Genomic DNA, 52,843 nt, shown 5'->3' on the forward strand with positions numbered 1-52,843 from the left:
ACGTCAGACGCCGAGAATTCAGGGAGAACCGAGGTCGCAGAAATAGCCGGTTTGAGAACCATAAGGGAGTCTTCCAGTACGCTCAAAAATCCTTTATAACACTATGGGCTTAAATTTGGAACTGCTGACGTGCGAAACAGCAATTGACACCAGTTGCCGACTTGCCATACCATGCTGGGCTTTCCGTTATCAGGCAAATAAGGACGGCGTTCTTGATGAAGACTTTCTCTGCCAAACCGCATGAAGTGTCACGCGAATGGCTTCTGGTTGATGCCACCGACAAGGTGCTGGGTCGCCTTGCAACCGAAATTGCTCGCCGCCTGCGCGGTAAGCACAAACCCGAATTCACTCCGCACGTGGATACGGGCGACTACATTGTCGTCACCAATGTCGAGAAGTTGCGCGTCACCGGCAACAAGGCTGAGGACAAGAAATACTATCGCCACTCAGGCTATCCTGGAGGCATCTACGAAACGAATTTCACCAAGATGCAGCAGCGCTTCCCGGGTCGCGTCCTTGAACAGGCGGTGAAGGGCATGCTTCCCAAGGGACCGCTCGGTTACGCAATGCTCAAGAAAATGAAATGCTACGCCGGCGCCACCCATCCGCATGCTGCCCAGCAGCCGAAAGTTCTGGAACTCTAAGGGATCACCATGGCTGAAAATTACTTCTATGGCACGGGACGGCGGAAATGCGCCGTCGCGCGCGTCTTCATGAAGCCCGGCAGCGGCAAGTTTATTGTCAATGGCAAACCGGTCGATGAATTCTTCTCGCGAGTGACGGGGCGAATGATTGTTCGACAGCCGCTGCAACTGGTCGAGCAGACGGCTGGCTTCGACATTCTCGTCAATGTTGCTGGCGGCGGCGAGTCCGGCCAGGCAGGCGCAGTTCGGCATGGCATTACGCGGGCACTGATTGCCTACGACATGTCGCTCAAGCCAGCGCTTTCAAAAGCGGGCTTCGTCACTCGTGACGCTCGTGAAGTTGAACGCAAGAAAGTCGGTTTCCACAAGGCACGTCGGCGCAAGCAGTTCTCCAAGCGCTGACCGTATCCGGTTGCACCGCAAAGCCGCCTGTGGGCGGCTTTTGTATTCTCGTGGACTGGGAGCTTTCATTGCCAGTCATCGCGGAGACTGTTCATGATCAAGGTTGGAATCGTCGGCGGCACCGGCTACACCGGCGTCGAATTGCTGCGACTTCTGGCGCAGCATCCAGCAGTGCAGCTCGTTGCCATCACCTCCCGAGGAGATGCCGGCACTGCGGTTTCAAGCATGTTTCCGAGTTTGCGCCGACGGCTGACTCTGCAGTTCGAAGATCCGGCAAGCGCCAATCTGCAGGCCTGTGATGTGGTTTTCTTTGCCACCCCGAACGGCGTTGCGATGCAACAGGCCCCCACTCTGCTCGATGCCGGCGTGCGCGTGATTGACCTCGCCGCTGATTTTCGCCTCAGCAATGTGGCCGAGTGGAAGCAGTGGTACGGAATGCCGCACGGCAGTCCGGAATGGGTCGCCCAGGCAGTCTATGGTCTGCCGGAATACCATCGAACCGACATCCGCAACGCTCGCCTGGTCGCCAATCCGGGCTGTTACCCGACGGCAGTACAACTGGGCTTCATGCCGCTCCTCGAGGCTGGCGTGGTGGAACTGGATCATCTCGTCGCGGATGCCAAATCGGGCGTCTCCGGGGCTGGGCGCAAGGCCGAGATCCCAGCCCTGTTCTCGGAAGCCGCCGACAATTTCAAGGCCTATGCCGTCCCCGGACACCGCCATCTGCCGGAGATTCAGCAGGGTCTGTCGAGAATGGCTGGCAGCCCGGTCGGACTGACCTTCGTTCCCCACCTGACCCCTTTGATCCGTGGCATTCACGCCACCCTCTACGCGCGCATCAAGCGTGCTGACGACTTTCAGGCGATCTTTGAAAAACGCTACCAGAACGAGCCTTTTGTCGATGTCCTGCCGTCCGGTTCACATCCGGATACGCGCTCGGTACGGGCCGCCAACATCTGCCGTATCGCGGTGCATCGTCCCCAGCAGGGCAACATTCTGGTGGTGCTCTCGGTCATCGACAACCTGGTCAAAGGCGCCGCAGGCCAGGCCGTGCAAAATATGAACATCATGTTCGGCCTGCCTGAAACCGAAGGCCTCCGGCAACTGGCGGTGTTTCCCTGAGAATGTATCGATCCGCAGGGTCCAACGACAAAAATGTTATGATCAGTGGCAGCGGCATGGCTGCGATCAGAGCCTTGGAACCTCTGGAACTCATCGAAAGCAGACATGTCTGATCTGACGTTGCAAAGCGTCACGCTGCTTGACAAGCGCCTGTCCAATCCGGCAGGCATCAGAACCGTAGTACGAAAACTGGCCGCCACTGACCGATCCTGGCTCGAATCGGCGCAGATATCAGATTTTGGAGAATGATGTAATGAATGTAGCGACTGAAATGCCGATGCCCTTCGTGTTTACCGACAGCGCGGCTGGCAAGGTGAAAGAGTTGATCGAAGAAGAAGGTAACCCTGAACTGAAACTGCGGGTATTCGTCACCGGCGGCGGGTGTTCGGGTTTCCAGTATGGGTTCACCTTCGACGAGGTGGCCAACGACGACGATACCGCGCTGCAGAAGAACGGCGTCACCTTGCTGATCGACCCGATGAGCTACCAGTATCTGGTCGGTGCTGAAATCGACTACACCGAAGGGCTGGAAGGTTCGCAGTTCGTGATCAAGAACCCGAATGCCTCTTCGACCTGCGGTTGCGGCTCATCGTTTTCGGTTTAGGCCACTGGCAGGCTGAACCGGCAGCGAGAGGAGACTGCCCGGCGACGGCGCGGTCGTCGCCTTTCCTCAAACGCAGGAAAGGTTCAGCGTCAAATCGAATCACCCGGTACCCGCGCCACCCGAAGTTCGTGATTCAACCATAGCAGCAAGCCCAGGACGACCATCGCCCCGCCTTGATGCGCAGCCCCCAGGCCCACCGGAACGGCCAGCAGCAGGGTGGCAATGCCCAGCGCGATCTGGATGAACACCCCCACCAGCAACAGCGTTGCCGCCAGGCGCGCCGTCGAAGACACGGCTGCGCTCCTTATCTTCCACCAGAACCAAGGCACCAGAAAGACCAGCAGCCAGGCGCCCAGACGATGGTCAAACTGGACCAACGCCATGTTGTTGAAGAAATTCAGGTACCAGGGATCGATGATGAAGCTTTCCGGCGGCAGCACATGCCCGTTCATCAGGGGAAAGCTGTTGTAGGCCTTGCCGGCGCGAATGCCGGCGACAAAGCCGCCGGTGATGACCATGTAGCCGACCAGGATCGTCAGCCAGAAGCCAATCCGCTGCAGTCCCTGTAGCGCAACGTCGTGGCTGCCCCGGCTGCGCTCGCTGAGCAGGCCCATCGCCACCCAGAACATCGACAGGAAAATCAGGAAGGCCAGCGACAGATGCGCGGTCAGCCGATAGTGACTGACGCGCGGGTCGTCGACCAGGCCGCTCTTCACCATGTACCAGCCCATCGCTCCCTGCAACCCCCCGAGCACGAACATCCCCAGCAGCTTCGGAACCAGCGATGGCGCAATCCGGCGCCGCAACAAAAAGTAGATGAATGGCAGCAGGAAGACCAACCCGATCAGACGTCCGAGAACGCGGTGCCAGTATTCCCAATAGAAGATGCTCTTGAACTCTGCGAGCGTCATCTGGTGGTTAACCTGCTGGTATTCGGGGGTTTTCTTGTATTTCTCGAAGGTCTCGTCCCATTCGGCCGGATTGAGCGGCGGAATGACCCCGACAATCGGCTGCCACTCGACGATCGACAGGCCCGAATGGGTCAGACGTGTGACGCCACCGACTACCAGAATGGCGAAGACCATGGCACTGCAAATCAGCAGCCAGAGCGCAACTTGTCGGCGAGCAACCGTATCCATGACAGATCACCGGGGTGAAAAGCGAAGCCACGGATTATAGGCCCTTTGCGACGCTCCCCAAGCCTTGCGAAGACTGCGACCATTGGTCGCAGTCCAAACCATGGAATGCCGATGCCTGCTGGCTTTGCCGACCATCATCGGGTTTCCCCGGTTCTTGACGTGCATCAAATCAATGTCCGCCCGGCTGCAGGTATCCTGCGGTCAATTGTGCCCGGAAGGCCCAAGAAATTCGACCTTATCCGCAACTTACCAGCCGCCACAAGCGCAAATCATTGATGGAGGATACAAATATGGCCGTCAACAACGATGATGACGTTCCGTTCATGCAGAAGCTGCTGGACAACCACTTCCTGCTGCTGTTTCTCGGCGTGGCTTCACCCGGTTTGCTCTACATCCTGTGGGGCATCATCGACATCATGAACACTCCGGTTGCCAGGTAGGTCGGCCATTCACATCAGGGAGAAACAAATATGAGTGCAATTCTGCCGCCGTCGGAACGGCTCTGGTGGAAGCAACCCATCGACAAGGTCGAATGGGCGTGGATCGCGATCGCCTTCATCTGGGGGATGGTCATGTTCGTGATGATGATTTACTGGCACGTCTACGGGAAGCAGAACCTCTCCAACGAGGCCTACAAGACCAGCCCCGAGATGTTCGCTGCCAAGGCCGAAAAGTTCATCGCCGAAAACACCATCCGTACCGAGACCGACCAGAACATCCCGGTGGTCAAGGTGCCCGCGGGCGGTGACGGCTACCTGATCGCCCGGCTGTGGGCATGGTATCCGATCCTCGAACTGGAAAAGGGGCAGACCTACAAGATTCACCTGTCGTCGATGGATTACAACCATGGCTTCTCGCTGCAGCCAGTCAATATCAACATCCAGGTGATCCCAGGCTACGAGCACGTCGTCAAGATGACGCCGACCAAGGAAGGCACTTACGCCATCGTCTGCAACGAATACTGCGGCATCGGTCACCATTCGATGCTCGGCCGTATCTACGTGAAATAAGGGGGGAAAGAATAGATGGCAACGACCTACCGTACCTGTCCCATTTCCGGACTGCAATTCGAGGACCAGGCTGAGAAGCTGATGCGCTGGAACGCCGTCGTCGGCGTCCTCTGGCTGCTCGTCGGCGGCATCACCGCGCTGCTGGTCATCCTCACCCGCTGGCCGGCGATCAAGCTGCTGCCGGCCGACCAGTTCTACCTGATCCTCACCGCCCACGGTATCGACATGCTGATCCTGTGGATTCTGTTCTTCGAAATGGCGGTTTTATACTTTGCCTCATCGACATTGCTCAGGTGTCGGCTGGCGGCACCGAAGATCGCCTGGCTCGGATTCTGGCTGATGGTCGTCGGCGGCATCATGGCCAATATCGCGATCTTCCAGGGCGAGTCGAGCGTGATGTTCACCTCCTATGTGCCGATGCAGGCCGCTCCCCACTTCTACCTCGGGATCATCCTGGTCGCCGTCGGTGCGCTGCTCGGCGTCGCCATCTTCTTCGGTACGCTGGTCGTCGCCAAGCGCGACAAGACCTATCAGGGCTCGCTGCCGCTGGTCACTTTCGGTGCGTTGACCGCAGCGATCATCGCCACCTTCACGATCCTTGCCGGCGCCGGCATCCTGCTGCCGACCTTTTTGTGGTCGGTCGGACTGATCAAGGAAATCGACGCGCAGTTGTATCGCATGGTGTGGTGGGGTCTGGGACACTCGTCGCAACAGATCAACGTGGCCGCGCACGTCGCCGTCTGGTACCTGACCGCCGCCGTGATCTTCGGCGCCAAGCCCTTGTCTGAGAAAGTGTCGCGCTTCGCCTTCCTGCTCTACATCCTTTTCCTGCAACTCGCCAGTGCGCACCACCTGCTCTCCGATCCCGGCATGAGCGCCGAGTGGAAAGTGCTGAACACTTCCTACTTCATGTACTTCGCGGTGATGGCCTCGATGATCCACGGCTTCACGGTTCCCGGTGCGATCGAAGCGGCACAGCGGCGCAAGGGTTACACCAACGGTCTGTTCGAATGGTTGCGCAAGGCGCCCTGGGGTAACCCGGTGTTCTCCGGGATGTTCATCTCGCTGGTCAGCTTCGGCTTTCTCGGCGGCATCTCGGGGGTCGTGCTCGGTACCGAACAGATCAACATGCTGATGCACAATACCTTCTATGTCCCGGGCCACTTCCACACCACGGTCGTCACCGGCACGACGCTGGCTTTCATGGCGATTACCTACCTGCTGGTGCCGGTCCTCTTCCGGCGCGAAATGATCCTGCCCAAGCTGTGCCAGATCCAGCCCTACCTGTTCGGCATCAGCATGTCGGTGCTCGGCTTGGTCATGATGGGTGCCGGCACGCTCGGCGTCTCCCGCCGGCACTGGGACATGGCCTTCTCCGGCGCACCGTTCCAGTATGAATGGCCGGGTGCCGCCTATCTGATGATGGGGCTGACCGGAATCTTCGGAGTCCTCGCCGTGATTGGCGGCGGGCTGTGGATTCTACTCGTCGTCGGTTCGCTGCTGTTCGGCAAGAAACTCGACGGCGGCAAGGTTTCCGACCGGCCGACACCAATCCCGGGCAACACCCAGGCAGCCTCGGCCGTGGCGCATGGCAGCGACCACGTCGGTGTCCCCGGCACCGTCGTCCTGGCCCTGCTGTTGTTCGTCTGTTTTGTCCTTTACTACTTCGTCAACTGGAAGTACCTTTCCGAAGTCTGGCTGCTGAGCTGATCCGGCACCTCCCCACGCCATCGGCGTGGGGGCCTGCCTCAATCGGGTCCTGGCCACGACAGGTCCGATTCAAGCCGGCCCGCACACCTTCCAGGCCACCCGATCATTACCTTGACTGCTGCCGCTATCGACCACCCATGCCATCCGTCCGCGCATCGAAAAGCACCTTTCCCCTCCGTGCCGTTCTCGGCGTGTTCAAGCTGCGCATCGGGGTCGTCATCACCTTTACCGCCCTCGCCGGTCTGGCGGTCAGCCCCGGACCCAGCCTGAGCCTGCCGCAGTTACTCGTGCTGACCTTGTCGGTGCTGATTTCCTCGGCCAGCGCCGGAGCCTTCAACCAGTATTACGAACACGACAGCGACCTGCTGATGTCGCGAACCCGCCAGCGCCCCTTCGTCACTGGCGAACTTCGGCACGGACCGATCTGGCTACTGGTCATCGCCGCCCTGATGACGCTCTCGGTCGGTGCCGCCTGGGTCGCCCTGAATGCCTGGTCGGCGCTGTTTGTCTTCCTCGGCGCTTTCTTCTACGCCATCGTGTACACCGTGTGGCTGAAGCGGCGCACCTGGCTGAACATCGTCTTTGGCGGGCTGGCCGGAAGCTGGGCGGTGCTCGCTGGCGCGACCGCCGCCGACCCACAGCCCGGCGCCATCCCGCTGACCCTGGCACTGGTTCTCTTTCTGTGGACGCCACCGCATTTCTGGAGTCTGGCGATCGCCTTCCGTGACGACTACGCCGCCGTCGGCGTGCCGATGCTGCCGGTCGTCGTCGGCGACCAGCAAGCGGCAAACACGATTTTCTTCAGTACCCTGGCGCTGGTCGCGGCCAGCCTGTTGCCGCTGGCCTTCGGGCTTGGCATGATCTACTTCGCCGGTGCCTTCGCCGGTGGCTTCCTGTTCATTCAGAAAGCCTGGCGCCTGACTCGCGACCCCTGCCGCAAGTCGGCGATGATCTGCTTTCATGCATCACTCATCCAACTGACACTGGTCCTGTTCGGTGCCATCCTTGACACGCAACTCGGTTTCTGATTCTCGACGGCCCACCCCGGTGAATGGCTGGTTTGCCCGCGTGCTGCTCGCGTCCCTGCTACTCACGGCTCTCCTGCTCGCGGCACCCTCGCTGCTCGCCGACGACGCAACAACCGAAAAACCCAAGCTCACCGCTCGCCCGCAAGGGATCAACAGTACCCTGGTGCTCACCGCCCTGGACGAAAAAGCGGCTTTCGAACTCTCGCAAAGTGCGATCGGCAAATCGGTCGGAGACTTTGTACTCCTCGATCGCCAAGGCCGACCGGTCGAACTGTCGCATTATCGGGGCAAGCCGCTGCTGGTCAACTTCATCTACACCGCCTGCTTCCAGGTCTGTCCGACGACCACCCGCAACCTGCAGAAAGCCGTCGAGAATACGGTCAGCGTGATGGGTGCCGACCGCTTCAACATGGTCAGCATCGGTTTCAATCAGCCCTTCGACTCACCGGCTGCCTTGCGGGACTTCGCCAGACAATACGGCATCCGTCTGCCCAACTGGGAATTTCTGAGCCCTTCCCCGGCGATCGTCGGCGAACTGACGCGCAATTTCGGCTTCAGCTTTGTGGCCACCGCGGCTGGCTTCGACCATCTCAACCAAGTGACCTTGGTCGATTCCGACGGCAGGATCGTTCGCCAGGTCTATGGCGAGAAGTTCACCGCCGAGGACATCGCCGAACCGCTCAAGCTTTTGATCGCGCACTCGGCGATCTCGCCCGAGGTCGGCACACTCAATGAAATCATGCAGCGCGTCAGGATTCTCTGCTCGATCTACGACCCCGTGACCGGCAGATACCGGACCAACTACTCGATGTATTTCCAGATTGCCGGTTTCATTACCTTTGTCGGCTTCATGATCCATCTGTCGATCAATTTCTGGAAGAACCGGCGTCGCAATCAGGCGAGAACGCCTTGAACTGCTTAGCCTCGACCGCTGCAGGCGCATCACCGACCGTTCCCCGCTCGCCAATCAAAGAACGTAAAACAAGACCGCAAAGTAATGAGCCGTGCTGCCGGCCATCACGAACAGATGCCAGACACCATGCGCATGCCGAAGGCGGGTGTCGAGTACATAGAAGATGATCCCGCTGGTGTAGAACACGCCACCCGCCGCCACCCAAGCGAAGCCGGCCACCCCCAGCGCCTGCAACAGCGGTACCAGAGCCACCACGACCGCCCAGCCCATCACGATGTAGATCACCATCGACAGGATGCGGGCTTCGCTGCGCATGCGCAGTTCCTGTATGCTACCGAGCAGCGCCAGCCCCCAAACGACAGCCAGCAAAGACCAGCCCCAGGGACCGCGCAAGGTGACCAGGCAGAACGGGCTGTAACTGCCGGCAATCAGCAGATAGATACTCTGGTGGTCCAGCTTGCGCAGGATGTCCTTGGCACGCCCACGAAAGCTGTGGTAGAGCGCCGAAAAGCTGTAGAGCAACACCAGCGTCGCGCCGTAAATCGAGATGCTGACAATCTTCCACGCATCGCCGCTCTGTGCTGCCAGGACCACGAGTACGGCCGTACCAGCGACCGCCAGAATGGCCCCGACCAGATGTGTCCAGGCGTTGAATTTTTCCCCGTAGTACATATATCCTTCGATGACCCCGAGGGTTGACTCCTAGTGCTTTTCAAAATGTCAAAGGAACCGTTTGAAAAACGAACTGGCTTCCGGAACGAGTTCGGAATGACCGTATTTCAATGAGTTAGCGCCAGAACCAATTTGCCGTGTTACGGGGAGGGCACCGACAGGCAAGGGTCGAAACGGCCTCCGTTTCTGAGCAGGGCCTCGAAGCGATCGGCTGGCAGCGGTGGTGAGAACAGGTAGCCCTGCTGGAACAGACAACCGTGGGCGAGCAGGAAGCCGGCCTGTGCGTGTGTCTCGACGCCTTCGGCAACCACACGCATGCTGAACTGGCGTCCGAGTTCGATGATCGACAGGGCGATCGCGGCGTCCTTGCCGCCCTTGGTCATGTCGGCCACGAAAGATCGGTCGATCTTGAGTTCGTCGAGCGGAAAGCGCTTCAGATAGCTCAGCGAGGAAAAGTCGGTGCCGAAGTCGTCGAGCGACAAGGCAAAACCCCTGGCCCGCAATTCGTCCAGACGGGCGATGGTGTTGTCGGCATCGACCACCAGCAGCGATTCGGTCAGTTCGAGAATCAGTTGCTGCGGCGAGACGCCAGCGCGTTGCACGGCGTCGCAGCACTTCTCGGTGATGTTCTCCTGCAGGAAGCTCGGGCTGGCCAGGTTGATCGACAGGCGCAAGGGTTCGAGGCCGGCGTCGGTCCACTCTCGCAGGTGTCTGGCGGCGGTCGCCAGCACCCACTCGCCGAGGGCCACGATCAGCCCCGATTCCTCGGCCAGCGGAATGAACTGGCCCGGCCCGAGCAGTCCGTGCTGCGGATGTTGCCAGCGCACCAGTGCCTCGGCGCCAGCAAGCCGGCCGCTGGCGGCGTCGACCTTGGGCTGGAAATACAGGCACAACGCGTTCTCGGCAATGGCCTGCCGCAATTCATTTTCCAGATGGAGTTTGCGGCTGGCCGCAGCGTTCATTTCCTCGTCGAAGAAGCGGCAGGTCGATGGACCGGCCGCCTTGGCGACGTACAGCGCCTGCTCGGCGTGGCGCGACAAGGCTTCGACCGAATCGGCGTCGCGCGGAAAGACCGCGATGCCGACGCTGGCCGTCAGCACCACTTGGTGGCCCTCGACCGACAGCGGTCGGGCAATGGCCTGCTGCAGGCGCTCCGCGATGATCGCTGCCTGATTGGGGACACGCACTTCGAGGACCAGCACGGTGAAGGCATCGCCATCGATGCGCGAGACCATTTCGGCGGTACGCATCGGCGGATTCAGGGCCAGCAGGTCGGCCCCACGCACCGATACGCTCAGCCTTTTGGCGAGCGCGCACAACAACTGGTCACCGACGGCGTCGCCAAGCGCGTCATTGACGCTCTTGAAGTGGTCGATATCGAGATGGAGAATCGCGCACAGGCTCTTCTCGCGGCGCGCACGCTCGAGTTCGACCTCGGCCAGTTGGGCGAAGAACCGCCGGTTGGCCAGTCCGGTCAGGCCATCGTGCAAGGCCAGATGCTCGATGCGCTGCTGCGCCTCGACGCGTTCGCTGATGTCCTGCGTGAAGCCTTCGATCTTGACGATCCGGCCGCTACCATCACGAATCGCCTCGGCCTGCTCGAGAACCTCGCGCAACACGCCGTCCGGCCGACAAAAACCGTAGGAGATCTGGTACGGCTGGCCGTCGATCATCAGCGCCTGGCGCGCCGCGTGCACGGCTGCGCGATCGCTCTCCCGCACCACGTTGAGAAAAAGCTCGACGGTTGCCGCGCCGGCGAGTTTCCAGTCGCCGCCGAAGATCTGTCGCAGTTCGTCCGAGCACGCGAAGCGCGCATCGCTGAGCGACCATTCCCAACTGCCCATGCGCGCCAGACGCTGTGCGTGCGCCAGACTCTGCTGGCTGCGTGTCACCTCTGCAATGGCACGGCTGGCGCGCAAACCATAACGTACCCGTTGGGTCAGCAACAGCCAGTTGATCGGCTTGGTGATGAAATCGGTGGCGCCGGAAAGGTAAGCCTGCTCGATCGAATCGCTGTCGTTGAGGCCGGTCAGCATCACGATCGGCAACCACTTGCCGCGCGCGTGCTGCCGCAGGCGTTGGCAGACCGTGTAACCGTCGATGCCGGGCATCATCACGTCGAGCAGCAACAGGTCGAAATCCTGTTCCTCGAACATTTCCAGAGCCTGCTCGCCGCAGTCCGCCTCGCTGACCTCGAAGCCTGCGTGGCGCAGCGATTCGGAGGCGAGCATGCGGACCATCAGGTCGTCGTCGACGATCAGCAAGTGTCCGTGTGCAGGAAGGTTTCTCATATTGCCTTGGCCACTTCTGCGGCAGCGCGGTGCCGGGCCAGCGCGCCGACGAAATCATCGTAGGCACTGCGCAGCGTTTGCGGCCAGTCGGCTGCCGGTAGCTCACCGGCGCGCAAGCGCATTTCCAGATCCCTGGCTTTTTCGGAAAGCGCCATCGCACCGACCGTCGCGCTCGATGATTTCAGGGTATGCGCCGATCGCTGCAAGGTTTTGGCATCGCCCTGCTGCATTGCACTGTCGATGGCGGCAAGCAGTGTGGCAGTGTTACGGGTGAACATGTCGAGAACGCGGTCGGCAAACTCGGGGTTCGAACCATCGACGACCATCGGCAGTGATTGCACGATGCTGGGGTCGAAAGTCGGTGCCGCGTCGGTGTCGATGCTGTCCGCGGAGTCTGCCGCGCCGCTTGATCCGGCGGCGTCTGCCGGCGCATGCAGATGACGCGCCAGGATCGTCGTCAGTTGTGCCCGGTTGATCGGCTTGGCCAGGTAGTCGCTCATGCCGGCGGCCAGGCAGGCCTCGCGGTCACCGGCCAGGGCATTGGCCGTCAGGGCAATGATCGGTCGCGCGGTATCGCCTGCCGCCTGCTCCGCAGCGCGAATCCGGCGTGTCGCCTCGAAACCATCCATGACCGGCATCTGGCAATCCATCAGGATCAGGTCGTAGCGCGTGGCCGCGGCGGCGGCGACCGCCTGCGCGCCGTCGTGCGCGAAATCCACCTGACAACCCAGCGTCTGGAGGATCGCGCCGGAGATTTCGCGATTGGTTTCGTTGTCCTCGACGAGCAGCAGGCGTCCGCTGATCCGGGCAATGGCCGAGGGATTCGATTCCCATCTGGCCAGGGGCTGATGGTGCAGCTCGACGCGCTGCCGGAACCAGAAGGTTGACCCGCGACCTTCCTCGCTCTCGAAGCCGACGTCTCCGTCCATGCGCTGCGCAAGTTCGCGAATGATCACCAGACCGAGGCCGGTTCCGCCAAACTTGCGGGTCGTCGAGTTGTCGGCCTGCGTGAAAGGGGCGAACAGCTTTTCGCCGTCGGCGCGCGCAATGCCGATCCCGGTATCGCTGACGGCGTAACAGAGCTGGCAGTGATCCGGGTCGAGGCCGCTCGGGGACCCATGGTCCGCGGGGGGGGGCTCGCGGGTCAGGGAAAGGAAGATGGTGCCGCGTTCGGTAAACTTGACGGCATTGCTCAACAGATTGCTGACGATCTGCCTGACCCGATAGGGGTCGCCGAGCACCGCAGCGGGCAGGTCGGGCGCCAGCACTTCGCTGAGCAGCACGCCTTTGGTCGAAGCCATCTCGACGAAGGGCTGCGCTACCTCTTCGATCAGTTGCCGTGGGTCGAACGGGATCTTCTCGATCTCGAGTCGGCCGGATTCGATCTTCGACAGGTCGAGCACGTTGTTGAGCAGATGCATCAGCGATTCGGCCGACATCCGCAGGCGATCGACCTGGCGTCGCTGCGATTCGGAGAGCGAGGTATCGAGCAGCAGGTCGGCCATGCCGATGACGCCGTTCATCGGGGTGCGGATCTCGTGACTCATATTGGCCAGAAAACGCGACTTGGCGACATTCGCGCTCTCGGCCTGCTCCTTGGCCAGCCGCAGTTGTGCGGTGCGTGCTTCGACCTGCTGTTCAAGCGTGGCGCGGTGCTTGCGGAGCGCCTCGTCGCGCTCCTCGACCTCGCTCAACATGGTGTTGAAGCCCTGGATCAGTTCGCCGATTTCGTCGTGCTGCTGCACCGGTAGCCGGTGCGAATAGTCGCTGTCGTTGGCGACCAGCCGCATCACTTGCGTCAGGTCGAGAATCGGTCCCGACACCGATCGCTGCAGGCGCATCGCGAGCAGCAGGGCGGCAGCGAAAGCGATCAGCGCGCCGGCCAGAACCAGCAACATGCGCTTCGTGGTACTGCGCCACATCGGTCGCAGGTCGGATTCGATACTGAGCGTTCCGATCAGCTCGTCACCCTGGCGAACCGGATACTCGATCTTCATCGCGTCGGCGAAGTAGGAACCGATGACCCGTGGCGTCGCGGCGCCGGTCTGTGCCGCTGCCGCGGCCATGCCTCCGGCCGGATAGTGCGCAAAAACGGTGCCGTCGGGCAGGGTGATCGATCCGGCGAGAATCTCCGGACGCGCGCGCAGGCCGGACAGTGTCTCGCTGGCCGTGCGCGCATCGTCGAAGGCAATCGCCGATGCACTGCTGGCGGCGAGGATTTCGGCCATGCCGGTCAATTTGGCCAGTTCCGATTCGCGGTTGTTGTTGATTTCCGAGGCGGCAAACAGCAGCGTACTGATTGCCAGACCGGCGCCGACCGTCACGCCGATGATCAGCATCAGTTTGGCCTTCAATGGCCGGTCGGCAAAACGCATCTCAGTTCTTTCCCTTCAGGTTGGCCAGATTGCGCGCCAGTTTGAGCAGATTGGAGCTGGCCCTGAGTTGCGCCTGCTCGAGGCTGTCGCGGTTGACTTCGAACTGCAGCCGTCCGTCGCCCTGGACGATGCCGATCGCGCCGCCGACGTCGATGAAGCCATCGGCGTCGCTGACCGTCAGCACCGCCTGTCCGGCGAGTGCGCGCAGCACCAGGGTCAGGCGGCGTGCTTCCGAGGCGCCGATGTACAGCACCTGGCAGGGGCGTGTTTCGTCGACACCATTGAGCAGTCGCACGGCCACCAGGCGTCCCTGCACCTGGCGGTCCTGCAGCGCCGTCAACGCGCCGCCGATCGAGTCGTGACCCAGCAGACAGATCAACAAGGGCGATTCGCGGCTGGCGAAAGCACGCTCGGGCCACTCGATATAACGCGCGAAGTTTAGCACGAAGGCCGCTTTGGCCTGTGGCTCGGCGAGGGTGCCCTGCGCCAGCGCGGGCTCATTCAAACCGATGGCAAGGGCGATGGCCGACAGCAGGGCAGGCCAGCGCCGGGCAGAAAAAATCACCCGAATGGTCTCAGAATTGCCACCTGGCCTTGACGTACATGCCGCGCTGCAATTCGAGTTGTTGCGAGGGCAGCAGGCTGGGGACGAACTCGGGATGGCTGTGATCGAGAAGGTTCTGGCCGACCACCGACACTTCGAGGTCGCGTGTCGGTTTCCAGGCATAGCGCAGATCGAGGGTGGTGTAGGCGGGAACGACAATCCGGGAGTTTTTCGCGCCGAGCGCGCTGACATGGCGCAGCCAGAGGTCGAAGCGATGTTTGTCGGACAGTGACAGCGACGAACGCAGCGACAGTTGATGTTGCGGATCGCTGGCGTTGATGTTGTTCGCATTGTTGACCGAGGCCGGATCGCCGGTTTTTGCAGTGGCATCGAGACGCAGGTAGCTGTAGCTCGGCTGGATTCGCCACCACGACAGCGGGTACCAGTCCACGGCGATTTCCACGCCATGCGCATGCGCCTTGATGCTGTTGTCCGGGATGATGTCCTGGATCAGGTACGGAGCCCGCGCGAAGACAATCTGTTGCGTGCCCAGCATTGCCGACCGCAGGTCGTCGTACTGATTGTAGAAAGCCGCGACATCGGCGGACAGACTGGTGGAAAATTGGTGCCGGTAACCGAGCTCATAGGCGAGCACGGTCTCGTTACGCAGCTGGTGATCGTCGGGGATGTTGCGGGTCAACAGCGGCAAGGGCGTTGGATTTCCTGCGGCGCCGGGCGGGGTGACCGAAAAAAGGATTTCTCCATCGAGTTCGGCACGCGAAGGAGTGCGCACCGCACGCGCGACCGAAGCCCACAGCGACTGGCTGTCGGAGGGCGTCCACATCAGACGCGCGTTGGGCAGCGGTTCGACGCCGGTGAAGCTGTTGTCTTCGACGCGCAGGCCGAGCATCAGCCGCAGCGCATTTGGCAAGAGGGTGATGTCGTCATAGACGAAGGCGCTCGCGAGGGTGAAGGCGCGACTCGATGGCTGCGCGACGATGATTCCCGTAGAGTTCATCCGGTCGCGCGAGTAACGGTAGCCCAGCCCCCAGATGAGATCGTGGTTCTGCCCGAGGAGGGTGCGATGCTGGAAATCCAGATCGACGGTGGTCCGATCCTCCTTGAAAGCGTCCTGCAGTTCGAGCTGGCTAAAGTCGATGTAGGCCTGCAGGGCGGCCTGCGAACCGTTGGCGAGCGTCCATTCGTTGCGACCGAGCAGGTGTCCACCCTTGCCACTCTGGCGCCGGTCGATCAGGGTGACGCCCTGCGGCGAGCCGAGGTCGGCGAGATTCCAGCGGTCGCCGGTCGGGCTGGAATACATTTGGCCGCTGAGCATCAGCCGATGATCGCTGCTCAGGCTCCAGTCGCCGCGAAAGCCGATGCGCCCGGCCTGCCAGTAGTCGTTGCCGGTGTGGCCTTCGGCGGTGACCGACTGGTCGCGCTTGAAAGCCTTGCCCCAGACGCGGAAATGACCATTTCCCGCTTCGCCGCCGTGGCGGAAAGCCAGCAGAGCGCGTTCTTCGCTGCCGGCCGCGGCAACCAGCAGGTTGCCCTGGGTGTCGCGTGCGCGGCGGGTGATGATGTTGATCACGCCATTGACCGCGTTGGCGCCCCACATCGCGGCACCGGGGCCACGCACCACCTCGATGCGGTCGATGTCTTCGAGCAGCGTATCCTGGTCTTCCCAGACCACGCCGGAAAAGAGCGGCGAGTAGATGCTGCGTCCGTCCATCAGCACCAGCAACTTGTTGCTGAAGCGGTCGTTGAAGCCGCGCACGCTGACCGCCCAGCGGTTGTTGGCGAGGCTGGCGACGTTGACTCCCGGCGCCAGGCGCAGGGCCTCGGGGAGGTTGGTCGCACCCGAACGTTCGATGTCGTCGCGGGTGATGACGAACACAGCCGCGGCGACATCGTGCAGGCGCTCGGCCTTGCGTGAGGCGCTCGTCACCTCGACGCCGAGCAGGTCTTCGAGGCTGATGTCGGGGGGGGCGAGAGCCTCTTCGGCGATGCCTGTGCCGGTCACGCAGGTCAGTGCGATGCCCAGGGCAAGGTGGCGGATCGGTGATCGGGGCATTGGTTTCATTCGTATTTCTCTTGTCGTTTTGCCGAATGCAGCGGCCAGGATTGTATAGGCAATTGGCGATTGCACGCTCATATCCTGCGGCAGCGTCACGGCAACGGATGGGGTGGAAAGTGGGCAGGCTGGTACGGACGAAAGTAATCCAAGTCAAGCAACGGACATTTGCCGGTAAACTTTAATGTGAAAGTCGCGTATGCGACTCACGAATCTCCCCTCCCCACTCGCGGGGGAGGGGCCGGGGGAGAGGGCAACGGTCATGACTTTCACGATCGGGGGTGCCTGGAAAAGTCATGACCGTTAATGTGAAAGTCGCGTATGCGACTCACGAATCTCCCAATCTGCAAAAACGTCCTTTGAATTTCTCGGCAACTACGTCTATAATGGACGGCTAAACTCCATTGTGGTGTTTCTTGAACTTGGGAAGAATCGATGCCTGCTATTCGCGTCAAGGAAAATGAGCCGTTTGAAGTTGCCATCCGCCGTTTCAAAAGAACTGTCGAAAAAACCGGTCTGCTGACCGAGTTGAGGGCTCGCGAGTTCTACGAGAAGCCCACCGCCGAGCGCAAGCGTAAGCTGGCGGCTGCGGTCAAGCGTCATCACAAGCGGATGCGCAGCCAGACCTTGCCGCCCAAGATGTACTGACACCGGATTGGCGTTGCCTGGATAGCCGCCCGTCTTCAGACGGGCGGCTATTGTCGCTTCTGAAACTGCAGTTGTTCAAGGGAGCCAAGTTGATCCCGGACACTTTCATTCAGGAGTTGCTGTATCGCATCGACCTGGTTGAGCTGATCGACGGTTACTTGCCACTGAAGAAAACGGGTGCCAACTTCGCTGCGTGTTGCCCGTTCCACAGTGAGAAGTCGCCTTCTTTTACGGTTAGCCCGAGCAAGCAGTTCTACCACTGCTTTGGTTGCAGCGCACATGGCAACGCGATCAGCTTTCTGATGGAGTATGCTGGCCTGGGCTTCGTTGACGCCGTCAAGGAACTCGCTGTACGAGCCGGCATGTCGTTTCCCGAGGAGCCGGACCACGCTCCGGCAGCGCTCGCTCCGAAATCGCAGGCGCTGGCTGAAAAGATGGCGAGGGCCGCGAAATATTACTGCCAGCAGCTCAAACGATCTGAAAAGGCGATCAATTACCTCAAGCAACGGGGCGTCAGCGGCGAAATCGCCCGCAGGTTTGGTCTGGGTTACGCGCCAGACGGATGGCAGAATCTCGCTGCCGCTTTCGACGATTACAGCAGCCCTGACTTGCAACTGGCTGGTCTGGTGATCAGCAACGAGCGAGGGCGCCTCTACGATCGTTTTCGCGAGCGGGTGATGTTTCCAATAGTCAACCAGAAGGGCGAGGTGATCGCTTTTGGTGGCCGTGTGCTTGGGCAGGGCGAGCCGAAATATCTGAACTCTCCCGAGACGCCTCTGTTCGAGAAAGGTCGCGAGGTATTCGGGCTGCCGCAAGCACGCGCAGCGATTCGCAAGCATGATACGGTAATTGTCGTCGAGGGCTATCTGGATGTCGTGGCACTTGCGCAGCATGGGGCGGGCAATGCGGTGGCCACGCTCGGCACAGCCACCACGGGCGTGCACGTACAGAAGCTGTTGCGCCAGGCTGAGCGCATCGTTTTTTGCTTTGACGGCGATGCCGCCGGACGCAAGGCCGCGTGGCGAGCCCTGGAGAACAGTCTTGAGGCGCTGACTGAACAGAAAAGCATTGCTTTTGTTTTTCTCCCCGACGGCGAGGACCCTGACAGTTTTGTCCGCCAACACGGCGGCGAGGCTTTTCAGCGGATGATCATGCAGGCGACACCGCTCTCCGATTTCCTGCTCGGTGAATTGTCGGCGCACTGCGACCTGAGCACTGCCGAAGGCAGTGCAAGGCTGGTCGCCGAGGCCAAGCCACTGCTTGGCCGTCTGCAGTCCTCGTTGCTGCGGCTGCAACTGGTCAAGCGCCTGGCGCAGGCCAGCGGTTTTTCGCAAGCCGAGGTCGAACGGCTGTGCGAGCTGCGACCGCTGACGCAGCCAGCGCCGGCACGCGCGCCGCGCCAGGCGCCTTCGCTGTTGCGGCCATTGCTGCGGCTGTTGCTCCAGAAACCGCAACTGGCCCCCAGCCTGCCACTCGACCTGCTTCCCGACAACTCGACTGAAGCCATGGCCGTGCGTCTCTTATGTGAAACGATTGCGGCTGCCGGTACCCAGCAACTGGCCTACCCGACCCTGATCGAAAGACTCAGAGGCAGCGAATGCGAGGATATCCTGTGTGCAGCCGCGGCTGAACTAATGCAAGAGTCTTTTGCCGAAGATCAGGTTGACGCTGAATTTACGGGTGCGGTCCAGCAACTGCTTGAACGCGCGCACAAACGAGTCTTCAAGCAATTGCAGGAGAAGGCTCGAAAGCTGGGTGTGAACGGACTGTCGAGCGAAGAAAAGCGTCAATACCTGGCGGCGCTGATGGCAAGCGGGCGACTCGGCGCCGGAGCATGAGGGGTGATATAATCAAAAGTTTTTCCAGTCTAACGCTATTCGGGAAATGGGCATGGTAAGGGAAAAGACAGTGACTACGAAGGCGGCAAAAGCCAAGGCAGCGGCAGACATTTTGGCGCAGGTCGGGAGTCAACCGGTACCGGTTGACGACGAGACGCGCAAGATGCGCCTCAAGACGCTGATCAAGCTCGGCAAGGAGCGAGGTTTTCTGACTTATGCCGAGATCAATGACCATCTGCCTGATGATGTGGTTGATGCCGAGCAGATAGAAAGCATCATCAGCACGTTCAACGACATGGGCATCCAGGTCTACGATGAAGCACCGGATGCCGAAACGCTGCTGATGTCGGATGCCGCCCCGGCAGCCGGCGCAGACGATGCCGATGTCGAAGAGCAGGCGGAACAGGCGTTGTCAACGGTGGACTCCGAGTTTGGCAGGACGACTGACCCGGTGCGCATGTACATGCGCGAAATGGGCTCAGTCGAGTTGCTGACCCGTGAAGGCGAAATCGAGATCGCCAAGCGTATCGAAGATGGCCTCAAGCACATGATCCAGGCGATCTCCGCCTGTCCGACAACGATTGCCGAGATCCTTAGTTGCGCGGACAAGATCGCATGCGATGAAATGCGCATCGATGAATTGATCGATGGGCTGATCGACCCTGAAGTTGATAACTCACTGGCAGAGTTGGTCGAGGAAGTGGCTGAGGACGAGGAGGAAGACGAGGAGGAAGACGGCGAGGCGGTTGAGGGTGCGGCGGCGGCTGCCTCGCTGCTCAAACTCAAGACCGAAGGGCTGGCACGCCTTGAGCTGATCAGATCGCATTACGCACAAGCGCATGGGGTCTTGCCCAGGAAAGGCTCCCAGGATAAAACCTACCTCAAGCTCCAGCAGCAGATCTCGGAAGAGATGATGGGTATTCGCTTCACTTCGAAGACCATTGAGCGCCTGTGCGATTCGGTGCGTGCGATGGTCGATGAGGCGCGAGCCTGCGAGCGTAAGATCCAGCGAATCTGCGTCGACACGGTGCGGATGCCGCGGGCACATTTCATCAAGGTTTTCCCCGGCAACGAACTTAACATTGACTGGGTAGACGCCGAGATCGCTGCGGCCGGCAAGACCTATGGCGCGATTCTCTCGCGCAACGCGCCGAACATCAAGGAAGAGCAGAGGAAATTGCTTGCTCTGCAGGATCGCATTGGCATCCCGTTGCGCGAGTTGAAGGACATCAACAAGCAGATGTCTACCGGTGAGGCCAAGGCGCGCCGCGCCAAGCGGGAAATGACTGAAGCCAACCTGCGACTGGTGATCTCGATTGCCAAGAAGTACACCAATCGCGGCCTGCAATTTCTCGATCTCATCCAGGAAGGCAACATTGGTCTGATGAAGGCCGTCGACAAATTCGAATATCGACGTGGCTACAAGTTCTCGACCTATGCTACCTGGTGGATTCGCCAGGCGATCACTCGCTCGATCGCCGACCAGGCACGGACCATCCGCATCCCGGTGCACATGATCGAGACGATCAACAAGATGAATCGCATTTCCCGGCAGATTCTGCAGGAAACCGGCCTGGAAGCCGATCCGGCAACGCTCGCCAAGAAGATGGAGATGCCGGAAGAGAAGATTCGCAAAATCCTGAAGATCAGCAAGGAGCCGATCTCGATGGAAACGCCGATCGGCGACGACGACGATTCACACCTTGGTGATTTCATCGAAGATCATGCGACGCTCGCACCGACCGAGGCTGCCCTCTACTCGAGCCTGCGCTTCATCACCAAGGATGTGCTGGACACCCTGACTCCACGCGAAGCAAAGGTGTTGCGCATGCGCTTTGGTATCGAAATGAATACCGACCATACCCTCGAGGAAGTCGGTAAACAATTTGACGTGACTCGTGAGCGTATTCGTCAGATCGAGGCCAAGGCACTTCGGAAGCTTCGCCACCCATCACGCTCGGATAAGCTGCGTAGCTTTCTGGATAACGGCAATGGCTAGTGGAAGGTGAGGAAGTCTTGCGTATGCCATTCCACGGTAGATAGACGTCATTCGACGTGTCGATGGCGTCATCGCGCCTTTTCTGCGCGCAGGCAAGCACCATCTCAGTCGCCACGCCGTTTCCAGCAGGGCGAAAATGCCCATGAAACGTTTCCCGATCAAGCGCTTTTTTGACGTGTTACTGGCCTGTCTGGCGGCGGTGTTGCTGTTGCTTCCTGCGAGTATGGTCGCTCTGTTGGTCAAGTTGTCCTCGCCCGGACCCGTGCTTTATTGGTCCGATCGCGTTGGACGGGCCAACCGGATTTTCAGGATGCCGAAGTTCCGCAGCATGCGGGTTGGAACACCGGCTGTGGCGACCCATCTGTTGACCGATCCACAGGCTTGCCTGACACCCGTGGGTTCGTTCCTGCGCAAATCCAGCCTCGACGAACTACCTCAGTTGTGGAGCATTCTGGTGGGCGACATGAGCTTTGTAGGGCCGCGCCCAGCCCTGTATAACCAGTATGATTTGATCGCCCTGCGCAGCGAGTGCGGGGTGCATGAGTTGCTGCCGGGATTGACCGGTTGGGCACAGGTTAATGGTCGCGATGAACTGCCGATTGTCCAGAAGGTCGAGCTCGATAGCGAGTATCTGCAGCGCCAATCGTTGTGGCTAGATATCCGGATACTATGGCTGACTTTCGCCAAGGTTCTGCACGGCGAAGGAGTATCGCATTGACGGCCGGCCGGCCGGGCAAGCAAGACGGACTTGCCAACTGCGGGTTCAGGACTTCCCCTCACGCTTCAAGGACAACCCATGTCGCATGATGGTAGAAAAGACTTCGGGCCGTCGCAGCAAAGAACCGGTTACAGTCACGTTGCTAAGGCAGCGGTTCAGGAAACCACGTGGTGCGTCAAGGAAATGCATGCAGCGATTGCCGGCCAGTCTTTCGACGTCCTGCGGCGAATTCCGCTGCTTTGTTGGCCGGCTCGACTCGTGCAAGCCGCTCATGACGTCATTTCAGCAGGCGTCTACGCGGCCATTTACCACGGCAGCGGTGGTTTGCTCGAAACCGCGGCAATCCTGGAGAGGCGACGCCAATTTCCGGATAAACCGCCAGGGCGCTTGGTGAGTAGCCTGCACAGCGCACTCAACGGGGCATTCGGAGACCATCTTGCAGCCAGCAACAACCGACTGGCGATCAACATGGCCATACGGGTGAACGGCAAGGTCGTGCCGCTACACACCGATGCGCTGCGCAGTGCTTTTCCCGACGCGGGCAGACGCCTTTGCGTTTTCGTCCACGGACTAGGGTGTGACGAACACTGTTGGGAATGTGCTGATCCCGGTGAAGCTGCAGTTGCGTCCACCACTCATTTCGGGCGCCAGGTACAGGCTGAATTCGCCTGCACCCCACTCTACCTGCGCTACAACTCAGGCCTGCCGATTTCCGAAAATTGTGCACAACTGGCGGTTCTGCTCGAGCATTTGCTGGCAGCCTGGCCGCAACCGGCTAGTGAACTGCTGATCATCGGTCACAGCATGGGCGGGCTGGTCGCTCTTGGCGCCTGCGATCAGGCGATGGCGGCGGGGATGCAATGGCCGCAGTCGACACGGATGCTGATTTGCCTCGGATCACCGCACCTCGGCTCACCGCTCGAGCGACTTGGGCAGTTGGCAACCGTGGCGTTGAAATTCACTCAAGTCACCCGCCCGCTCGGGAATATTGCCGCGACACGCAGTCAGGGTATCCAGGATCTGCGCCATGGCCCGGGGGCTTCACGGACACTATCCAAGCCGCATAAGATGGCTTTCCGCTTCCTGGGAGCCAGTCTCACCGAAGACGTCGAGCATCCGATCGGCGAATTCCTGGGCGATGGACTGGTGCCACTGAGTAGTGCGATCACGCATCAAATCACGGGTGACGTCCAGTGCGCCAGGCTGGGTAAACTGGGTCACCTGAGAATGCTGAACGACACGCGCGTTTATCGGCAGATCAGCGAATGGCTCGGTGTGCTCGATACGCCGGCAGAACGTTGAGGTGGCAGGACTCACTCGATGGGGTGCAATTGAAAGTGTTGGTCGAAGCCCCTTGTTCAATGGAGATGGGTTGACATCGGTGGTCGCCCTCGCGAGGAGGGAAGGGAGTCTATCGATTCCTCCCAACACTTTCATTCACACTCCACTCGATAGGGGTTCAGGCAGGAAAGGTGGCCAGACGGATTTCCGGCACTTCCCAGATGCGCACTCCGGGTGGCGGGTCTTCCACCGCCCGGACTAGCGCTGTGGTCATCTGTTCGATGTCGACCAGGCCGAAGCGCCGGATTGCCTGGCGTGTCAACGGCAGGTACTCGAACAGGCGGTAGGCCGGGAGAAGCAGTAACGGCCAGCGGTGGCCGGGTCCGAGCACATACCAGGGGCGCAGAAAGCTGGCTGCGATGCCACTGGCGCGAATCAAGGTTTCGGCCTCGGCACGCGCTTCTACGTAAGCTCGCATCACCGGTGCAGGTTGGGCAACGCTGAGATAGAGCAGATGCTTCACCTTGGCCTCCATCGCCGCGCTCAGCGCCGCGCGAGCCGAGGCGAGATCCACCGTCCGGAATTCCATGGCCTTGGCCGGCCCAGGGTGGGCAACTCCTATCAGATGGACCAAGGTGTCGGCTCCGTCGATCTGTTGCGCGTAGCTCGGGGCATTGAGCGCGTCGCCGATGACGATGCGGCAGCCGGGCGCAAGCCGGTGTGCCGACCTCGGCCGTGTCAGCGCCGCAACCCGATGGCCACGTGCGAGCAATTCCGGAATCAGGCGGCTGCCGATGTAGCCGGTGCCGCCGGTCACGAAGACGTGCATTCTGCCCTCATCTGAAGTTTCGTTGGGTAAATCAATGCCTTTCCATACGCACAGAATCGTCGCATGGATGCGCAATTTCAGATTGGGAGGCAAACCATTGCGCAGCCCTATATCGTCGCCTGGATGACCGAGCAGCTTCGGGCCGATGCCCCGATGTTATAAACGGGTATCGAGACCGTGTTCAGCGAGTTCGGCGGCACGCAGTACGGCGCGGGCCTTGTTCTGCGTTTCTTGCCATTCGGACGCCGGGTCGGAATCAGCGACGATGCCGGCACCCGCCTGCACGTGCAGTTGGCCGTCCTTGATGATGGCGGTGCGGATCGCAATCGCCAGGTCCATGTCGCCGTTGAACCCGAGATAACCGACCGCGCCGGCATAGATGCCGCGTTTGACCGGTTCAAGCTCGTCAATGATCTCCATGGCCCGGACCTTGGCCGCGCCCGAGACGGTTCCCGCCGGGAAGGTGGCCTTGAGCACGTCGAGTGCGTTCAGGCCTGGCCGTAGTTTGGCTTCGACGTTCGAGACGATGTGCATCACGTGCGAATAGCGCTCGACGATCATGTTTTCGGTAAGCTTGATCGTACCGACGCGAGCGACACGGCCGATGTCGTTGCGACCAAGGTCGAGAAGCTGCACATGCTCTGCGCGTTCCTTTTCGTCGGCGAGTAACTCGGCAGCGAGTTCCTGGTCTTCATCGAAGGACACGCCACGTCGGCGTGTGCCCGCGATCGGTCGGACAGTGACCGTGTCGCCTTCGAGACGGACGAGAATTTCGGGTGAAGCGCCGACGACATGGAAATCCTCCAAGTCGAAGTAGAACATGTACGGCGACGGGTTGAGCGAACGCAGCGAACGGTACAGCGCCATCGGGCTGGCAGCCAGGGGTTTGCTCATGCGCTGTGACAGGACCACCTGCATGATGTCGCCCTCGGTGATGTAACGCTTGGCTTTCAGTACCGCTTGCCGGTATTCCGATTCACCAAACATCGAGGTCGCGGGTTGCGAAGACTGCGGCACTTCCGGCGGAATGCGAACCGGTTCGCGCAGGCGGGCGAGCAATTCCCTGAGTCTGGCCTGCGCTTTCGGGTAGGCGCCGGGAACGCCGGGCTCGGCATAGACGACCAGTGTCAGCTTGCCGGACAGGTTGTCGACCACGGCAATTTCTTCCGAAAGCAGCAGCACGATGTCGGGAATTCCGAGGTCGTCCGTTTTCTGGGAGCGTGTCAGCCGGGTCTCGATATAGCGGACGGTGTCATAGCCGAAGCAGCCGACCAGACCACCGCAGAAGCGTGGTAGACCTGTGGTGGGAGCCGCACGAAAGCGCTTCATGTACTTGCCGATGAAGTCGAGCGGGTTGGTGTCGTCTTCGCGTTCGGCGATGCGATTGCCGTTCAGCACCAGCACCTGATGCGCGTTGACCACGATCCGCGTCGGGCTGGCCAGACCGATGATCGAATAACGGCCAAAGCGCTCGCCGCCCTGCACCGATTCGAGCAGGTAACTGTAGGGGCTGTTGGCGAGCTTCAGGTAGATGGACAGCGGCGTATCGAGATCGGCGAAGGTCTCAAGGGTTACCGGGATGCGGTTGTAGCCTTCGCCAGCGAGGCGATTGAAATAAGCTTCGGTCATGCGCGGATCAGGAGTTGGGCAGCTTCTGCAAGGGACGAGACTATAGCATCACATGCCAGATCACGAACATCTCGTCCTTCGTTGTAGCCGTAAGGGACCAGGAAAACGGGGCAGCTGGCCGCCCTCCCGGCATGAAAGTCATGCACCGAATCGCCGATCATGAGCACGTCGACCGGCGAAAAGCCCAGGCGGCCGCAGGCCCAGAGCAGGGGCATCGGGTCGGGCTTCGGACGCGGCAGGACGTCGCCGCTGACAATGACCTCGAAAAAGGGAAGCAGGCCGGTACGCTGCAACAGCGGCAGGGTGAATGCCTCGGCCTTGTTGGTAATGACGCCGAGGGGCAAATCGAGCGCCTTGAATGCCTCCAGGCCTTCGCGAACGCCAGGAAAAAAAGCGGCATTCCGACCGTTCTCGATACTGTAGTGGTGCCTGAAGCTGGCCAGTGCCGCCGCCGGGGGCGGCGTGGCATCGTCAGCGGCGGCCATCGAACCTGCCAGGACGCGCTTGACCAGGTTGGGAATGCCGCGCCCGACATAGCTGCGAATCGACTCGACCGAAATCTCGCTGCGACCCAGGTCGCGCAGCATGGCGTTGGCAGCGGCATGAAGATCGAGAACGGTATCCAGCAAGGTGCCGTCGAGATCGATCAGTACCGCGCGTACGGCAAGCAGTGAAGAGATCATGGCTTTTCCAGTTGTGCGCGCAGCGCGGCGAGGATGCTGTCGTAACGGTGGCGATCGCTGTCGCTGCCGGCGCCGAAAACTGCCGAGCCGGCAACAAAAGCGTCGGCGCCGGCGCGGGCGATGGCGGCGATGTTGTCCACCTTCACCCCGCCGTCGACTTCAAGCCGGATTCGCCGCCCGCTGTCCTGCTCATAAGCGTCGATTCTGGCGCGTGCTGCCGCAAGCTTGGCCAGTGTGGAAGGAATGAACTTCTGCCCACCAAAACCCGGATTGACGCTCATCAGCAGGATGATGTCCAGCTTGTCCATGACGTGCTCCAGGTAGTCGAGTGGCGTTGCCGGATTGAACACCAGCCCCGACTGACAACCGTTTTCCCGGATCAGGGCGAGCGTCCGGTCGACGTGTTCGGACGCCTCCGGATGAAAGGTGATGATGTTGGCTCCCGCCCGGGCGAAGTCGGGAACGATGCGATCAACTGGTTTGACCATCAGGTGTACGTCGATCGGTGCCTGCGTCAGTGGGCGGATGGCCTCGCAGACCAGCGGACCGATGGTCAGGTTGGGGACGTAATGGTTGTCCATCACATCGAAGTGAATCCAGTCGGCACCGGCGGCGATGACATTCACGACCTCTTCGCCAAGCCGGGCAAAATCGGCAGAAAGGATGCTCGGAGCAATCACGTACATGGCAGGGACCTCTGGGAAATTGGACTGGATTCTAGCGCGAAAAGGCTGCTCCGCTGAGAGGAAAGGCCCGCTTTCTCAACAGGCTTGTCATTACCCTCGGTTTGGTGTGCAATGCCGGTTCTGAACGTTCCGACATTGAGCACATATGGCCGCAAGCAAGAAATATGGAGTCGCCGTCAGCGCGATCCCGCAATATATCGCCGAGCAGTCGGACCCGGCGAACGATCACTACGTGTTTGCGTACACGATGACTATCGAGAACGTCGGAACTGTGCCGGCGCAGTTGGTTTCGCGGCATTGGATCATCACCGATGCGAGCGGTGAGGTCCAGGAGGTGCGTGGTCTTGGTGTTGTCGGCCGGCAGCCGCTGCTGCAACCGGGCGAGAAGTTTGCCTACACCAGCGGCTGCCAGCTCGACACGCCGGTTGGCACGATGCGCGGCAGTTACCAGTTGACGGCCATCGACGGCAGGCAGTTCGAGGCGGAAATCCCCGAGTTCACCCTGGCTGTTCCGCACGTTCTGCACTGATTGTCGACGATTGGGTCTCAAGCACGGCTACACGCTGCTTTCCCCGTTCTACGATGCCGTGCTGGCGGCCCATCTGCGCCGCGCGCGTATGCAGCCTCGCCTCCCTTGTCACAACAGGCGGCAGCGCTCGAAAGCGACTAGCCGGCGCTGGCGTCCGGCTGGTTCAGACGGGTTTGCTTGAAACGCGTGTCAGGTGGGGTTGATGTGAAAGTCGCGTATGCGACTCAAGAATCTCTCCTCCCCCTCGCGGGGGGCGAAGGCGGGGTTTCGCGGAGCACTGCTCCGTGCCGCCGTAGCCGGCCCGCGATGCAGCGCGGGCCGTGGGAGGGGTTGGGGGAGAGGGGAAAAGTCATGACCGTTAGCTGCGGTAGTCCGCATTGATCTGCACGTAATCATAAGTGAGATCACAGGTATAGACGGTGGCGCTGGCGGTGCCGCGGCCCAGTGCGACGCGGACGCCAATCTCGGCTTGTTGCATGATGGCGGCGCCGTCCTCTTCGCGATAGGAAGCGGCCCGCCCGCCCCTTTCGGCAACCAGAATCTCCGTTTGGTCGCTGCTCAACCAGACGCGGACCGGCGCTACGTCGAGATCATCAAGCTCCGCGTAGCCGATCGCGGCCAGGATGCGGCCGAGGTTGGGATCGGATGCGAAGAAAGCGGTCTTGACCAGCGGTGAGTGCGCGATCGCATAGCCAACGCGCTTGCATTCTGCGCGGTCGCGGCCTCCTTCGACGGTAATGCTGATGAACTTGCTGGCGCCTTCGCCGTCGCGAATGATTGCCTGCGCCAGTTCGACGGCGACGGCGATCACGGCTTCGCGCAGCGCTGCGTAGTCGGGTGCCGCTGCGTCGGTAAACTCGACGCCGGCCTGGCCCGTCGCGATCAGGAGAAAGGAATCATTGGTCGAGGTGTCTCCGTCGACGGTGATGCAGTTGAATGAGGCGTCGGCGGCTGCATGCAAGAGCTGCTGCAGCAGCGGCGTGGCAATGCCGGCGTCGGTGGCGATGAAACCGAGCATGGTTGCCATGTTTGGCCGGATCATTCCGGCACCCTTGCTGATGCCGGTGATGGTCACGATCCGGCCGGCGACATCGAGGCGTCGCGAAGCGGCTTTGGCGACCGTGTCGGTAGTCATGATGGCGTGTGCTGCGGCGTGCCAGTGGTTCTCCTGGAGATCGGCGACGCAGAGCGGCAGGCCGGCCACCAGACGATCGACCGGCAAGGGTTCGAGGATGACGCCGGTCGAGAAGGGCAGTACCTGCCGGTCGTCGATGCCCAGCAAGTGAGCGGTGGCGGCACAGGTATGCACCGCTGCTTGCCAGCCTTGCTCACCGGTACCGGCATTGGCGACGCCGGTATTGATCACCAGCGCGCGGATGTCGCTGCCAAGTTCGAGATGACGACGGCAGACCTGTACCGGTGCGGCACAAAAGCGGTTGGCGGTAAACACCCCAGCGACTCGAGAACCTTCTGCCAGCGACAGCACGACCAGGTCGCGCCGGTCAGGCTTGCGGATGCCCGCTTCGGAGACGCCGAGGCGAACGCCGGCGACCGGAAACAGTTGGGTGGGGGAGGGGGTGCGGTAATTGACGGGCATTGCAACCTCACGGGCGGAAACGGTCAGCACGGCCAGGGGGGTTTCCAGGGCACCGTCCCCGCACCCTGGTGCCTCGGTTCAGTTTACTCCGGACAACCACGAACTACGACAACTTGCCATGACAGTATTTGTACTTCTTTCCCGAGCCGCAAGGGCACGGTTCATTGCGGCCGACCTTGGCGCCCACGTGCATCGGTTTCTGCGCGCGTGTCGCCGCCGTGTCGTCATCTCCCTGCCCCAAGGCTTCGTCATAGTCTGCATGGTGGTAGCGGACGTTCTGCACCTCGGCATGCGGGAGGGTTTCCTCGACATCCTGAGTGCGCACCTGCACAGTGACCAGTAGACGCGTCACGTCGAGGCGAATGTTGTCGAGCATGCGCTCGAACAGCTCGAAAGCTTCGCGCTTGTACTCCTGCTTCGGGTTCTTCTGCGCGTAGCCACGCAGATGGATGCCCTGGCGCAGGTGGTCCAGCGCCGCCAGATGTTCTCGCCAGTGCGTATCCAGGCTCTGCAGCATGACGTTGCGCTCGAACGGATGAAAGGCCTCGGCGCCCACGAGTTCGATCTTGGCCGCATAGGAAGCGGCCGCCATATCGATCAGCCGCCGCAGCATGTCATCGCTGCGCAGATTCGGCTCGTTCCTTGACCATTCGACCACCGGCACCTGCAACTGAAGTTCGGCGGCCAGTGCTCTTTCGAGCCCGTGCAGATCCCATTGTTCCTCGACACTTTCAGCCGGGACGTAAAGCCGGAAGGTATCATGCAGCACGCCTGCGCGCATCGCCGTTACGGTTTCGGAGATATCGTCAGTCTCCAGTAACTCGTTCCTTTGCGCGTAGATGACTTTGCGCTGATCATTGGCCACGTCGTCGTATTCGAGCAGTTGCTTGCGGATATCGAAGTTGCGTGCCTCGACCTTGCGCTGTGCCGATTCCAGCGAGCGCGAAACAAGCGGATGCTCGATCGCCTCGCCCTCGGGCATCTTCAGTCGCTCCATGATCGCCTTGAGGCGATCGCCGGCAAAAATTCGCAGCAGCGAGTCATCGAGGGCAAGATAGAAGCGTGAAGAACCGGGATCGCCCTGGCGACCCGAACGGCCGCGCAACTGATTGTCGATCCGCCGCGACTCATGACGTTCCGAACCGATGATGTGCAGGCCGCCGGCGGCGACGACCTGATCGTGCAGCTTTTGCCAATCGGATCGGATCATACCGATGCGCGTCTCGCGATCCGCATCGGTCAGCGCCTCATCGTCGCGAAGTTGCGTGATCCGCTTCTCGATACTGCCGCCGAGAACGATGTCGGTTCCGCGACCGGCCATGTTGGTGGCAATGGTAATCATCCCCGGCCGTCCGGCCTCGCGGACGATTTCAGCTTCGCGCGCATGTTGCTTGGCGTTGAGAACCTGATGCGGCAGCTTTTCGTGGTCCAGCAGGGCCGAGAGCAACTCGGAATTCTCGATCGAGGTGGTGCCGACCAGCACCGGCTGGCCGCGTTCGCGGCAGCCGCGAATATCGGCGACGATCGCCGCGTGTTTTTCCTTGGCGGTGCGGAAGACCTGATCGTTGTGGTCGGTTCGGCGCATGGGCTGGTTGGTCGGGATGACCACCGTCTCCAGACCATAGATTTGCTGAAACTCGTAGGCTTCGGTATCCGCAGTGCCGGTCATTCCAGACAGCTTGCTGTACATGCGGAAGTAGTTCTGAAAGGTGATCGATGCCAGGGTCTGATTCTCGTTCTGAATCCGGACACTCTCCTTGGCCTCGACCGCCTGGTGCAGACCATCGGACCAGCGACGACCGGACATCAGGCGACCGGTGAACTCGTCTACGATGATCACTTCACCGTTCTGCACCACGTACTGCTGATCCCGGAGGAACAGGTTGTGGGCGCGCAGGGCAGCGTACAGATGGTGAATCATCAGGATGTTGGAGGCGTCATAGAGACTGCCGCCGTCGGGAAGCAGGCCAGCCTGTGCCAGAATCTCTTCGGCATGCTCGTGACCTTCCTCGGTCATCAGGATCTGATGGCCTTTCTCGTCCACCCAGTAATCTCCCGGGCCATCTTCCAGTTCGCAGCGCTTGAGCAGCGGGGCGACCTTGTTCATGCGCACGTACAGTTCGGTATGGTCTTCGGCCTGGCCCGAAATGATCAGGGGGGTGCGCGCTTCGTCGATGAGGATCGAATCGACCTCGTCGACGATTGCAAAGTTGAGCTTGCGTTGCACTCGCTCGGCGCCGGAATAGACCATGTTGTCGCGCAGGTAATCGAAGCCGAACTCGTTGTTGGTCCCGTAGGTGATGTCGGCAGCGTAGGCCGCCTGCTTGTCCTCGTGGGCCATCTGCGACAGGTTCACGCCGACGCTGAGGCCGAGAAAACGATGCAGGCGCCCCATCCACTCGGCGTCGCGGTTGGCCAGGTAATCGTTGACCGTCACCACATGCACCCCGTTGCCGGAGAGCGCATTGAGGTAGGAAGCCAGCGTCGCCACCAGCGTTTTTCCCTCACCGGTACGCATTTCCGCGATCTTGCCGTCGTGCAGGACCATGCCACCGATCAACTGGACATCGAAATGGCGCATGCCCAGCGTACGCTTGCCGGCCTCGCGAACCACGGCGAAAGCCTCCGGCAGCAAGGCGTCGAGCGTCTCGCCATTGGCGACGCGCGCCTTGAAATCGGCGGTCCTGCCGCGCAGGGCGTCGTCAGAAAGCGTGCTCGTCCCTGCTTCCAGTGCATTGATCTTGCGGACAACCTGCATGTACTGCTTGATCAGCCGATCATTGCGGCTGCCGAAAATCTTCTTGAGTAGGCCGGAAATCATTCTGGAAGCGATAAAGAAATGCGAAGTTGATATGAGGACCTAGGCCAACAAGCGGAGCCGGTTCCACTGCGAACAACTGGATGACGGTTCGGGTTGGGCCGCCGGATCGGTAGGGTGACGGGGGATCTACATCAGCATGCGGTGCGCGGCATGGATACTACCTTCAAGACTCGATTGACGCAATTCTGGCGTTGTCTGCTGGTGAAAATTCGTGATCTGCAACGGATCGGCAGAACCTCCGGAACCTGCAGACGATCTGATGACATGGCTTCGCATGCGTGAAAAAAACTCATGCGTCGAGTGAGATTTTATCGTTTGCCGTGTTGTCCTCGACCGATTATTGTATGCAGGTAGTCCCGGATACCGGGAAGCACACGAGCTACAGTCGGACGTAATCCTGGCTGCAATCATGATGAGTCAATCAAGGAGAAACGAAATGGGCGACAGCATCCCTGTCATGGGCGCAGGTTTCACCATTTTATTCATGGTCTTATGTTTTTCATCGCCAAGTATCGGTTGGCTGGTTGACTGGCTTGCACGCCATCGCCAGCATGGCTCGTCAGTACAATAGGCGATTATAAATACAGGATGATATGATTATCCGATCATGTGGTCTCCGGATAATCGTGCATGACAGCATTGAAAACTTATTTCGGTGAATTTTCAGGTTTTCAGAGATTATTCATCAATAACTGACCAAGCAGTACCATCGTCAGCAACACGGCGATGACCCCCAGCAAGCGCCTCTGCTGGCGTTGTGTACGTGCCAGATCGGCCAGCAAGGGCGCCAGATCCGGCGCTTTCGTCTGTGCCAGCGCTTGGTGTATCAGGCGTGGCAACTGCGGCAGGATGCGTGCCCAGTAGGGGGCTTCCTGCTGGACGCCGCGATGGAATGCACGGCTGCCGAGTTGCTCGCTCATCCAGCGCTCCAGGAATGGTTTGGCGGTCTTCCACAGGTCGAGATTGGGGTCGAGTTGTCGGCCCAGGCCCTCGATGTTGAGCAGGGTCTTCTGCAGCATTACCAGTTGCGGCTGGATTTCGACATTGAAACGGCGCGAGGTCTGAAACAGACGCAGCAGGACACGGCCGAACGAGATTTCGTGTAGTGGCCGGTCGAAAATCGGTTCGCAGACGGCGCGGATGGCGGCTTCGAACTCGTCGGCACGGGTCTCGGGTGGCGCCCAGCCAGCTTCGATATGGGCCATCGCCACGCGTTTGTAGTCGCGCTGGAAAAAGGCGAGGAAGTTTTGCGCCAGGTAATTCTTGTCGTTGTCGGTCAGTGTTCCGACGATGCCGAAATCAAGTGCGATATAGCTGCCGTGATGGTCCGGATCAGTGGCGATGAAGATATTGCCGGGGTGCATGTCGGCATGAAAGAAGCCATCACGAAACACCTGCGTGAAGAAGATTTCGACGCCGGCACGTGACAGTGCCGGCAAGTCGATGCCGGCAGCGACCAGGGCTTCGGTCTGACTGATCGGGATGCCCCGCATGCGCTCCATGACCATCACCGTCGTCGTGCATTGGTCCCAGTACACTTCGGGGACCTGCAGCAGCCGAGAGCCGCTGAAATTGCGCCGCAGTTGCGAGCAGTTGGCGGCTTCGCGCATCAGATCGAGTTCGTCGTAGAGGTATTTGGCGAACTCGCCGACCACTTCGCGCGGCTTCAGCCGCTTGCCGTCCGACCACACTTTTTCGAGCAGGCCAGCCAGGGTTTCGAGCAGCGCCAGATCATTGGCAATCACGCCGTGCATGTCCGGACGCAGGATCTTGACGGCAACTTCCTGGCCGCCGTCTTCCGGCCGCAGACGGGCAAAATGGACCTGCGCGATCGAGGCACTGGCGATTGGCGTCGAATCGAACTCGGCAAACACGGCACTGGCCGGCCGACCATAGGCTTTCTCGATCTGCGTCAGTGCCAGTTCGGGCGAGAACGGTGGCACACGATCCTGCAGCCTGGCCAGTTCATCGGCGATGTCGGTACGCAGCAGGTCGCGACGGGTGGACAGCACCTGTCCAAACTTGACGAAGATCGGCCCCAGCGACTCGAGTGCTTGGCGCAGGCGAACCGCCGGCGGGGTGTCGAAGCGTCGCCAGAAATGCAGGGCGCGCGACAGCGCCGCCAGGCGACCGCTGGGTTCGTGCTCGAGAATCATCTCGTCGAGGCCGTAGCGGCTCGCAATGCTCAGAATTTTGGCGAGGCGGAATAGTCGCACGGCTGACGGGCAGGTCTTGATGTGGGCAAAGGAGCGAGTTTACACAGAAACGGGCGTCATCGCTCCGCCCGGATACGCAGATCAGTCAAGTGCTCTCGACAGACGCGAAATGGTCAATCGATGCTCCTCGATCCAGGCCGGGAAACAGCTGTCGGCAAGCACCGAGAGTTCCCGCATCCTTTGCGGCCCGATCGGGTCTCCAGCCTCGATAGCGCTTGCGGGATGGCACATCAACAAGTCGCCGTCTGCAGCACCGATGAACCAGGATATCAGCAGTTGCCGGTATGCTTCGGGGCCTGCCGAGAAGCCGTAGACCCCCAGCAGATGACGGTTCATCGGCAGACCCTGTGCATCCGCCAACTGGCGCATCGTTTGCGCACCCAGGCAGGCAATGATCCTGGCCTTCAAGCGCTTGCCGCGATCGATTGTCAAGTGGCGCGCCGTTTGCGTCGAGCGCAGCCAGAGAGCGCGTGTCGGATAGCGCTGAGCAATGCACTCCAGCAACTGCTCACGAATCAGCGGCAATTGATGGACATGCTGGTGGCCGTCGATGAAATCCGGAGGACGTCCGAAGCGGGTTTCGAAAGCATCCAGCTGGGAATCAATGGTCGTGGTGACCAAGGATCTCGGCAATTGTCGCAGATAACAGGCGCTGATCAGGCGTGGCAGCGAGCAGCAGAATTGGCTCCTGGCAAAGGCCTCGGTAAAATTGAGGTGCAGCCCGATGTCCACCGGCAGCAGCGCCAGCGAAGAGACCTGTTCACCCAGCGTCGGCCCCTGCACCAGGCAACTCACCGCACTGAGGCGGCCCAGTCGGGCCAGTTCAAGAATGCCTGCGTCGATTCCGGCAGACATCCCGAAGTCGTCGGCGCAAATGGCGATCCGCTTACGGGCCGCATCAAGGGAAGTCTTCACCTGACTAGAGGCACCTGGCATGGTAGTGATGTTCACGCAACTCGCTTGGTTTGTGCTCGTCGGCTGTGCCGCGGCGGCAACGCATTGGCTGATTGCGGTGGGCTGCGTCACCGTTTGGCAACAGCCTCCGCTGCTGGCCAATCTGATCGGATGGCTGGTCGCTTTTCTGGTCTCGTTTGGTGGACATTATCGCCTGACCTTTCGTCATCAGCAGAACTCCCTGGCGGTCGCCTGCGGTCGCTTCTTTCTCGTCTCGGCAAGCGGGTTCGTGATCAACGAACTGAGCTACGCTTGCTTGTTGCACGTCACCAATATCGCCTATGACCTGCTGTTGGCAGTGATTCTGGTGGCGATCGCAGGTCTGACCTTCATCCTCAGTCGTGGCTGGGCTTTTCGCCGCAGAACTTCCTGAGGGTTTCCGGCTGCAGCCGCCACAGCGCGTGCCTCTGGTCGGCGGCAAATACCGGCTGCTGCTGCAGCCACGGCAGCACCTCGGGCGCCGACGGCTTGCCCCAGATCCACCATACACCGGCAGCAGCAGGACTGCAGAGTCTTGCCGCGAACTCTGCGGGCGTGAGCAGGACCGCCTGCCGGCTGGCATGGTCAAACTCTCCGGCATCGGCGAGTTCCTTTCGCCAATTGTCACGCCGGGCGATTTCCGGATCCTGCCAATCGCTGACTACCCAGGCAGGCTTGCGGGCTTGCAGGTAGAACGGCAGGTCGTATGGATACTGATCGATCAACACCACTTGGTCCGGTGGCTGCAGCAGGGGCCTGGCCATGCTCGCCAGAGGTTTGGCGGAGACTTTGTCGGCCAGCGCAACGCCGACCACCAGCGCGACACAGGCGATCGCGGCCAGTCCCAGGCTCCCAACATAGCAGCGCAGGGCACGCGTCCGGTCACGATCCAGCCAGTGCGAAAAGGATTCGGCAATCAGATAGGCCAACGGCGGCATCGCCGGCAGAATGTAACCCAGCAGCTTGGAACTCGGCAGAGAAAAAAAGGCCACGATGAGCAGGAACCAGATCACCATCAGGCTTCGCAAGCCACCCCGTCCGGCATCTCCGTGGTCGACCTGGACGAAGACGCGTGCCAACCATGGCGACCACGGCAAAGTGGCCAGGAAAATGACCGGAATATAAAACCAGAAGGCCATCTGGTTATTGAAGCCAGTTTCCGAGAAGCGCCGGAAGTGATGATAAACCACAAAATAATCGAAAAATCCGGGGTAGGAATGCTGCATCCAGAAAAACCACGGGAGCGCAACCAGCAGTAGGAGCAGGGCTCCCGGCAGCCAGAAGATCGCTGGCAAATGCCGCCACGCTCGACGCCAGAGCAGCCAGAGCAGCAAAACGCCGCCCGGCAAGACGATACCGATCAGCCCCTTGGCAAGAATGCCGAGGGCGGCAAAGGCATAGCTCATGGCCAGGACAGCGCGATAGGGAAGCTTCTCTTCGAGACGAAGGACGGCATCGGCCCCGGCAAGAATCGTCAGGGTAATCAGACCGGCGACCAGCATGTCGAGGTTCGCGAATTGACTCCCCGCGTAAAATATCGGCTGAGTGACCAGGATGACGATCGACAGGGTGGCGACCTGGCTGTCCCGGTAACGACGGACGAACCGGTAGAGGCCAACGGCGGCACAGAGGCCGGCGACGAGCGATGCTGCTCGTACCGGCAACTCGTGCGCTCCGAACAGGCGCAGGCTCAAAGTCGTCAGCCAATAAAACAGCGGCGGCTTGTGAAAGAACGGCATGCCGTCGAGGCGGGGAACCAGCCAGTCACCGGTGGTCAGAATTTCCCAGGCAACGCCGGCATAGCGTCCTTCATCAGGAAGCATCAAGGGCCGGATTCCGGCCGTAGCCGCCAGCCACACGGCCGTGGCTAGCATCACCAGCGACGTTGATCGGGTATCGACAAATGCCGACAGCTGCTTGCTTGTGCTCATCGATGCCTGCTCAGGATTTTTCTTCGGGTAGTTTCTGCCCGATGTTCCGTTTGACCACATAGAGCGGACGCTGCTTGACTTCGTCGAAAATCCGCGCGATATAGGCGCCCATGGTACCGAGTGCCATCAGGTTGATTCCAGAGAAGAAAAACATCCCGGTGACGATGGTTGTCCAACCCGAAACGTCGTGCCCATTGACCAGATAATCGATCACCAGGTAAGCGCCATAGGCAAAAGAAAGCATCGCAATCAGGCTGCCGACCAGGTTGAAAGTGCGCAGAGGCCAGGTCGAGAAAGCGGTGATGCCATCGACCGCGAAGCGAATCAGTTGCAGCAGATTGAAATGGCTATGCCCATGCAGCCGTTCAGCAGGAACATAGAGCATCGGCTCGGCCTTGAAGCCAACCCAGGCATAGAGCCCCTTCATGAAGCGGGTGCGTTCCGGCAGGCGGATCAGCGCGTCTACGACCTGCTTGTCCATCAGCCGGAAATCACCGGCATCGGGGGGAATACGAACCTTCTGCCCCTGCCCCAGGATGCCGTAGAAAATCGAAACGCCGACGCGTTTGAGCCAGGATTCGTCATCGCGATTTCTTTTTACCGCATAGACGGTGTCGACACCGGCCTGCCAGCGTTCGAGCATTTCGGGGATCAGGGTGAGCGGGTGTTGCAGATCGGCATCGATGCAGATCACCACCTCTCCAGCGCTCACTTCAAGCCCGGCGCTGAGCGCGGCTTCCTTGCCGAAGTTACGCGACAATTGCAGGTAGTAGACCCCAGGGTTGCCGGTTACATAGGTTGTCATGAGTTGCGGCGTACCATCGGTGCTGCCATCATCGACGACGATGATTTCCCAGGCTGAACTGATCTGACCCAGCAATTCGGCCATTTCCGGGAGCAGCAGGAGCAGGCTGTCATGCTCGTTCAATGCCGGGACAACACAACTGATGCGAGGCCGTTCGGCTCGGGGAAGAGTGTGCCGAAGCGGAGGGGGCATACTTGAAATCATGATCCCTTTCCAGAGACAAAACGTAAGCGCTGCTGAAAAAGTCTTTCGACAATCCGGCAGGGACAGTGCAAGGAATTTTGCCCTGTTGAATGCCGAAGAACTTATCTCCGGCCGCTTAAAAGCTGCTGAAATACGGTCGATCATGACCGGCTTATGAACTGGCTGGGGCAAACCATCAGCGACCAGCGCCTGCTGGCCTTGATCGGAAGCTACTTGTACGCTGGGATGCTGGTCGGAGAGCACATGGGACGCAGCGAGATCGGCATCTCCCAGGGCGATCCGAGGTCACCACTTTTGGCAAACATTCTGCTGGACCCGTTCGACAAGGAACTGGAAAGGCGGGGTCATCGCTTTGCCCGCTACGCAGATGATAGGATTATTCCGGTCAAAAGCCAGCGGGCCGGGGAACGCGTGATGCCGAATCTGACGCTGAAAGCCCCCGGCCTTGCCGGGGGGATAGTGACTCTCGGGGAGCACTATATCGCCCTGAGCTGCGAGAACCTCTCGGGTAGCAAGCAGGTCTGCAAGGCACGCTGTGTAAACAGGAAGCGGCCGTCGCACACGAAACCCAACTCCGCCCAATCGACCGCCGAATTCAGCAAGCACACTGCCCGTTCAAGATCCATCTCCTGGTTCTTCGGGAACAGCGCCAGGATCGATCCATCGTAGTCCTTGCAGTCGTGCAGAAAGAAGGGGGCCTGGCGGCGTGTCTTGGCATTGACATAGATGCGTGGCGAGTCGCTGATGTAGTGTTGGCGGCCCCAGAGCCACCAGTTGGTTTCGTCGAAGTGGCGGACGCGACGAGCGAGCAGGGAGGCTTTGTGGCGTATCAGATGCGGATGCTGAATGCCGTAGAGCATGCGCCGTGTCTCACCGGTGTCGATGGTGTGCGAGCAGACGAATTGGCGGTTGCCCTTGGGGTGGGTGAAAATGGCGTCGGCCCCGGAGACGGCACCGACTTTGACATCGAAGAGTTGAGCGAGCGGGAGGGGGTAGCTGGACTTCAGGAACATCAGTTGGCCGTCGACCAGAGCGAAGGTCCGACCGTCATGCATGCGTCGCTCGAAGCGGTTCCGCTCGAAGCGGAAGATCGCGCAGTTTGGCACGTAGGCGCCGAAGAGGTTCGAATCGCCGGTTTCGATGAAATCGGTGATCGTACCCTGGTGGAACAGAAACCCGTTCATCTTGCGCGCAGCGGTGAGCTTGATGAACTCGCGCGGGACGATGAAGATCAGCTCGCCGCCTGGGCGCAGATGGCGAACACATTTCTCGATGAAGAACAGGTAAAGATTCGAGCGCCCGTCGAAGTGCGTGCTGTCGAGCAGCTTCCTGGTGCCGGCAGCGATGTCCTGGTAACGGACGTAGGGCGGGTTGCCGATGATGGTGTCGAACTGTTCGTTGGCCGGGTAGCTGAAGAAATCAATGACTCGCGCTCCCTGCGGTGCGACACGAGCGTCGATTTCGATCGCCACGCAGCCGGGAATCTGGCGGCTGAAGGCTCCGTCGCCAGCAGAGGGTTCGAGCGTGCGACCGTGATTGCGGCGCAGGGCGAGCATTCGGGAGACCACCGCCGGGGGCGTGAAAACCTGGCCCAGTCGGGTGACGTCGCGAAGGTTGTTCATGGCACTCCCAGAGGAAAGGTCGTCGGGCAGTTCTTTGCGGAGGGTAGGGGCAGTCATATGGGATTTCCGAGTCCGGGATGCCGCGACTTTATCATTGACAGTTCACGATTGACCACAGGTGATGGGGAACATATACTCACCGGTGGCGTTGAATTTCCTACTCTTTTTTCATCCTTTTTCTCTTCCTGTATCGCGACGTGATCGTCGGCGATGTTTTTTCGCCGTTGAGCGGTTCTATTCCCCATTGACAGGAGATCACCATCAACACTCATGATTTGGCAGTCGTGACGATGAGTCTGGAGAGTCCGACCGTTTTGTTCTCCGACGGCCGACATGTGGTTTATTGGCTGGGCATTACCGATGAGACCGCATTTCGCTGCAATACCTACCTGATTCGGGACGGTGATGAAGTGGTCCTGGTGGACCCGGGCAACCGCGCCTATTTCGAGCAAGTCAAGTTACGGGTAGGTCAGATTGTGGCCCCGGAGAAAGTGACCGGCATCGTCCTTTCCCATCAGGACCCGGACGTTGGGGCTTCGATGGTGGACTGGCTCGAGGTCAATCCGGACTTGAAAATCATCTCGACGCCGCGCACCCATGTCCTGCTGCCGCATTACGGAAAACCAGATTACCCGGTCTTCGAGGTGGAAGAGCACGGCGTTTACCCGCTTCCATCCGGTGGCGCGCTGCGCTTCATCGAGGCGCCCTTCCTGCACTTCCCCGGAGCCTTCGTCACGTATGATACCGCTTCGCGCTACCTGTTTTCAGGTGACATCTGGGCCGCTCTCGACATCAACTGGAGCCTGGTCGTGGAATCCTTTGAGGAGCATGTCGCGGCGATGGATTTGTTCCACCTGGACTACATGGCCTCGAACGTGGCAGCGCGGGGTTTTGCCAACAAGCTGGTCGGAGTGAACATCGAGGCGATCCTGCCACAACATGGTTCCATCATCACCAGGAAAGACGTCCCCGCGGCCATCGATTATCTGCGGAAGCTGCGTTGCGGGCTCGACATCATCTACGCTGGAATCGAGTGAAATGGTCCTTCCGGACGCTGACCCGGATCTGATCAAGCGCCTTGCCACCCTGGAGCGGGAGAATATCCTCCTGAAAATCAGCGTCAAGCAGCTGACGCGGATACGTGAGCAATGGACACGCTCCCTGGACGAGCTGACGGCGACCAAATCGAGCCTGCAGGCCTCCAAGCAGTTTCTCGATCGGCTGCTGAACACGGCCCCGCTACCGATTCTGGTGGTCAGCCGGCCGTGGGGTCGGGTCATGATGGCGAACGCCGCAGCCGAGTCTCTGGTCGGCTGCACTACCGTGAACGAACTCATCGGCACCAGGGCGCTGGCTCAGGTCGAAACTGCTGCGCGCCGTGATGTACTGCGGTCTTTGGCGATGGCGGTTGCCTCGGAGGTCGCGGGTGACCCTGTCTGCGTACGACTGCGCCCGCGCGACGGCGAGGTTCGGCAACTCGAAGTTTACTGTGCCGGGATCGCCGGCGTGCAGCGTCATGAGTGTCGAATGATCCTGATCGCCCAGGACGTGAGCCTGCACCTCGCCCAGCTCCAGGAACTCGAACGGGTCAATGCGGAACTGAACCGCATGGTCGATACCACGCATCGAGCACAGAAGAATGCGGAAGCCGGCAGTCGCGCCAAGAGCCAGTTCCTGGCCACCATGAGCCATGAGATACGCACGCCGATGAATGGCATTCTCGGCATGACCGAATTGCTGCGCGGTACGGAACTCAGCACGCCGCAACGGCGCTTCGCCGATGCCGTTTATCAGTCCGCTGAGCATCTGCTGAGCCTGATCAACGATATCCTTGATTTTTCGAAGATCGAGGCCGGCAAGCTCGAACTTGAGAGCATCCCCTTCGACTTGCGCGCGCTCGTCGAAGGCGTTGGCGAGCTATTCGCCCAGCCGGCTGCAGCCAAAGGGGTCGAGTTGCTTTGTAGCGTTCCGCACGAGCTGCCGGTCGCCGTCAAGGGGGATCCGGTACGACTGCGCCAGATCCTGACCAATCTGGTCAGCAACGCCGTCAAATTTACCGGCCAGGGAGAAATTGTCGTGCGCGTAAAGCTGCTGCATGAAGACCACAAGCAGGCGCACTTCCGCCTTGAAGTTCAGGACAGCGGTGTCGGCATCAGCGAAGACCAGCAAAGTCGCCTGTTCCATGCCTTCGTCCAGGCCGACGGTTCGACTACCCGGCGTTTCGGCGGCACCGGTCTGGGTTTGGCCATCGCCAAAAAACTGGTCGAAATGCTGGGCGGTCAGATTGGTCTGATCAGCGAGCCTGGGCAAGGCAGCGTGTTCTGGTTCGAGTTGCCACTGCTCAAACAGGCGAATGATGCGCGTGCGCTCAACCCGCTCGGGGAGGGGCTGAAGGGGCTTTCGGTGCTCATCGTTGATGACAATCTCACTCACTGCGAAATTCTTGCCCATTGCTTGCGGAGCTGGTCGATGAGCCACACCATCGCCAACAGCGGACAGGATGCCCTGCAAACGCTTGACCGCCTGGAGAGTCATCGCTTTGATCTGGCGATTCTTGATCTGCACATGCCCGGCATCGAGGGTTTCTCTGTCGCGCGTGCGATTCGCGCACACCCGCGCTACGCGGCGCTGCCGCTGATCATGCTCGCATCGGCCGGCGGCGCTGGCGTCACGCACCCCGAGCGTTCGGCGGCCGGGAAAGACTGCTACCTGAGCAAACCAGTACGTCATTCCGATCTCTACGATGCAATGACCACCCTGCTGGCGTTGAAGGCTTTCGAATCGCCGGTCGAGCGCCGGTCATCGCCGCTCCTTGGCCGAACGAATGCACTCGCTGGGCGGGTGCTCATTGCCGAGGATAATTTGGTCAATCAGACGGTCGCCAGTGCCATGCTCGAATCGCTCGGCGTCACCTGCAGCGTGACGGAAAATGGCCGGGCGGCGGTCGAACGTTTGTCCCGTGAGCGCTTCGACCTCGTTCTGATGGATTGCCAGATGCCGGAAATGGACGGTTTTCAGGCCACCCGGGAGATCCGTTTGCGGCAGGAGCAGGGGCTGTTGTACCGCCCATTGCCGGTCGTGGCACTGACCGCCAACGCCGTCGAAGGGGACCGTGAGCGCTGTCTCGCTGCCGGCATGGATGATTACCTGAGCAAACCTTTCACCCGTGACCGCTTATCGTCGATCCTTTGGCGTTGGTTGCCGCGGGCCGGCGCGGGCGTTGCCTCATCCAGGACGCTGGTCGCCTCGTCCAGTGCGGCAGCCGCGCCGCCACCCTCGCCGCACAGCAGGTCAGAGGCTCCCGACACCGGGCAGGCAATCAACCCACGCGCTCTGGAGATCATCCGGCAGATACCTGGAGCCGATGCTGCCCGTCTGCTTGACACGGTCATCAGAGCTTTTCTCGCCGATACGCCGGCGCGCCTGGCGCAATTGCATGCGGCTATCGCGACCGGCGACGCAAACAGCTTGCGTAAGGCAGCGTACGGCCTGATGTCGAGCTGTGCCCATGTCGGCGCCGAACACCTGGCGGTACTGTGCAAGGAACTGGAAAGGATTGGCCGTAGTGGCCGTATCGGCGACGACGCCAGGCCTTTGCTGGCAAACGTCGAAAGGGCGCTACCGGGCGTCCTCGTCGCCTTGCGCGAACTGCACGACCCGAGCAGCCGAGTCACGTTCATGTGAAAGTCGCGTATGCGACTGACGAACCTCCCTCCCCCTCGGGGCCGTGGAAGGGGTCGGGGGTGAGAGGGGGGAATTCGCGGAGCATGCTCCGCGCCCATCGAGCGATTCCGGCGTGCCAGCCGGAATGCGCCCTGCAAGGGAGGGAAACGGTCATGACTTTCATGATCGGGAGGGCTGGAAAAGTCATGACCGTTAGCTTCAGTCGGGGGCGGGAGTCACCAGCCAATGGCGTGACCTCTTGCCGTGGCTGTCGACGCTTTCGAGATGCACCGGGAAGTCCCACAGCCGCGCGACATGCTTGAGCACCTCTTCGGCATGGTCGTCGAGCGGGCGCTCGTTGTGCTGCGTGTGGCGGAGGACCAGCGAACGGTCGCCGCGCAGGTTGACACTCCACACCTGGATGTTGGGTTCGCGCGAACCCAGGTCGTACTGACGCGACATCGCCTCACGCAGAATGCGATAGCCCGCTTCGTCGTGGATCGCGGACACTTCCAGCTTCGGCGCCTTTTCGTCGTCGACGATCGCGAACAGCCGGAAGGCGCGCATCAGCCGCGGTGACAGGTACTGACCGATGAAGCTTTCGTCCTTGAAGTTGCGCATCGCGTGGTCGAGCGTGGCCAGCCAGTCGCTGCCGGCGATGTCCGGGAACCAGTCACGGTCTTCGTCGCTTGGCGCTTCGCAGATGCGCTTGAGGTCGGAGTACATCGCGAAACCCAGCGCATAGGGGTTGATGCCGTGGTAGGCCGGGTGGCCGACCGGTGGCTGGAACACGACGTTGGTATGGGACTTGAGCCACTCGATCATCAGGCCATCGGCGAGGAAGCCATCGTCGTACAGGGTGTTCAGCAGGTGATGGTGCCAGAAGGTTGCCCAGCCTTCGTTCATCACTTGCGTCTGTCGCTGCGGGTAGAAGTACTGCGCCACCTTGCGCACGATGCGAACGATTTCGCGCTGCCAGGGCTCGAGCAGCGGCGCGTTCTTCTCGATGAAGTAGAGCAGGTTTTCCTGTGGCTCGGCGGGGAAGCGGGTCGCTTCCTTCTCGGCGGCTTCCTTTTCCGGTCGCCGCGGCAGCGTGCGCCAGAGCTCATTGACCTGTTGCTGCGCATAGGCTTCGCGATCCGCTGCCCGGCTACGTTCCTCGCCGAGACTCAGCCGGCTCGGCCGGCGATAGCGGTCAACGCCGTAATTCATCAGTGCATGGCAACTGTCCAGCAACAGTTCGACCGCGTCGATGCCGTGACGCTCTTCGCAGCCGGCGACGTAGTCTTTGGCGTAGACGAGGTAGTCGATGATCGACGACGCGTCGGTCCACATCCGGAACAGGTAGTTGCCTTTGAAGAAGCTGTTGTGGCCGTAGGCGGCATGCGCGATCACCAGCGCCTGCATGGCCATCGTATTCTCTTCCATCAGATAGCTGATGCACGGGTTGGCATTGATCACGATTTCGTAGGCCAGACCCATCTGGCCGCGCCGGTAGTTCCGGTCGGTGGCGATGAACTCCTTGCCGTAGCTCCAGTGGCGGTAGTTGACCGGCATGCCGACCGAGGCATAGGCGTCCATCATCTGTTCGGCGGTGATGATCTCGAGCTGGTTGGGGTAAGTGTCGAGTCCGAAGCGCCGGGCGGTGCTGCGGATGGCCTCGTGATACCGATCGAGCAATTCGAAGGTCCAGTCGCTTGGCGCCGGCAGCTTGGCCGCCGACATCTGGGCCGGCGGTGGCCGGTCGCTCAGGGTAGGATTCATTTTGCCCTCACTTCCTTGCTGAACAGCTCGCGAAAGACCGGATAGATCTGGTCGGCCGTACTGGCCTTGCGCATTGCGAAGGCATTGGAGCTTGCCGCCAGCGCCGCGTATTCCTGCCACAGGTTCTGCTCCTGCTCGACTACCTGGAGATAAGCGAAATAGCGGCACAGCGGCAGAATCTCGTTTGCCAGCAGTTCACGGCAGCGCGTGCTGTCGTTGTGCCAGTTGTCGCCATCGCTGGCGTGTGCGCCGTAGAGGTTCCACTCGCCACCCAGGTAGCGGGCACGGATGATCTGCTCCATGAGAACGAGCGCGCTCGAGACGACGGTTCCGCCGGTTTCCGTGGCATGGAAGAAGTCGTGTTCGCTGACTTCCTGCGCCTGCGTGTGATGGCGGATGAAGACCAGGTCGATCCGTTCATAGTGCCGGGTCAGGAAGAGGTAGAGCAGGATGAAGAAGCGCTTCGCCAGGTCCTTGCGCGCTTCGTCCATCGAACCGGAAACATCCATCAGACAGAACATGACTGCCCGGGCGGTCGGTACCGGCGTCCGCACCCGGTTGCGATAGCGCAGATCGATCGGGTCGAGATAGGGGATGCGCTCGATATGCGCGCGCAGCGCTTCGATGTCACGCTCGAGGGCCTGGATTTCCGGCCGGCGCGACGGGCTGACGGGTGGTGCGAGCAGGGCTTCGAGAAGGGTTTCGAGGCGGGCCAGTTCGCGCCGCGCCTGGCTGCCGAGCGCGATGCGCCGGCCGATGGCGCCGCGCATCGAGCGCACGACATGCAGGTTGTTCGGCGTCCCGTCGCTGGAAAAGCCGGCCCGGTGCGTCTTGTAGGCCGGGGTGTCGGCGAGCGTCGTGCGCACCAGGTTGGGCAGCGCCAGGTCATCGAAGAAGACCTGCATGAACTCTTCCTTCGTCAGGTGGAAGACGAAGTCGTCTTCTCCCTCGCCGGAATCGCTCGCTTGCCCGGAACCGCCCCGGCCGCCGCCGCCCTGTGGACGGTCGATGCGGTCGCCGCGAACGAAATCCTGGTTGCCCGGATGCACCATTTCTCGCCGTCCGCCCGGGCCGTGGCCGAATACCGGTTCGCTGATGTCGCGGCGTGGAATCGGGATATCCTCGCCCTGGGCGATGTCGCGGATGCCACGCCCGGCGACGGCGCGCTTCACCGCTTCGCGGATCTGCTCCTGGTGCCGGCGCAGGAAGCGTTCACGGTTGCCGATCGACTTGTTCTTGCCGGCCAGCCTTCGATCGATGATCTGTTGCATGGGATGTCCTCCACGCCATAGGTTGATACCGGGTCACGAAAGTCATGAATTCTTGCGAACCCGCAGATACCACTCGCAGAGCAGTCGTACCTGCTTCGACGTGTAGCCCTTGTTGACCATGCGATTGACGAAGTCTTCGTGCTTCTTGACGTCGTCGGCGCTGGCCTTGGCATTAAAGCTGATGACCGGCAGCAGTTCTTCGGTGTTGGAGAACATCTTCTTCTCGATCACCGTGCGCAGCTTTTCGTAACTGGTCCACAGCGGGTTCTTGCCGTGGTGGTTGGCGCGTGCGCGCAGCACGAAATTGACGATCTCGTTGCGAAAATCCTTCGGGTTGGCGATACCCGCAGGCTTTTCGATCTTCTCGAGTTCGGCATTCAGCGAGGCGCGGTCGAAGACCTCGCCGGTATCGGTGTCGCGATACTCCTGATCCTGGATCCAGTAATCGGCGTAAGTGACGTAGCGGTCGAAAATGTTCTGGCCGTACTCGCTGTAGCTTTCCAGGTATGCGGTCTGGATTTCCTTGCCGATGAATTCGGCGTAGCGCACCGACAGGTGTTCCTTGATGAAGGCGAGGTACTTCGCTTCGGTTTCAGCCGGGAACTGTTCGCGCTCGATCTGCTGCTCGAGCACGTACATCAGATGCACCGGGTTGGCGGCGATCTCGGTCGAGTCGAAGTTGAACACCTTGCTGAGGATCTTGAAGGCGAAGCGGGTCGAAATGCCGCTCATCCCCTCATCGACGCCGGCGTAGTCGCGGTACTCCTGGTAGCTCTTGGCGCGTGGATCGGTGTCCTTGAGGTTTTCGCCATCGTAGACCAGCATCTTCGAATACCGGCTGGAGTTTTCCGGTTCCTTCAGGCGCGTCAGCACGGCGAACTGCGCCATGATCGGCAGGGTTCCCGGCGCGCAGGTGGCTTGCGCCAGCGAGGAACCGCGCAGCAGCTTCTCGTAGATCTTCACTTCTTCGGAGACGCGCAGGCAATAGGGCACCTTGACGATGTAGATGCGGTCCAGGAAGGCCTCGTTGTTCTTGTTGTTGCGGAAGGCTTTCCATTCGCTCTCGTTCGAGTGCGCGAGCACGACGCCGTCGAAGGGGATGGCGCCGAAGCCCTCGGTGCCCTTGAAATTGCCTTCCTGGGTCGCGGTCAGCAGCGGGTGCAGCACCTTGATCGGCGCCTTGAACATTTCGACGAATTCGAGCAGTCCCTGGTTGGCGAGGCACAGACCGCCCGAGAAGCTGTAGGCGTCCGGGTCGTCCTGGGCGTAGGTTTCGAGCTTGCGGATGTCGACCTTGCCAACCAGGCTCGAAATGTCCTGGTTGTTCTCGTCACCGGGTTCGGTCTTGGCGATGCCGACCTGCTTGAGCACGCTCGGGTAGCGCTTGACCACCCGGAAGCGGCGGATGTCGCCGCCGAACTCTTCGAGCCGCTTGACCGCCCACGGCGACAGGATGCGCGTGAGGTAGCGGCGCGGGATGCCGTATTCCTTCTCGAGGATGGCGCCATCTTCCTCCGGATCGAACAGGCCGAGCGGTGACTCGTTCACCGGCGAACCCTTGATCGCGTAGAAAGGCACCTCCTGCATCAGCGATTTCAGGCGTTCGGCGATCGAACTCTTGCCGCCTCCGACCGGGCCGAGCAGGTAGAGGATCTGCTTCTTTTCTTCGAGCCCCTGCGCCGCATGGCGGAAGTAGCTGACCACCTGTTCGATGGCGTCTTCCAGCCCATAGAACTCGGCAAAGGCCGGATAGATCTTGATCACCTTGTTGGCGAAAAGACGCGACAGCCGCGGGTCATTGCGGGTGTCCACCGCCTGCGGCTCGCCGATGGCACGCAGCATGCGCTCGGCGGCGCTGGCATAGCTCAGCGGATCTCGCTTGCACGCCGCAAGATAGTCCTCCAGCGAAAGCTCCTCTTCGCGGGTGCGGTCGAAGCGGGCGGCAAAATGACTGACGATATCCATAGCGCTCTCCAAGAAAGGGTTTTGTCCTCCCCGATGATCGCGCCCGCGCCGGGTCGAATCGGCATTGGCGCATACACTTTAGGTCAAGCAAATAACGCGCCAGTTCCCGTAATGGCTGACCCGATGACTTTCGTATTGCGCTTTGGCGACCCATGTCGGGCGCCGGCGTGATCCTCGTGCTTGGCTGCCTGCTGGAGACGATGCCTGATGGCGCCTCGCCATTGCCGGCACGATCATGATGCTGGCGTAGCGGACAGATGCTTCTGGCGAGCATGCACCAGAGCGGGGCGTAACGACACCGTCGATGCCATGGCAAGGGGAGTGGTACGGCAAGGTGTAAAATTTTCCGATGAGCAATTTTTCACGAATCAACCGGTGTCCAGCCCCTTGACTGGCGCACAGCAACCGCGACTCTTCCGCGTCGCGGCTTCATCCGGACACTGTGCGGGCAGAGGGTGGCGAGCATGCGCCGATCGATCTGCCTGAGCCTCGCGCTCGTCGCGTGCATGCTGGTGCCGGTGGCGATCTCGACCGGATGCACCGTCCTCGAGCGCGCCGGGAACGACTGGCGAACGGCGCGCCGCGACTCCTCCGGTCAGGCGCCCGATCCGGCCAGCACGCCTGAAGCGGTGATTCAGGTCTACGGTGCACGCACGGTTGGCTGGCGTGGCGCCTTTGGCGTGCATACCTGGATCGTCACCAAGCCAAGCGGTGCCGCGCACTACACCCGCTACGAGGTCGTCGGGTGGGGTGTCGACCGGGGAATGAGCACGATCCGGGTCAGTCGCACCGGGCCGGATCACTACTGGTTTGGCGCCTTCCCGGAGAAACTCGCGGATGTGCGTGGGCCACAGGTCGATGCGCTGATCGAACGGGTCAGGCTGGCCGCGCGCCACTATCCCTATCCGAACACCTATCGGACCTGGCCCGGCCCCAACAGCAACACCTTCGTCGCGCATATCGCGCGCGCCGTGCCCGAGCTGGGAGTCGACATGCCGCCGACCGCAATTGGCAAGGATTACCTGCCTGGTGGTGCCGTACTGGCGCGTAGCCCGAGCGGCACCGGCGTGCAGGTGTCGGTGCTCGGCGCTGCCGGCGTGCTGGTCGGTTGGGAGGAGGGGGTCGAGATCAACCTGCTCGGCCTCACCCTGGGCATCGATCTCAATTCGCCGGGCCTCAAGCTGCCGGGGCTTGGGCGGTTCGGGTTTCCCCAGTAATTCGGCCATCTGGACGTAGGCGGAAACCTCCAGCGGGGCGTTGCGCACAAACACCCGGAGGCGTTCCGTCATTCGGCGGAACCCGTGCCGGTTCCGTCCTGCGCCCGCTCTTCTTGCGACGTTTCGGCGATAGCTGGTGACGACCAGATTGCATACCGGCAAGACAGCGTGCTAAAGTCGTGGCCAGGATCTCGAATCCTCGAGACCTATTTTTTGCGAGGAGAACATCATGATGTTTGGTCCGCATCGACGCTTTCCTGCCGCGCTGACAGCCGGCATCATCGCTTTGCTTGCCTGTGTCACGACAGCACGCGCGTCCGTCATTTCCGCCACCCCGACGTTGCCGGTCCTCGGCGTTCCGTACGCTTCGTCGATCGGTGCTGGCTGCTTCCCCGCGGCGGGCGCCTGCGTCGTGCCGGGAACGATCACGCTGACATCACTCGTTTCGTCCACTTTCGATTCATCAGGCCAGAACATCGTCGCCAATGCGTCCTACGTGGGCACATTAACGAACCTGGGAGGGGTTCCGATCGGGCCCGTGAACTTGTCCGGCACGCTCGAGGAGGAAATCATCGGGCGTACATCGCCAAGCGCGCTTGGCACCTGGACAACCGAACTGCTGGCGCTTTCGCTGAGCGGCCCGGTGCTCGGACATACCTTGACACTGACGCTGGATTCTGCGGTGCCGTCTACCGGTTTCTCGTCGATCACGGCAGAGGGCGGACAAGCAGTTAGATTCCGGATTGACAGCTTCTTCGACGTGTTCGTCGAACTGTCGCTCGACACCATCCCGCCGTTGTCCACGACGCGCGGCCCGCTGCAGCTGTCGCTCCTCCCCGAGCCGTCGACCTGGCTACTGCTCCTCGGCGGCATCGCTGGTCTGGGTTGCCTGCGGCGGCGGCACAGCGCGTAGTGTTCCTGCCGCTCGAAGAGCGTCCGGGTGGGCTTCCACCCGGACGCTCTTTTTTGTAGGAGCGATGAGCACTCAACCGGTAGCCGGAGTTCGAATGGATCCTCTGACCCATGCACTGCTCGGTGCGACGGCTGCGCAGGCTGCCCTTGGCCCGCGTCTGGGGCGCCAGGCGTGGCTGGTCGGCGGCTTCGGCGGTGTGTTGCCTGACCTCGACATCCTGATCAGGAGCTCGGCCGATCCCTTGCTGGCGATCGAGTACCACCGCCACTTCACGCACGCACTGGCCTTCATTCCGGTTGGCGGCATCCTGGCCGCCTCACCGTGGCTGCTGCAGCAGCGCCATCGCGCCGACTGGCGGGCGTTCCTCATGGCCGGTACCCTTGGCTATGCAACGCATGGGGTGCTCGACGCCTGCACCAACTACGGGACGCATCTGCTGTGGCCGTTCTCACCGTTGCGCGTGGCCTGGCACTGGATCACCACCATCGGCCCCTTGCTAACGTTGATCCTCCTCTTTGGACTGGTATTTGCCGTGCGTCGACGGTCCAGGGGTCCGGCGCTGCTGGCCCTGCTGCTCGGTCTTGGCTACGTCAGCCTGGCGGCCTGGCAGCGTGAGCGCGCGCTGGACGTGCAGGCGCAGATCGCCGCAGCCCGCGGGCATCCGGTAACGCGCGCCGAGATGTTTCCGACAGTCGGTAATCCGGTACTCTGGCGATCGGTCTACCAGTCCGGCGAGACGCTGTACACCGATCGTCTGCGTCTCCTCGGAGCCGAAACGACCCTCTGGAAGGAGGGCAGCCACGTCGATCTGCTGCTGGAGAAGGATCTCTCGCCGCAGGCCAGAGCCGACCAGCGCGTGCGCCGTGACTTTGCCCGCTTCAGCTATTTCTCGGCCGGCTGGACAGCGCATGCCGCCAGTGATCCGACGGTTATCGGTGACGCCCGCTATTCGCTGCGCACCGATGCCTTCGAGCCGATCTGGGGAGTCCGCTTCCATCCCGGCACAGCCGTGCCCACTGAGTGGGTCGACTTTACGATCAGGAATCGCGTACCGATCAGCGAACTGTGGCGCGAGATCAGCGGTACGGCCGCGGGTTACCGCAGCATGCCGTCGCCTGGCCACTCCAGGGTCGTTCGACGCCCGGCCGTTCGAGTCCTCCGCGCGTGCGGCGGCTCCTTGTCCCGCGCCAGAGCATGCGTCAAGCGAGAGCTTTTTCCTGACCCCGATCGGTCTGGCAATAGTTGACAGGCAGTATATCGTTGGCCTTCATCGGACGGCAAAATGCGCAGCATTTTGACGGTCCGATGCAAGCAATTATTAGGCGAGTGGTTCATGCTTGAGGCTCCTCCTTTGTGGAGGTGAGAGCCGACCAAGACACCCTCGCATATGTTCCTTCGCCCTTTGATAGACGCTTACGTTCAATGAAGCGACTTTCAAACTTAAACTTCTCGCTGATCTTGATAACTAACAGTCTGTTGAAGTTTCCGGCGCGTTTGACTTGAACTTGATCACCATCTTTCTCTGGGGAGATGGTTTTTATTTCTATAAAGTCATTTCCAAGTTTGCCATCTGAGCCTTTGGTATGTGGTCTGTGGCGCTTAATGCCATATTTTATTTCAGCATATAACTCACCCAACTCACCCCAAATTTGCAGGTAGCGCCCTGTGAGTTCGTAGTAAGCCTTTGCGCTCTCAACCAGGCTCTCGAAGATCATAGCCAGCTCAGGATCATCCTGCGGGGATACAGCCGGCAATTCTTCCTCATGTACGGGCACCCACTCCCAAGGGTTATACCCACAAGCAGCGGCACCAGCTATTTGGTCTGGGCTATAGCCGTCATTGAGCATGTCGTGGAGAAAGTCCCAATCGCTCATATATACCCTTGCCTAACTATTCGCGGAAATCGCCTCACCTTGGAGCGAAGCGTGCAATCTCCTGTCAAACCCCTTGTTGCCAGTCACGAGGTCTTGAACTCATGGCGCGAACCAGCCAAGGAGCTGTGCCCGCAATCGCTGGAACGTCTGGTCGGTGCAGTGTTGAAGACTGACGCGTCTGGTGATTCTCTCATAGATAGCCGAAGATCGAGGCCGCTTTTGCTCGCGGCAGATGACCTCCATGGCCTCTTTTGGCTGTAGCGGCTTACCGTCGGCATTGAATCTGAACCCACGGTGACGCAGCCAGTCACGAATCGATTCTGCCGCTGACCAGTGAAGAGCTTCGTGAAGCGCGCTATCGGTTCCCCACAGCCAGATATCGACTTCCGGCGCGATGACGATGCTTTTTGCACGTGACCCCCAGACGAGTTGCAGTTGGTCGTCGAGTTTTTCTTCAAGAGTCAGGGGCGTTTCGCGCACTTCATGTCCGCAGCCGTGAAAATCCAAAAGCATGAGCGCGTGCGAAAAACGGCCCGCATCGCAGGCGAGCACGTCGGTGAATGTCAAGGTAGTTGTCGCCTGAGTTCATGTTGCCAAACGCATACTTTCTGCGCTAGCGGTGGCCGCGGAGACGATTTCGTCACGCTCCGGGTTGAGTGTCACGGCGCCGATCGGCGAC

At 60.7% G+C, this 52,843-nt stretch carries 45 protein-coding genes and 1 pseudogene; 24 read left to right on the plus strand and 22 right to left on the minus strand.

Features of this window, described 5'->3' with window-relative positions; translation table 11 throughout:
- Positions 1 to 215: 215 nt before the first annotated feature.
- From rplM to erpA, 5 genes are all read left to right on the plus strand, one after another.
- Positions 216 to 644, plus strand: coding sequence for a 50S ribosomal protein L13 (gene rplM, locus V5B39_RS09435; protein WP_034925822.1), 429 nt, complete (start codon positions 216 to 218; stop codon positions 642 to 644).
- A gap of 9 nt (positions 645 to 653) precedes the next feature.
- Positions 654 to 1,046 (plus strand): 30S ribosomal protein S9, encoded by a 393-nt coding sequence (rpsI, locus tag V5B39_RS09440; RefSeq protein ID WP_034925820.1) that lies wholly within the window; start codon positions 654 to 656, stop codon positions 1,044 to 1,046.
- A 93-nt stretch (positions 1,047 to 1,139) separates the two neighbouring features.
- Complete coding sequence (gene argC / locus V5B39_RS09445; protein ID WP_332342642.1) at positions 1,140 to 2,168, plus strand: N-acetyl-gamma-glutamyl-phosphate reductase; 1,029 nt, start codon at positions 1,140 to 1,142, stop codon at positions 2,166 to 2,168.
- 105 nt (positions 2,169 to 2,273) lie between these two features.
- Positions 2,274 to 2,417, plus strand: a complete 144-nt coding sequence (locus tag V5B39_RS09450) for a hypothetical protein (protein WP_332342643.1) — start codon at positions 2,274 to 2,276, stop codon at positions 2,415 to 2,417.
- 4 nt (positions 2,418 to 2,421) lie between these two features.
- Positions 2,422 to 2,772 (plus strand): iron-sulfur cluster insertion protein ErpA, encoded by a 351-nt coding sequence (gene erpA / locus V5B39_RS09455; RefSeq protein WP_034925815.1) that lies wholly within the window; start codon positions 2,422 to 2,424, stop codon positions 2,770 to 2,772.
- Positions 2,773 to 2,861: 89 nt separating this feature from the next.
- Here erpA and V5B39_RS09460 read toward each other — a convergent pair whose 3' ends face one another.
- Positions 2,862 to 3,911: a COX15/CtaA family protein gene (locus tag V5B39_RS09460; protein WP_332342644.1), complete on the minus strand. Its 1,050-nt coding sequence runs from the start codon at positions 3,909 to 3,911 to the stop codon at positions 2,862 to 2,864.
- 290 nt (positions 3,912 to 4,201) lie between these two features.
- Between V5B39_RS09460 and V5B39_RS09465 the strand changes: the two genes are divergently transcribed.
- The 5 genes from V5B39_RS09465 to V5B39_RS09485 all read left to right on the plus strand — a co-directional run bounded on the left by V5B39_RS09465 (position 4,202) and on the right by V5B39_RS09485 (position 8,572).
- Entirely contained in the window at positions 4,202 to 4,351 is a 150-nt protein-coding gene (locus V5B39_RS09465; protein WP_171047387.1) for a hypothetical protein, read from the plus strand.
- Positions 4,352 to 4,381: 30 nt separating this feature from the next.
- Complete coding sequence (locus V5B39_RS09470; protein ID WP_332342645.1) at positions 4,382 to 4,921, plus strand: cytochrome C oxidase subunit II; 540 nt, start codon at positions 4,382 to 4,384, stop codon at positions 4,919 to 4,921.
- Positions 4,922 to 4,936: 15 nt separating this feature from the next.
- The gene (locus V5B39_RS09475) at positions 4,937 to 6,631 is read left to right on the plus strand and encodes a cbb3-type cytochrome c oxidase subunit I (protein ID WP_332342646.1); all 1,695 of its coding nucleotides are present in this window, start codon (positions 4,937 to 4,939) and stop codon (positions 6,629 to 6,631) included.
- Positions 6,632 to 6,768: 137 nt separating this feature from the next.
- Entirely contained in the window at positions 6,769 to 7,659 is an 891-nt protein-coding gene (cyoE, locus tag V5B39_RS09480; RefSeq protein WP_332342647.1) for a heme o synthase, read from the plus strand.
- A 40-nt stretch (positions 7,660 to 7,699) separates the two neighbouring features.
- The gene (locus V5B39_RS09485) at positions 7,700 to 8,572 is read left to right on the plus strand and encodes an SCO family protein (protein ID WP_332342648.1); all 873 of its coding nucleotides are present in this window, start codon (positions 7,700 to 7,702) and stop codon (positions 8,570 to 8,572) included.
- Between the two features lie 54 nt (positions 8,573 to 8,626).
- On the opposite strand, the gene trhA is transcribed toward V5B39_RS09485, so the two are convergent.
- From trhA to V5B39_RS09510, 5 genes are all read right to left on the minus strand, one after another.
- Positions 8,627 to 9,244: a PAQR family membrane homeostasis protein TrhA gene (trhA, locus tag V5B39_RS09490; protein WP_332342649.1), complete on the minus strand. Its 618-nt coding sequence runs from the start codon at positions 9,242 to 9,244 to the stop codon at positions 8,627 to 8,629.
- 140 nt (positions 9,245 to 9,384) lie between these two features.
- Positions 9,385 to 11,535 carry a putative bifunctional diguanylate cyclase/phosphodiesterase gene (locus V5B39_RS09495; protein ID WP_332342650.1) on the minus strand — a complete coding sequence of 717 codons (2,151 nt, stop codon included), beginning with the start codon at positions 11,533 to 11,535 and terminating at the stop codon, positions 9,385 to 9,387.
- Complete coding sequence (locus V5B39_RS09500; RefSeq protein WP_332342651.1) at positions 11,532 to 13,910, minus strand: response regulator; 2,379 nt, start codon at positions 13,908 to 13,910, stop codon at positions 11,532 to 11,534. The genes V5B39_RS09495 and V5B39_RS09500 overlap by 4 nt, the downstream gene beginning before the upstream one ends.
- Position 13,911: 1 nt before the next feature.
- Positions 13,912 to 14,475, minus strand: coding sequence for a YfiR family protein (locus V5B39_RS09505; RefSeq protein ID WP_332342652.1), 564 nt, complete (start codon positions 14,473 to 14,475; stop codon positions 13,912 to 13,914).
- Positions 14,476 to 14,485: 10 nt separating this feature from the next.
- On the minus strand, positions 14,486 to 16,537 hold the full coding sequence (locus tag V5B39_RS09510) for a TonB-dependent receptor plug domain-containing protein (protein WP_332342653.1): 2,052 nt from the start codon (positions 16,535 to 16,537) through the stop codon (positions 14,486 to 14,488).
- Positions 16,538 to 16,963: 426 nt separating this feature from the next.
- On the opposite strand from V5B39_RS09510, the gene rpsU reads away from it, so the two are divergent.
- The 5 genes from rpsU to V5B39_RS09535 all read left to right on the plus strand — a co-directional run bounded on the left by rpsU (position 16,964) and on the right by V5B39_RS09535 (position 23,033).
- Complete coding sequence (gene rpsU, locus V5B39_RS09515; RefSeq protein WP_034910746.1) at positions 16,964 to 17,176, plus strand: 30S ribosomal protein S21; 213 nt, start codon at positions 16,964 to 16,966, stop codon at positions 17,174 to 17,176.
- Positions 17,177 to 17,226: 50 nt separating this feature from the next.
- Positions 17,227 to 19,014 carry a DNA primase gene (dnaG, locus tag V5B39_RS09520; RefSeq protein WP_332342654.1) on the plus strand — a complete coding sequence of 596 codons (1,788 nt, stop codon included), beginning with the start codon at positions 17,227 to 17,229 and terminating at the stop codon, positions 19,012 to 19,014.
- Positions 19,015 to 19,066: 52 nt separating this feature from the next.
- A complete protein-coding gene (gene rpoD / locus V5B39_RS09525) occupies positions 19,067 to 21,013 on the plus strand; it encodes an RNA polymerase sigma factor RpoD (RefSeq protein WP_332342655.1) in 1,947 nt (648 codons plus the stop codon).
- Between the two features lie 157 nt (positions 21,014 to 21,170).
- The gene (locus tag V5B39_RS09530) at positions 21,171 to 21,731 is read left to right on the plus strand and encodes a sugar transferase (RefSeq protein WP_332342681.1); all 561 of its coding nucleotides are present in this window, start codon (positions 21,171 to 21,173) and stop codon (positions 21,729 to 21,731) included.
- 78 nt (positions 21,732 to 21,809) lie between these two features.
- The gene (locus V5B39_RS09535) at positions 21,810 to 23,033 is read left to right on the plus strand and encodes an esterase/lipase family protein (RefSeq protein ID WP_332342656.1); all 1,224 of its coding nucleotides are present in this window, start codon (positions 21,810 to 21,812) and stop codon (positions 23,031 to 23,033) included.
- Positions 23,034 to 23,190: 157 nt separating this feature from the next.
- Here V5B39_RS09535 and V5B39_RS09540 read toward each other — a convergent pair whose 3' ends face one another.
- From V5B39_RS09540 to rpe, 4 genes are all read right to left on the minus strand, one after another.
- Positions 23,191 to 23,841, minus strand: coding sequence for an SDR family oxidoreductase (locus tag V5B39_RS09540; RefSeq protein ID WP_332342657.1), 651 nt, complete (start codon positions 23,839 to 23,841; stop codon positions 23,191 to 23,193).
- Positions 23,842 to 23,997: 156 nt separating this feature from the next.
- Positions 23,998 to 25,470: an anthranilate synthase component I gene (trpE, locus tag V5B39_RS09545; RefSeq protein ID WP_332342658.1), complete on the minus strand. Its 1,473-nt coding sequence runs from the start codon at positions 25,468 to 25,470 to the stop codon at positions 23,998 to 24,000.
- Positions 25,467 to 26,153 carry a phosphoglycolate phosphatase gene (locus tag V5B39_RS09550; RefSeq protein WP_332342659.1) on the minus strand — a complete coding sequence of 229 codons (687 nt, stop codon included), beginning with the start codon at positions 26,151 to 26,153 and terminating at the stop codon, positions 25,467 to 25,469. Before V5B39_RS09550 ends, trpE begins: the two co-directional genes overlap by 4 nt.
- Complete coding sequence (rpe, locus tag V5B39_RS09555) at positions 26,150 to 26,839, minus strand: ribulose-phosphate 3-epimerase (RefSeq protein ID WP_332342660.1); 690 nt, start codon at positions 26,837 to 26,839, stop codon at positions 26,150 to 26,152. Before rpe ends, V5B39_RS09550 begins: the two co-directional genes overlap by 4 nt.
- A 145-nt stretch (positions 26,840 to 26,984) precedes the next feature.
- Between rpe and apaG the strand changes: the two genes are divergently transcribed.
- Entirely contained in the window at positions 26,985 to 27,368 is a 384-nt protein-coding gene (apaG, locus tag V5B39_RS09560; protein WP_332342661.1) for a Co2+/Mg2+ efflux protein ApaG, read from the plus strand.
- A 358-nt stretch (positions 27,369 to 27,726) separates the two neighbouring features.
- On the opposite strand, the gene argJ is transcribed toward apaG, so the two are convergent.
- Both argJ and secA read right to left on the minus strand, forming a co-directional pair.
- The gene (gene argJ / locus V5B39_RS09565; protein ID WP_332342662.1) at positions 27,727 to 28,965 is read right to left on the minus strand and encodes a bifunctional glutamate N-acetyltransferase/amino-acid acetyltransferase ArgJ; all 1,239 of its coding nucleotides are present in this window, start codon (positions 28,963 to 28,965) and stop codon (positions 27,727 to 27,729) included.
- 103 nt (positions 28,966 to 29,068) lie between these two features.
- A complete protein-coding gene (gene secA, locus V5B39_RS09570) occupies positions 29,069 to 31,786 on the minus strand; it encodes a preprotein translocase subunit SecA (protein ID WP_332342663.1) in 2,718 nt (905 codons plus the stop codon).
- Positions 31,787 to 32,222: 436 nt separating this feature from the next.
- On the opposite strand from secA, the gene V5B39_RS09575 reads away from it, so the two are divergent.
- Entirely contained in the window at positions 32,223 to 32,357 is a 135-nt protein-coding gene (locus V5B39_RS09575) for a hypothetical protein (RefSeq protein WP_332342664.1), read from the plus strand.
- A gap of 100 nt (positions 32,358 to 32,457) precedes the next feature.
- Here the strand turns inward: V5B39_RS09575 and ubiB are convergent, their stop codons facing one another.
- Positions 32,458 to 34,002, minus strand: coding sequence for a ubiquinone biosynthesis regulatory protein kinase UbiB (ubiB, locus tag V5B39_RS09580; protein WP_332342665.1), 1,545 nt, complete (start codon positions 34,000 to 34,002; stop codon positions 32,458 to 32,460).
- A gap of 81 nt (positions 34,003 to 34,083) precedes the next feature.
- Positions 34,084 to 34,917, minus strand: coding sequence for a ChbG/HpnK family deacetylase (locus V5B39_RS09585; RefSeq protein WP_332342666.1), 834 nt, complete (start codon positions 34,915 to 34,917; stop codon positions 34,084 to 34,086).
- 19 nt (positions 34,918 to 34,936) lie between these two features.
- Here V5B39_RS09585 and V5B39_RS09590 point away from each other — a divergent pair, with 19 nt between their 5' ends.
- On the plus strand, positions 34,937 to 35,329 hold the full coding sequence (locus tag V5B39_RS09590; RefSeq protein WP_332342667.1) for a GtrA family protein: 393 nt from the start codon (positions 34,937 to 34,939) through the stop codon (positions 35,327 to 35,329).
- Here the strand turns inward: V5B39_RS09590 and V5B39_RS09595 are convergent.
- The gene (locus V5B39_RS09595) at positions 35,292 to 36,866 is read right to left on the minus strand and encodes an ArnT family glycosyltransferase (RefSeq protein ID WP_332342668.1); all 1,575 of its coding nucleotides are present in this window, start codon (positions 36,864 to 36,866) and stop codon (positions 35,292 to 35,294) included. The two genes, V5B39_RS09590 and V5B39_RS09595, sit on opposite strands and share 38 nt — an antisense overlap.
- 10 nt (positions 36,867 to 36,876) lie before the next feature.
- Positions 36,877 to 37,875 (minus strand): glycosyltransferase family 2 protein, encoded by a 999-nt coding sequence (locus tag V5B39_RS09600; protein ID WP_332342669.1) that lies wholly within the window; start codon positions 37,873 to 37,875, stop codon positions 36,877 to 36,879.
- Positions 37,876 to 38,019: 144 nt separating this feature from the next.
- On the opposite strand from V5B39_RS09600, the pseudogene V5B39_RS09605 reads away from it, so the two are divergent.
- Positions 38,020 to 38,283: pseudogene (locus V5B39_RS09605) on the plus strand (reverse transcriptase domain-containing protein); the annotation flags it as partial.
- Positions 38,284 to 38,351: 68 nt separating this feature from the next.
- Here the strand turns inward: V5B39_RS09605 and V5B39_RS09610 are convergent.
- Complete coding sequence (locus V5B39_RS09610) at positions 38,352 to 39,497, minus strand: class I SAM-dependent methyltransferase (RefSeq protein ID WP_332342670.1); 1,146 nt, start codon at positions 39,495 to 39,497, stop codon at positions 38,352 to 38,354.
- 290 nt (positions 39,498 to 39,787) lie between these two features.
- Between V5B39_RS09610 and V5B39_RS09615 the strand changes: the two genes are divergently transcribed.
- Together V5B39_RS09615 and V5B39_RS09620 are read left to right on the plus strand one after the other, a co-directional pair.
- Entirely contained in the window at positions 39,788 to 40,534 is a 747-nt protein-coding gene (locus V5B39_RS09615) for an MBL fold metallo-hydrolase (RefSeq protein WP_332342671.1), read from the plus strand.
- Position 40,535: 1 nt separating this feature from the next.
- Complete coding sequence (locus V5B39_RS09620) at positions 40,536 to 43,181, plus strand: response regulator (protein WP_332342672.1); 2,646 nt, start codon at positions 40,536 to 40,538, stop codon at positions 43,179 to 43,181.
- Between the two features lie 198 nt (positions 43,182 to 43,379).
- Here the strand turns inward: V5B39_RS09620 and V5B39_RS09625 are convergent, their stop codons facing one another.
- The 3 genes from V5B39_RS09625 to V5B39_RS09635 are packed head-to-tail and all read right to left on the minus strand — an operon-like array spanning position 43,380 to position 48,160.
- Positions 43,380 to 44,924: a SpoVR family protein gene (locus tag V5B39_RS09625; RefSeq protein ID WP_332342673.1), complete on the minus strand. Its 1,545-nt coding sequence runs from the start codon at positions 44,922 to 44,924 to the stop codon at positions 43,380 to 43,382.
- The gene (locus V5B39_RS09630; protein ID WP_332342674.1) at positions 44,921 to 46,195 is read right to left on the minus strand and encodes a YeaH/YhbH family protein; all 1,275 of its coding nucleotides are present in this window, start codon (positions 46,193 to 46,195) and stop codon (positions 44,921 to 44,923) included. Before V5B39_RS09630 ends, V5B39_RS09625 begins: the two co-directional genes overlap by 4 nt.
- Before the next feature lie 42 nt (positions 46,196 to 46,237).
- The gene (locus V5B39_RS09635) at positions 46,238 to 48,160 is read right to left on the minus strand and encodes a PrkA family serine protein kinase (protein WP_332342675.1); all 1,923 of its coding nucleotides are present in this window, start codon (positions 48,158 to 48,160) and stop codon (positions 46,238 to 46,240) included.
- A 464-nt stretch (positions 48,161 to 48,624) separates the two neighbouring features.
- On the opposite strand from V5B39_RS09635, the gene V5B39_RS09640 reads away from it, so the two are divergent.
- The 3 genes from V5B39_RS09640 (at position 48,625) to V5B39_RS09650 (ending at position 51,536) form a co-directional block, all read left to right on the plus strand.
- Positions 48,625 to 49,377, plus strand: coding sequence for a DUF3750 domain-containing protein (locus tag V5B39_RS09640; protein ID WP_332342676.1), 753 nt, complete (start codon positions 48,625 to 48,627; stop codon positions 49,375 to 49,377).
- Between the two features lie 229 nt (positions 49,378 to 49,606).
- Complete coding sequence (locus tag V5B39_RS09645; RefSeq protein WP_332342677.1) at positions 49,607 to 50,290, plus strand: PEP-CTERM sorting domain-containing protein; 684 nt, start codon at positions 49,607 to 49,609, stop codon at positions 50,288 to 50,290.
- Between the two features lie 94 nt (positions 50,291 to 50,384).
- Positions 50,385 to 51,536, plus strand: coding sequence for a metal-dependent hydrolase (locus V5B39_RS09650; RefSeq protein WP_332342678.1), 1,152 nt, complete (start codon positions 50,385 to 50,387; stop codon positions 51,534 to 51,536).
- 85 nt (positions 51,537 to 51,621) lie between these two features.
- Here V5B39_RS09650 and V5B39_RS09655 read toward each other — a convergent pair whose 3' ends face one another.
- Entirely contained in the window at positions 51,622 to 52,164 is a 543-nt protein-coding gene (locus V5B39_RS09655; protein WP_332342679.1) for a hypothetical protein, read from the minus strand.
- A 99-nt stretch (positions 52,165 to 52,263) separates the two neighbouring features.
- Positions 52,264 to 52,731, minus strand: coding sequence for a hypothetical protein (locus V5B39_RS09660; RefSeq protein ID WP_332342680.1), 468 nt, complete (start codon positions 52,729 to 52,731; stop codon positions 52,264 to 52,266).
- Positions 52,732 to 52,843 lie beyond the last annotated feature (112 nt).

Origin of the sequence: Accumulibacter sp., assembly GCF_036625275.1 — a bacterium.
In the GTDB taxonomy this organism is placed as follows: domain Bacteria; phylum Pseudomonadota; class Gammaproteobacteria; order Burkholderiales; family Rhodocyclaceae; genus Accumulibacter.

Coding starts and splice junctions, on each gene's coding strand:
- rplM (WP_034925822.1), top strand. CDS start 216: ATGAAGACTTTCTCTGCCAAACCGCATGAAGTGTCACGCGAATGGCTT.
- rpsI (WP_034925820.1), top strand. CDS start 654: ATGGCTGAAAATTACTTCTATGGCACGGGACGGCGGAAATGCGCCGTC.
- argC (WP_332342642.1), top strand. CDS start 1,140: ATGATCAAGGTTGGAATCGTCGGCGGCACCGGCTACACCGGCGTCGAA.
- V5B39_RS09450 (WP_332342643.1), top strand. CDS start 2,274: ATGTCTGATCTGACGTTGCAAAGCGTCACGCTGCTTGACAAGCGCCTG.
- erpA (WP_034925815.1), top strand. CDS start 2,422: ATGAATGTAGCGACTGAAATGCCGATGCCCTTCGTGTTTACCGACAGC.
- V5B39_RS09460 (WP_332342644.1), bottom strand. CDS start 3,911: ATGGATACGGTTGCTCGCCGACAAGTTGCGCTCTGGCTGCTGATTTGC.
- V5B39_RS09465 (WP_171047387.1), top strand. CDS start 4,202: ATGGCCGTCAACAACGATGATGACGTTCCGTTCATGCAGAAGCTGCTG.
- V5B39_RS09470 (WP_332342645.1), top strand. CDS start 4,382: ATGAGTGCAATTCTGCCGCCGTCGGAACGGCTCTGGTGGAAGCAACCC.
- V5B39_RS09475 (WP_332342646.1), top strand. CDS start 4,937: ATGGCAACGACCTACCGTACCTGTCCCATTTCCGGACTGCAATTCGAG.
- cyoE (WP_332342647.1), top strand. CDS start 6,769: ATGCCATCCGTCCGCGCATCGAAAAGCACCTTTCCCCTCCGTGCCGTT.
- trhA (WP_332342649.1), bottom strand. CDS start 9,244: ATGTACTACGGGGAAAAATTCAACGCCTGGACACATCTGGTCGGGGCC.
- V5B39_RS09495 (WP_332342650.1), bottom strand. CDS start 11,535: ATGAGAAACCTTCCTGCACACGGACACTTGCTGATCGTCGACGACGAC.
- V5B39_RS09500 (WP_332342651.1), bottom strand. CDS start 13,910: ATGCGTTTTGCCGACCGGCCATTGAAGGCCAAACTGATGCTGATCATC.
- V5B39_RS09510 (WP_332342653.1), bottom strand. CDS start 16,537: ATGAAACCAATGCCCCGATCACCGATCCGCCACCTTGCCCTGGGCATC.
- rpsU (WP_034910746.1), top strand. CDS start 16,964: ATGCCTGCTATTCGCGTCAAGGAAAATGAGCCGTTTGAAGTTGCCATC.
- rpoD (WP_332342655.1), top strand. CDS start 19,067: ATGGTAAGGGAAAAGACAGTGACTACGAAGGCGGCAAAAGCCAAGGCA.
- V5B39_RS09535 (WP_332342656.1), top strand. CDS start 21,810: ATGTCGCATGATGGTAGAAAAGACTTCGGGCCGTCGCAGCAAAGAACC.
- V5B39_RS09540 (WP_332342657.1), bottom strand. CDS start 23,841: ATGCACGTCTTCGTGACCGGCGGCACCGGCTACATCGGCAGCCGCCTG.
- trpE (WP_332342658.1), bottom strand. CDS start 25,470: ATGACCGAAGCTTATTTCAATCGCCTCGCTGGCGAAGGCTACAACCGC.
- V5B39_RS09550 (WP_332342659.1), bottom strand. CDS start 26,153: ATGATCTCTTCACTGCTTGCCGTACGCGCGGTACTGATCGATCTCGAC.
- rpe (WP_332342660.1), bottom strand. CDS start 26,839: ATGTACGTGATTGCTCCGAGCATCCTTTCTGCCGATTTTGCCCGGCTT.
- apaG (WP_332342661.1), top strand. CDS start 26,985: ATGGCCGCAAGCAAGAAATATGGAGTCGCCGTCAGCGCGATCCCGCAA.
- argJ (WP_332342662.1), bottom strand. CDS start 28,965: ATGCCCGTCAATTACCGCACCCCCTCCCCCACCCAACTGTTTCCGGTC.
- secA (WP_332342663.1), bottom strand. CDS start 31,786: ATGATTTCCGGCCTACTCAAGAAGATTTTCGGCAGCCGCAATGATCGG.
- V5B39_RS09575 (WP_332342664.1), top strand. CDS start 32,223: ATGGGCGACAGCATCCCTGTCATGGGCGCAGGTTTCACCATTTTATTC.
- V5B39_RS09590 (WP_332342667.1), top strand. CDS start 34,937: ATGGTAGTGATGTTCACGCAACTCGCTTGGTTTGTGCTCGTCGGCTGT.
- V5B39_RS09595 (WP_332342668.1), bottom strand. CDS start 36,866: ATGAGCACAAGCAAGCAGCTGTCGGCATTTGTCGATACCCGATCAACG.
- V5B39_RS09600 (WP_332342669.1), bottom strand. CDS start 37,875: ATGATTTCAAGTATGCCCCCTCCGCTTCGGCACACTCTTCCCCGAGCC.
- V5B39_RS09610 (WP_332342670.1), bottom strand. CDS start 39,497: ATGAACAACCTTCGCGACGTCACCCGACTGGGCCAGGTTTTCACGCCC.
- V5B39_RS09615 (WP_332342671.1), top strand. CDS start 39,788: ATGAGTCTGGAGAGTCCGACCGTTTTGTTCTCCGACGGCCGACATGTG.
- V5B39_RS09620 (WP_332342672.1), top strand. CDS start 40,536: ATGGTCCTTCCGGACGCTGACCCGGATCTGATCAAGCGCCTTGCCACC.
- V5B39_RS09625 (WP_332342673.1), bottom strand. CDS start 44,924: ATGAATCCTACCCTGAGCGACCGGCCACCGCCGGCCCAGATGTCGGCG.
- V5B39_RS09630 (WP_332342674.1), bottom strand. CDS start 46,195: ATGCAACAGATCATCGATCGAAGGCTGGCCGGCAAGAACAAGTCGATC.
- V5B39_RS09635 (WP_332342675.1), bottom strand. CDS start 48,160: ATGGATATCGTCAGTCATTTTGCCGCCCGCTTCGACCGCACCCGCGAA.
- V5B39_RS09640 (WP_332342676.1), top strand. CDS start 48,625: ATGCGCCGATCGATCTGCCTGAGCCTCGCGCTCGTCGCGTGCATGCTG.
- V5B39_RS09645 (WP_332342677.1), top strand. CDS start 49,607: ATGATGTTTGGTCCGCATCGACGCTTTCCTGCCGCGCTGACAGCCGGC.
- V5B39_RS09650 (WP_332342678.1), top strand. CDS start 50,385: ATGGATCCTCTGACCCATGCACTGCTCGGTGCGACGGCTGCGCAGGCT.
- V5B39_RS09655 (WP_332342679.1), bottom strand. CDS start 52,164: ATGAGCGATTGGGACTTTCTCCACGACATGCTCAATGACGGCTATAGC.